This is a genomic window from Aquimarina algicola (assembly GCF_006443095.1).
Lineage (GTDB): Bacteria > Bacteroidota > Bacteroidia > Flavobacteriales > Flavobacteriaceae > Aquimarina > Aquimarina algicola.
In genome coordinates this window covers 115,344-163,738 of record NZ_VFWZ01000010.1, presented here as the reverse complement: position 1 = coordinate 163,738, position 48,395 = coordinate 115,344, and the positions used below count along the sequence as shown (strand labels likewise).

The window sequence follows — 48,395 nt, the reverse complement described above, 5'->3', positions numbered from 1 at the left end:
GCATCACTGATCGTAACGGTATCACTCGTACTGGTTCCTGCAACAACACCACTTGGTAAGGTGCCTAAACTCGCAATAGCCGTCTCATCTCCTTCTATCAAACCATCAGTAGCTGCATCAACTGCTACTGCACCTGTGTCTGAGCCATTGGGAATCGTAATGTTTACAATGCTGGTATAGTCTGTACCATCAGTAGCCGTACCACTCATCACTACAGGGATTACAATAGCACTGCCTGTAGTGTTCACCGCATTTAAAGTCGCTGTAAACTCTCCATCTGTACCACCTTCTACCGCTGTATCAACACTTGCCGTTAGGTTTACTGTATATTCCGTAGCATCACTGATCGTAACGGTATCACTCGTACTGGTTCCTGCAACAACACCACTTGGTAAGGTGCCTAAACTTGCAATAGCCGTCTCATCTCCTTCTATCAAACCATCTGTAGCCGCATCAACTGCTACTGTACCTGTGTCTGAGCCATTGGGAATTGTAATGTTTACAATGCTGGTATAGTCCGTACCATCAGTAGCCGTACCACTCATCACTACAGGGATCACAATAGCACTGCCTGTAGTGTTCACCGCATTTAAAGTCGCTGTAAACTCTCCATCTNGCAATAGCCGTCTCATCTCCTTCTATCAAACCATCAGTAGCCGCATCAACTGCTACTGTACCTGTGTCTGAACCATTGGGAATTGTAATGTTTACAATGCTGGTATAGTCCGTACCATCAGTAGCCGTACCACTCATCACTACAGGGATCACAATAGCACTGCCTGTAGTGTTCACCGCATTTAAGGTCGCTGTAAACTCTCCATCTGTACCACCTTCTACCGCTGTATCAACACTTGCCGTCAGGTTTACTGTATATTCAGTAGCATCACTGATCGTAACGGTATCACTCGTACTGGTTCCTGCAACAACACCACTTGGTAAGGTGCCTAAACTCGCAATAGCCGTCTCATCTCCTTCTATCAAACCATCAGTAGCCGCATCAACTGCTACTGTACCTGTGTCTGAACCATTGGGAATTGTAATGTTTACAATGCTGGTATAGTCCGTACCATCAGTAGCCGTACCACTCATCACTACAGGGATCACAATAGCACTGCCTGTAGTGTTCACCGCATTTAAAGTCGCTGTAAACTCTCCATCTATACCACCTTCTACCGCTGTATCAACACTTGCCGTTAGGTTTACTGTATAATTATTAACGTTAAGAAGTATTGAACTTGATTCAACATTTCCACACATAAATGAAGTACTCGATACTATAACACGGTATAAATTACCATCATCTGAGACGGGAACATTAGTTAAATTTAACGAAGCTGTATCACTCCCTGTATAAATATCTGTTGTATTTGCAGGATCGATGTCTACAAATCCACCTCCGGTATCAACTTGCCATCTGTATGTTAAATCACTTCCGGTTGCAGTAACCGTGAATGAAGTATTACTTCCTGTATTTATAGTTTGATTGGCTGATTGAGCTGTTATAGATGGTAAAGTGCCAAAGGTAATAACACCAGATCTCGTTCCTGAGTACCCTCCTTGTCCTGTAACACGACCAATACCATCTACAGAAACAGGTGAGTTTCCTAAAATTTCATCATCATCAGGATCTGTATATCCTCCTTCAATAGCATCAGCACAACCATCATTATCACTATCTGTATCTAAATGGTCATAAACTCCATTATTATCTGTATCTCTCGGTATACAATATCTAAAAGCACTAGTATGTAATGTTACTTGACCTGAACCTGTAGATTTACCTGTTTTTAGTACAATTCTATCTATAGGATCTCCAATTTCTACACTAAAACTTCCATTATTACTATTATTTCCAGCTCCACTATTCGTTGCCAAAAAAGATGACGTTCCATTATATGATACATCACTAGCAACATATACACTAAAATTATCAGGTCCCAGAATAATTTCATTAGCTCCTAAAAATGCTCGAACTTCAACAAAATCATTATTATCCAGCCCTCCAAAATCAAACGCCAAATTTACTACCGGATCATTAAAAGTATATGTATAATCAACAGGTGACGTATTAAAATTTGAATTTTGCGCTCTTTGCACTATTCCTTGACCATTACCGCCCACTGCATTTTGTATTCTAATAAAGCTTAGTGTTGCTCCACCAGAAAGTGTTGCAGTCAAATCAACATCTCTTGTATTGTATGTTGCAGTATTATTTATAGTTGCTCCTAAATTCTGATTGATATTATAGGTTCCACCAGCAGTCCAATCTCCATTACCACAATCAAGCCCTTCATTAATGTCAAGAATTCCATCATTGTCATCATCTTGATCTAAAGTATTAGAAACACCGTCATTATCAGCATCAGGCATATTGACAACAGTAAGTCCCCCATCACTGTCAAAGAAACCTCCTCCTGGAAACGCATCCATACCTCCATTACTACTATCTGTATTAGTTGGATTTGTTGTAAAATCAACTGAAGTCGCATCTGCAGGTAATATTACATACCCATAAACTGCTTGGTTAGGGATTACACCCAAGTCTTGAAAACTCACAAAAGTACCTCTTATTTGTTGAGGACCTCCGTTTTCAGCGGGTTTTAAATTACTCTCACTATCTTGTTTTTGAAAAATAGTATAATTAACCTGTTTTAAACTTGGACCATAAGCAGCAGTATTTACAGTAAGTAATGGAGTAAATGCATTTGGCTCACCAAAAGCATCTAAACCGGTAATAGCTGCTATTTTAAAAGAATCATTTCCGTCTCTTTCAAAAATAGCAAATCCTGCATTTGCTGTAGTATTAGTTGATAGAGGAGAACTATTAATATAATCAAAACGTTCTATATTATTACTTTGGTTCGAGCCTGTATTTACAAACGTATTATCAGACCCTATATTTAGCCTAAATCCTCTAAAAGATTCTTCTACACTAGCCACATAAGACGGTCTTAAATTTATTGTAGTGCCAGATGTAGATTCTCGCTCAAACCATAAGATTTGTCTATTTGATTGACCATCTATAGTACCATTTCTTCTTACCTCAAATTGATCAATTAGGATCACTGTATTGTAAGTAGTACCACCTGCAACGAAACTTCCGTCTATAGTATAATCGTTTTCTATAGTAGTATTTGTACTAAATAGTAAATTGTAAGTTGTAGCAGAAGAATATCCAGGATTCGTTCCATTTCCAACATTAGAAAAATCATTAGAAGAATCGTTTATATCTTTATAACTGGCAGACAGAGAAGTAATACCTGTTTGTCCAAATGTAGAGAAAAACGAAAACAAAAATAACAATACCGGCATTTTAAAGCCAGATAAGACTCGGGTAATTTTTTTCATTTTGACGATGGTTACTATAATTAATTCGTTAACAATAAAATATGTGGGGTAATTATCATTAACTACATATAAATCAATACAAAATATTTTAATTCCACAAAAAAACTACGTTTAAACCGTAATTTATGCTATAAAAATATGTAATTGAGTCGTTTTATGAACCAAAAACTAACTCCAATTACAAGTTATTATCGATGAAATGCTATTTTTCATCGACAAACGTATTGCTCGCCAAAATGATTATATAAAGAAAAATTACTTTTTTTGTTAGTGCTACAAAAAACTATACCAATATTAATATTCCATCCCTTTTATAAAAGAAAGAAAAGATACTATGATTACATATCTATCTTAGCTTTCAATCATTTAATACCAGTATAAAACTAGAGTAAAAGTATAAGTTTTTATTTTTTTTAATAAAAAAAACTATCAAATTTCGTTTAAAAACAACTATAATCGTTCAATAACCTTAGAAAAAGGAATTGTAAGTAGATATAATGATGTTCAGAACAAACTTCATTTAATCTTGTCCTTTTAAGTATTATATTTGTGGTTTTGAGCAAGAATTTGATATGAAATTTACTGAAGAAATAAAAAGAAGGAGAACTTTTGGTATTATCTCGCATCCAGATGCGGGAAAAACAACATTAACTGAAAAATTATTACTTTTTGGAGGAGCTATTCAAGAAGCAGGTGCTGTAAAATCTAATAAAATCAAAAAAGGGGCTACCAGTGATTTTATGGAGATTGAAAGGCAACGTGGTATTTCTGTTGCCACATCTGTATTAGCTTTTGAGTATAAAGGCATAAAAATTAATATTCTTGATACTCCGGGTCACAAGGATTTTGCAGAAGACACTTTTAGAACGTTAACCGCTGTAGATAGCGTAATTGTTGTTATCGATGTCGCAAAAGGTGTCGAAGAACAAACCGAAAAACTTGTCTCGGTTTGTCGCATGCGTAATATCCCAATGATTGTTTTTATCAATAAGCTTGATCGGGAAGGTAAAGATGCTTTTGAACTTCTTGATGAAATTGAACAAAAACTTGGTCTTAAGGTTACCCCTTTAAGTTTTCCTATTGGGATGGGTTACGATTTTAAAGGGATATATAACCTCTGGGAAAAAAACATCAATCTTTTCAGTGGAGATAGTCGAAAAAATATAGAAGAAACCATTGAAGTATCCGATATTTCTTCTCAACACTTAAATGAAATTGTTGGAGAAGAATCTGCAGATACATTAAGAGAAGAACTTGAACTTGTAGAAGGTATTTATCCTAAATTTGATAATGATGCTTATCAAAATGGTGACTTACAACCTGTATTTTTCGGATCTGCTTTAAATAATTTTGGTGTAAGAGAATTATTGGATTGTTTTATAGATATTGCCCCTAAACCAAGACCAAAAGAAAGTGATATTCGAATTGTTAAACCAGAAGAAGAAGATTTTACAGGTTTTGTGTTTAAAATTCACGCCAATATGGATCCAAAACATAGAGATAGGCTTGCTTTTGTAAAAATTGTATCTGGAACTTTTGAAAGAAATACTCCTTATTTACATACAAGACACAATAAAAAATTTAAATTTTCTAGCCCCAATGCATTTTTTGCTGAAAAGAAAGAAGTTGTTGATATCTCATATCCAGGTGATATTGTGGGATTACATGATACTGGTAACTTCAAAATTGGAGACACTCTAACCAAAGGTGAAGTTTTACATTATAAGGGAATTCCTAGTTTTTCTCCAGAACATTTTAGATATATCAATAATGCAGATCCTTTAAAATCAAAACAATTAGCCAAAGGGATAGACCAATTAATGGATGAGGGAGTAGCTCAGCTTTTTACCTTAGAATTAAATGGAAGAAAAGTAATTGGAACCGTAGGAGCTTTACAATACGAAGTAATTCAATATAGATTAGAACACGAATATGGTGCAAAATGTACTTATGAAAATTTGAATGTTCACAAAGCATGTTGGGTAGACCCTGAAACTTCTGACCCCGAAGAATTTAAAGAATTTAAAAGAGTAAAAAATAAGTTTTTGGCAAAGGATAAACGTGGACAGTTAGTTTTTCTGGCAGATTCTTCATTTAGCTTGCAAATGACTCAACAAAAATATCCTTCGGTACAATTCCATTTTACATCAGAATTTTAAAAGTAACTCATTAAAAAAAGTATATTCAGTTATATAGTATACTACTAATCAATTTAACTGAATATACTTTTCTATATAGTTTATGCCTGACCGGTAGGGCCAAAATTCATAGGTATCGGTGCTTGGTCATAATCTTTGATTTCTCCATGTGCTGATTCAAATCTATTGACATTATCACTAAGTGCTTTTAATAATCTTTTTGCATGTTGTGGAGTCAAGATAATTCTGCTTTTTACTTTACTCTTGGGTCTTCCTGGCATTATATTTACAAAATCTACTACAAATTCTGAAACAGAATGGTTTATAATAGCTAAGTTGCTATAAGTACCATCTGCTATTGCTTCATCTAATTCGATATTAATTTGATTTTGTTTTTGCTCCTGATTATCAGCCATACTGAAATATTTTAAAATTACTATAAAAGAAGAAAGCCTACCTTATCAGGTAGGCTTTCTATTTATATCAAAAATTAATTAAAGTTAACTTCTTGTTGTCGTTGTTCCATTCGTTCTTCGAACTCTTCGTTAGAACCAACAATTATACTTTCATAATTTCTCATTCCAGTACCTGCCGGTATTCTATGACCAACGATTACATTTTCTTTAAGTCCTTCTAAGGTATCTACTTTACCGCTTACAGCAGCTTCATTTAATACTTTAGTAGTTTCTTGGAAAGAAGCAGCAGAGATAAATGACTTGGTCTGTAAAGAAGCTCTTGTAATACCTTGTAGTATTGGTGTTGCTGTTGCTGGAGAAGCATCTCTAGCTACAACAAGATTTTTATCTTCTCTACGCAAAGTAGAATTCTCATCCCTCAAATCACGAGGTGAAACAATCTGACCTGCCTTAAGGTTTTCACTATCACCAGCATCTTCTACTACTTTCATACCAAAGATTTCATCGTTTTCTTCTATAAAATCTGCTTTATGTACTAGCTGGTTTTCTAAGAAAATAGTATCTCCCGGATCTTGAATCCTAACTTTTCTCATCATTTGACGTACTACAACCTCAAAATGTTTATCATTAATTTTTACACCTTGTAGTCTATATACTTCTTGTACTTCATTTACTAAATACTGTTGTACTGCAGAAGGTCCTTTAATTTTAAGTATATCTTCTGGTGTAATAGAACCATCTGACAATGGCATACCTGCACGAACATAATCATTTTCTTGCACTAGAATCTGATTAGAAAGTTTAACGAGGTATTTCTTGATTTCTCCTATTCTAGACTCGACGATAATTTCTCTATTACCTCTCTTAATCTTACCAAATGATACTACACCGTCAATTTCACTTACAACTGCAGGGTTAGAAGGATTTCTCGCTTCAAACAATTCGGTTACTCGTGGCAGACCTCCTGTGATATCACCTGCTTTTGCAGATTTTCTAGGAATCTTAACAAGAACCTTACCTACTTTGATCTTATCATTGTCGTCTACCATAAGGTGAGCACTTACAGGAAGGTTATAAGAACGTAATACTTCGTCTCCTTTTCCTAATATTTGAAGTGTTGGTATTTTCTTCTTATCTCGAGATTCTGAGATCACTTTTTCCTGGAAACCAGTTTGTTCATCTATTTCTACCTGATATGTAATACCTTGTTCTATATTTTCATATCTTACCTTACCGGCAAATTCTGAAATAATAACACCATTATATGGATCCCACTGGCAAATTACTTGATCTTTTTCAAGCATATCTCCATCATTAATAAATAATTGAGAACCGTAAGGAATAAGGTTTGTACTTAAAACAATTTTTGTAGAAGGATCGATAATTTTAACTTCTGATGTTCTTGAGATTACAACATCTATTTCGTTTCCTTCAGTATCTTCTCCTTTTACAGTTTTAAGTTCCTCAATTTCTGCTTTACCAGCAAATTTTGATTTTAATTGATTTTCCTCAGAAATGTTACCTGCAATACCTCCTACGTGGAATGTACGTAATGTAAGCTGAGTACCTGGTTCTCCAATAGATTGAGCAGCTACAACTCCAACCGCTTCACCACGCTGTACAGTCTTACCTGTTGCAAGGTTACGACCATAACATTTCACACAGATACCTTTTTTAGCTTCACAGGTTAAAGCAGAGCGAACCTCTACAGACTCTACAGGAGATTTTTCGATAATTTTTGCTGTTGCATCATCTATTTCTACACCAGCTTCAACTAAAACCTCTTGAGTTAAAGGATTGATAACATCTACTAAAGCTGTTCTACCTACTATTCTTGAGGAAAGTCCCTCAATAATTTCTTCATTTTTCTTTAATGCTGTTACTTCAACTCCTCTTAACGTACCACAATCTTCGATATTAACAATAACATCTTGTGCAACGTCTACTAAACGACGTGTTAAGTATCCTGCATCAGCAGTTTTTAATGCTGTATCTGCAAGACCTTTACGCGCTCCGTGAGTTGAAATAAAATATTCAAGGATAGAAAGCCCTTCTTTAAAGTTAGAAAGAATCGGGTTTTCGATAATCTCACCACCTGCAGAACTCGCTTTCTTAGGTTTTGCCATAAGACCACGCATACCCGTTAACTGACGAATCTGCTCTTTGGATCCCCTTGCACCAGAATCAAGCATCATATATACTGAGTTAAATCCTTGTTGATCTTCTCGTATACGTTTCATTGATAGTTCTGTCAATTCTGCATTGGTAGAAGTCCAAATATCAATTACCTGATTATAACGTTCGTTATTAGTAATCAATCCCATGTTATAATTAGCAACTATATTATCTACTTGTGCATTAGCATCAGCAATCATTGTGTGCTTTTCTGCTGGAATAATAATATCTCCAAGACTAAAAGAGAGTCCTCCCTGGAATGCAAAATTATACCCTAATGTTTTGATTTCATCAAGGAATTCGGCAGTTTCAGGAACACTTGTTACTTTTAAAATACCACCGATAATATCTCTTAATGATTTCTTAGTTAAGACCTCATTGATATATCCAGCTCTTTCCGGTACTTTTTCATTAAATAAAACTCTACCAGTAGTTGTTTCAATTATCTTATTTACTAATTGCCCTTCTTCATTTAAATCTTTTGTACGAACCTTAATATTAGCATTAATATCAAGTCTCTTTTCATTATAAGCAATAATTACTTCTTCTGGAGAATAAAATGTTAACCCTTCTCCTTTAATTTCAAGCTCCGGAGTAGATTTACGAGATTTAGTCATATAATATAGACCCAAAACCATATCTTGAGAAGGTACCGTTACAGGCGAACCATTTGCAGGATTCAGAATATTATGAGAAGCTAACATTAATAATTGTGCTTCTAAGATTGCTTCTGGTCCTAATGGTAAATGAACTGCCATTTGATCCCCATCAAAGTCGGCATTAAATGCTGTACATACTAATGGATGTAATTGTATTGCTTTACCCTCAATAAGTTTTGGCTGGAATGCCTGAATCCCAAGACGGTGAAGCGTAGGAGCACGGTTAAGTAATACAGGATGTCCTTTAAGAACATTTTCTAAAATATCCCATACAACAGGCTCTTTTCTATCTATTATCTTTTTAGCAGATTTTACTGTCTTTACAATACCTCTTTCTATTAGTTTTCTAATTACAAAAGGTTTATACAGCTCTGCTGCCATGTTTTTAGGTAAACCACACTCAAATAATTTTAGCTCTGGTCCTACAACAATTACAGAACGAGCAGAATAATCTACACGCTTACCAAGTAAGTTTTGACGAAAACGACCTTGCTTACCTTTAAGAGAATCTGATAATGATTTTAATGGTCTATTTGAGTCTGTTTTTACTGCGGATGCTTTACGAGTGTTATCAAATAGAGAATCTACAGACTCCTGAAGCATACGTTTTTCATTACGTAAAATTACTTCTGGTGCTTTGATCTCCATTAGACGTTTCAAACGATTGTTACGTATAATTACTCTACGATAAAGATCATTTAAATCAGAAGTTGCAAATCGACCTCCATCAAGTGGTACTAAAGGACGTAATTCTGGCGGAATTACAGGTACTACTTTTAAGATCATCCATTCTGGCTTATTCTCTCTATTTTTATTTGCATCACGAAACGATTCTACAACCTGAAGTCTCTTAAGTGCTTCTGTTTTACGTTGTTTAGATGTTTCGTTATTTGCTTTATGTCTTAATTGATATGATAATTCGTCTAAATCAATTCTTCTCAGAATCTCTATAAGACATTCTGCACCCATTTTTGCAATAAACTTATTTGGATCATTATCATCAAGATATAGATTTTCTTGAGGAAGACTATCTAATATATTAAGATATTCTTCTTCTGTAAGGAAATCCATTTTTTGAACTGGTTCACCATCTTCATTTTTTGCAATACCTGGTTGGATTACTACATAACGTTCGTAGTATATAATCATGTCTAACTTCTTTGAAGGAAGACCTAATAAATATCCTATTTTATTTGGTAAAGAACGAAAATACCAGATATGAGCTACAGGAACTACAAGATTAATGTGCCCTACACGATCTCTTCGTACTTTCTTTTCTGTAACTTCTACACCACAACGGTCACAAACGATTCCTTTATAACGAATTCTTTTATATTTACCACAAGCACATTCGAAGTCTTTTACAGGACCAAAAATACGCTCGCAAAACAAACCATCACGCTCTGGTTTGTGAGTACGATAATTAATAGTTTCAGGTTTCAATACTTCTCCATTTGAAGCTGCTAAAACAGACTCTGGAGAAGCTAAACCTATAGAGATTTTATCAAATCTCTTTACTGCATTCTTATCATTATTTCTTGCCATAATATATGGTTGCTAAAGAATTATTGTAATTTAAAATTGAATAATGAACTTGAGTTACACCTCAAGAATACATCAAGAGGTATAACGTATACTATATTATTCTTCTAATCTGATATCAAGACCAAGTCCTTTTAATTCGTGCATTAATACATTAAAAGATTCTGGTAATCCTGGTTCTGGCATTGGTTCACCTTTTACGATACTTTCATATGTTTTCGCTCTACCAATAACATCATCAGATTTCACAGTCAATATCTCACGTAGTGTACTTGAAGCACCGTAAGCTTCTAATGCCCAAACTTCCATTTCTCCGAAACGCTGACCACCAAACTGTGCTTTACCTCCAAGAGGTTGCTGAGTAATCAACGAGTATGGACCAATAGATCGAGCATGCATTTTATCGTCAACCATATGACCTAATTTAAGCATATAGATAACTCCAACGGTTGCTGGTTGATCAAAACGATCTCCCGTACCTCCATCAAATAGATACGTATGTCCAAATCTTGGTATACCAGCTTCATCAGTCAATTCATTGATTTGCTCTAAAGAAGCTCCATCAAAAATCGGAGTAGCAAACTTTCTTTCTAATTTTTGACCGGCCCAACCTAATACAGTTTCATAGATCTGACCAATATTCATACGAGAAGGTACCCCAAGTGGGTTCAAAACAATATCAACCGGTGTACCATCTTCTAAGAAAGGCATATCTTCTTCTCTAACAATACGTGCTACGATACCTTTATTACCATGACGTCCTGCCATTTTATCACCTACTTTAAGTTTACGTTTTTTAGCAATGTAAACTTTAGCAAGTTTGATAATACCAGAAGGAAGCTCATCTCCTACGGAAATAGTAAACTTCTCTCTACGTAGATTCCCTTGTAGATCGTTTTCTTTGATCTTATAATTATGAATAAGATCTGCTACCATTCTATTTACTTCTTCATCAGTAGTCCAAATCCCCTTAGTAAGATGTGTATAATCATCAACACTATTCAGCATTTTTTGAGTATACTTTTTACCTTTTGGTAATACTTCCTCTCCTAAGTCATTCATCACTCCTTGAGAAGTTTTTCCTCCTACTATAATAAATAGTTTATCTACCAACTCAGATTTTAATCTATCGAATTTAGCATCATAAGCTACCTCTAATGCTTCGATATCTTCTTTGTCTTGAGATCTTTTTCTTTTATCTTTTATTGCTCTTGCGAAGAGTTTTTTGTCTATAACTACACCATGTAATGATGGAGAAGCTTTTAAAGAAGCATCTTTAACATCTCCTGCCTTATCACCAAAGATAGCTCTTAATAGTTTCTCTTCAGGAGTAGGATCACTTTCTCCTTTTGGTGTAATTTTTCCTATAAGAATATCTCCAGGCTTAATTTCTGCCCCAACTCTAATCATACCGTTTTCATCAAGGTCTTTTGTAGCCTCTTCTGAAACATTAGGAATATCATTAGTCAACTCTTCGTTTCCTAATTTTGTGTCCCTAACCTCTAATGAATATTCATCAATATGAATAGAAGTAAAAATATCTTCTCTAACTACTTTTTCAGAAATCACGATAGCATCCTCAAAGTTATACCCCTTCCAAGGCATGAATGCTACTTTCATATTTCTACCAAGAGCTAGTTCTCCTTTTTCTGTGGCATATCCTTGACATAAAACCTGACCTCTTTCTACTCTATCTCCTACTCTTACAATGGGTTTTAGATTAATGCTGGTTCCTTGGTTTGTTTTTCTGAACTTAATAAGCTCATATGTTTTAGAATCTCCATCAAAACTTACCATTCTTTCTTCTTCTGTACGGTCGTACTTGATGGTAATTTTTTGAGCATCTACATATTCAACTACTCCATTTCCTTCGGCATTGATTAATACTCTTGAATCTGAAGCTACCTGACGTTCTAGACCAGTTCCTACAATAGGAGCATCTACTCTCAATAAAGGTACTGCTTGACGCATCATGTTTGAGCCCATCAACGCACGGTTTGCATCATCATGCTCTAAGAAAGGAATCAAAGAAGCTGAAATAGAAGCGATTTGGTTTGGAGCAACATCTGCATAATTTACATTTGTTGGTTCAATTACTGGAAAGTCTCCTTCCATTCTCGCAATTACCTTTTCTGAATCTATTGTCCCATCTTCTGTTAAAGGAATATTGGCTTGTGCAATTAATTTTTCTTCTTCTTCTTCTGCACTTAAGTATGTATATCCACTAAGATCTACTTTACCATCTTCAACTTTACGGTAAGGTGTTTCTAAGAATCCCATCGAATTCACTTTTGCAAATACCGAAAGTGAAGAGATCAATCCGATATTCGGACCTTCAGGAGTTTCGATAGGACATAATCGTCCATAATGTGTGTAATGAACATCACGAACCTCAAATCCTGCTCTTTCTCTTGATAAACCACCAGGTCCAAGTGCAGAAAGTCTACGTTTGTGTGTAATCTCTGCTAATGGATTTGTTTGATCCATAAATTGAGAAAGCTGGTTAGTACCAAAGAACGAATTGATTACAGAAGATAATGTTTTTGCATTGATCAGATCAATCGGTGTAAAAACTTCATTATCTCTAACATTCATACGCTCACGTATTGTTCGCGCCATACGTGCAAGACCAACTCCAAATTGTTGTGACAATTGCTCTCCTACTGTTCTTACACGACGGTTAGAAAGGTGATCAATGTCATCAATTTCTGCTTTAGAGTTAATTAACTCTATTAAATATTTGATAATGGTTATAATATCTTCTTTGGTAAGCACTTGCTTATCCATATCGATATCAAGACCTAATTTTTTATTCATTCTATAACGACCAACTTCACCTAAATTATAACGTTGATCTGAGAAGAATAATTTATCTATTATTCCTCTAGCCGTCTCTTCATCTGGCGGTTCTGCATTACGCAATTGACGGTATATATGTTCTACTGCTTCTTTTTCAGAATTTGTAGGGTCTTTTTGTAATGTATTATGAATTATTGCATAATCACCCTTTTGGTTATCTTCTTTATGCAATAAAATTGTTTTGGCACCTGATTCTATAATTTCTTCCAGGTGATCTTTATCTAAAATCGTATCACGATCTAGAACGATCTCATTACGTTCTATAGAAACTACTTCTCCTGTATCTTCATCTACGAAATCTTCATGCCAAGTATTTAGAACACGGGCTGCTAACTTACGTCCTAAAACTTTCTTTAATCCTGACTTAGAAACTTTTACTTCTTCAGCAAGATCAAATATTTCCAGTATATCTTTATCTCTCTCAAAACCGATCGCTCTAAAAAGAGTGGTTACCGGTAATTTTTTCTTTCTATCAATATATGCGTACATTACGCTATTGATATCTGTTGCGAATTCTATCCAAGAACCTTTAAAAGGTATAACTCTTGCAGAATATAATTTAGTTCCATTTGCGTGAAATGATTGTCCAAAGAATACTCCCGGAGAACGGTGTAATTGAGATACTACAACTCTCTCTGCTCCATTAATACAAAAAGTACCACTAGGAGTCATATAAGGGATAGTTCCTAAATATACATCCTGAACGATCGTCTCAAAATCTTCGTGTTCTGGATCTGTACAAAATAATTTAAGACGGGCTTTTAAGGGTACACTGTACGTAAGGCCTCTTTCTATACACTCTTGAAGATCATACCTAGGTGGGTCTACGAAATAATCTAAAAATTCTAATACAAATTGATTACGAGTGTCTGTAATCGGGAAGTTTTCCATGAAGGTATTGTATAAACCTTCGTTTCCTCTTTCTTCAGATTTTGTTTCTAATTGAAAGAAATCCTGAAAGGATTTGATCTGAATATCTAAGAAATCAGGATAGTCAGGTCTATTCTTTACAGAAGAGAAATTCAATCTTTCAGTTTGCGTTGCTAACATCAATGGACGGAATTAAATTAAAATTTAAAAAGGGTGTATATAACACTTAGTGTTTATATACGCAAAATGGTTTAGACCTTAGAGACAAAATCTCCAGGTCTAAACCTATATATTATCTTATCTTAAGCTTATTTAAGCTCAACCTCTGCTCCTGCCTCTTCTAATTGAGCTTTAAGAGCTTCTGCTTCGTCTTTTGCTACTCCTTCTTTGATTGCTTTTGGAGCACCATCAACTAATTCTTTAGCGTCTTTAAGACCAAGTCCAGTTAATTCTTTTACTAATTTAACTACTGCTAATTTAGAACCTCCTGCAGCTTTAAGTATAACATCAAATTCTGTTTTTTCCTCAGCAGCATCACCACCTCCAGCAGCAGCACCTCCTGCTACAGCAACTGCAGCAGCAGCTGGTTCGATACCATACTCTTCTTTTAATATATCAGCTAACTCATTAACTTCTTTTACTGTTAAGTTAACTAATTGTTCTGCGAAATCTTTTAAATCTGCCATTTTCTATCGTTTTAAATAATTTTTTTTAATTGAAATATAGTTTTTTAAAAAGTGCGTACACTGTTATTGATTATCCTTCTTTTTCGGATAATGTCTTAAGAATACCTGCAATTTTTCCTCCACCTGACTTTAATGCAGATACTACATTCTTAGCTGGTGATTGTAGAAGACCAATAATGTCTCCGATAACTTCTTCTTTAGATTTGATATTAACTAAAGCTTCTAAGTTCTCGTCTCCAACATAAATTGCTTCTTCTATGAAAGCTCCTTTTAATAAGGGTTTTTCAGATTTTTTACGGAATTCTTTAATTACTTTTGCAGGAGCATTACCTGTCTCTGCAAACATAATAGAAGTATTACCTTTTAATGTAGCAGGTAATTCTCCAAAATCTTTATCAGAATTCTCCATTGCTTTAGCAAGAAGAGTATTCTTTACTACTTTTAATGATACATTAGCTTTAAAACAAGCTCTTCTAAGGTTTGAAGTTGTTCCAGCATCAAGACCTGAAATATCAGCTAAATAAATATTAGCATTTTCAGTCAACTGAGCAGTTAAGTCTTCAATTACCAATGATTTTTCTTCTCTTGTCATAATCGTTTATCTTAATTACCCAGCAAAGTTTTTAGAGTCAACCTGTATCCCAGGGCTCATTGTAGAAGACATATAAATAGACTTTATATATACTCCCTTAGCAGCCTGAGGCTTTAACTTTACTAATGTTGTTATTAATTCTTTAGCATTTCCTGCTATTTTCTCTGCATCGAAAGAAGATTTACCAATAGCCGCATGAACGATACCAGTTTTGTCTACTTTAAAATCAATTTTACCTGATTTTACATCTGATACTGCCTTTGCTACATCCATTGTTACTGTACCGGTTTTAGGGTTAGGCATTAAACCTCTTGGACCTAAAATTCTACCTAAAGGACCTAGTTTACCCATAACACTTGGCATAGTTATAATCACATCTACATCTGTCCAACCTCCTTTGATCTTATCAAGATATTCATCTAAACCTACAAAATCTGCACCAGCTTCTTTTGCTTCGGCTTCTTTATCAGGAGTAACTAATGCTAATACCTTTACATCCTTTCCTGTTCCATGTGGTAATGTTACAACGCCTCTAACCATTTGATTAGCTTTACGTGGATCAACATTAAGACGAACAGCAAGGTCTACAGAAGCATCAAAATTAACACTTGTTACTTTTTTTACTAAAGCAGAAGCTTCATCCAAACTATAAGCTTTATTTTTCTCTATTTGAGCGCTCGCTTCTTTTTGCTTTTTGGTTATTTTTGCCATTTTATGAACGTTTTAGGATTAAAAAGGAGCATCTCCTTTTACAGTTACACCCATTGAACGAGCAGTACCAGCAATCATCTTCATCGCAGATTCTACAGTAAATGCATTTAAATCCTGCATTTTGTCTTCTGCAATAGTTTTTACCTGATCCCAAGTAATACTTGCTACTTTTTTACGATTTGGTTCTCCTGAACCCTTCTTTTGTTTTGCTGCTTCCAGTATTTGAACAGCTGCAGGTGGAGTTTTAATGACAAAATCAAAAGACTTGTCTGTATACACATTAATAACTACAGGTAATACTTTACCTGCTTTATCTTGTGTTCTACCATTGAATTGCTTACAGAATTCCATGATATTTACACCAGCAGCACCTAGAGCAGGTCCAACAGGTGGAGATGGGTTAGCCGCACCACCACGTACTTGAAGTTTTACAACCTTGCTTAACTCTTTAGCCATTTTTCTAATTTTAAAATTAGAATCGTTCTAAGTTTGGAAGCAAAAGAACAATTCTTATATAACGTAACAATTATTATACTTTTTCAACTTGCATATAGCTCAATTCTAATGGAGTTTTTCTTCCGAAAATCTTAACCATTACCTCAAGCTTACGCTTTTCTTCATTTACTTTTTCAACAGAACCATTAAATCCATTAAAAGGACCATCAATAACCTTTACTGTCTCACCAACAGTGTAAGGTATAGCAACGTTATCTGTTTTTACAGCAAGTTCATCAACTTTACCGAGCATTCTATTAATTTCTGCTTTTCTTAAAGGAACAGGATCTCCTCCTTTTACTTCTCCAAGAAAACCTATAACTCCATTAATAGATTTTATAATATGAGGTATTTCTCCAGATAAGTTTGCTTCTATCATAACATATCCAGGAAAATATACTCTATCCTTATTTATTTTTTTACCATTACGGATTTGAACTACTTTTTCTGTGGGTACTAATATTTGTGAAACGTAATCTTGCATACCTAAATGAGCAATCTCACGTTCTATGTAATCTTTCACCTTGTTTTCCTGACCACTAACGGCTCTAACAACGTACCACTTTTTAGTATTATCTACTTCAGCCATTTTTTATATTTAAGATTTTACCAATGTAAAATAATACTCTATCAAACCACTAAACACGGTATCAATACCCCAAATAGCTAGAGAAAATATAACAGAAAATACAATTACAACGACAGTTAATCTTTGAGCTTCTGCCCATGGTGTCCATGTTACATGGTTTTTTAACTCATTAAAAGATTCGCTAATATAATTTACTATTCCAGCCATTTTATTTATCCTTTTGAACGAAACAAAATTAATATAGTTTCGTAATATTTTTTAAAGCACGGGTTGAGAGGCTCGAACTCCCGACACCTGGTTTTGGAGACCAGTGCTCTACCAACTGAGCTAAACCCGTATACATAAGTCAAGGTATTCGATGAACGAATACCTTAACTTGTTTATGATAATTTTATTAGTCTAAAATTTCAGTAACCTGACCTGCACCTACAGTTCTACCACCTTCTCTGATAGCAAAACGAAGACCAACATTCATTGCAATTGGTTGAATTAATTCAACAGTAATTGTCAAGTTATCTCCAGGCATTACCATTTCAACTCCATCAGGAAGTGCAATATTTCCTGTCACATCAGTTGTACGTACGTAAAACTGAGGACGGTAGTTATTATGGAATGGAGTGTGACGTCCACCTTCTTCTTTTTTAAGGATATACACCTCAGCTTTGAAGTTTTTATGTGGAGTTACAGATCCTGGCTTAGTAATAACCATACCACGAGAAATCTGAGTTTTTTCAATACCTCTTAAAAGGATACCTACGTTATCTCCAGCTTCACCTCTATCTAATATCTTACGGAACATTTCAACTCCAGTAATAGTAGAAGTTAATTTCTCTGCACCCATACCGATAATCTCAACTGCATCACCTGTATTAGCTACACCAGTTTCAATACGACCAGTTGCAACAGTACCACGACCTGTGATAGAGAATACATCTTCAATTGGCATTAAGAAATCTTTATCTACATCACGCTTAGGTAATTCGATCCAAGAATCTACAGCTTCCATAAGTTCCATAACTGTGTCAACCCACTTTTGCTCACCATTAAGTGCTCCTAGTGCAGAACCAGCAATTACAGGACCATTATCTCCGTCATACTCATAGAAAGAAAGAAGATCTCTTACTTCCATCTCAACAAGCTCTAATAATTCCTCATCATCAACCATATCAACCTTATTAAGGAACACCACGATTCTAGGAATACCTACCTGACGACCTAATAAGATGTGCTCACGTGTTTGAGGCATAGGACCATCTGTAGCAGCAACTACTAAGATCGCACCGTCCATTTGAGCCGCACCAGTTACCATGTTCTTCACATAATCGGCGTGACCTGGACAATCAACGTGTGCATAGTGACGATTTGCAGTTTGATACTCTACATGAGAAGTATTAATAGTAATACCTCTTTCTTTTTCTTCTGGAGCATTATCGATAGTATCGAAATCTCTCGCTTCAGAAAGACCTGCTTCTGCTAATACTTTTGTAATTGCAGCAGTCAAAGTTGTTTTACCGTGATCAACGTGTCCAATAGTACCAATATTTAAGTGCGGTTTGGAACGATCAAAAGTTTCCTTTGCCATAATTAATTTATTTAATCTTAGTTATATATTAGTGTTCAATTAAAATATCTGAACTGAGAGCCAATGACGAGATTTGAACTCGTGACCTCTTCCTTACCAAGGAAACGCTCTACCCCTGAGCTACACCGGCTTTAAAAAGTACTAAGACAAATCCGAGTTCTTTTGCTATTTACAAAAAGAAAACTGACTTACCTGCTTTACTTTGTTTATAAATCCAATGCCCAAAGCATCAAGATTAGATTAAAGAATATAAGTTATTTAAAACTTATACTCTAGACAGTTTTCAGACCGTCATCTTTATCCATTAATCAATAAAGATATTGAGCGGGAGACCGGGTTCGAACCGGCGACATTCAGCTTGGAAGGCTGACGCTCTACCAACTGAGCTACTCCCGCCTTAAAATATTTTGAATTAATAAAAATTCAAAAATTTTTCTCAAAAAAACGTATCAGTATTAAACAAACGAAATAGTGAATGATTAGATAAAATGATATGAGTTTTGAACTTAAGTGGGGAGAGCAGGATTCGAACCTGCGAAGGTAAAAACCAACAGATTTACAGTCTGTCCTCGTTGGCCGCTTGAGTATCTCCCCAAAAGATTAAGAATTCAATATTTTAAAATGAACTTTTTCAATTTTGAGTGTGCAAAAATAGTCATTTATTTTACATTTCAAAATTATAACAAAAAAGTATTATTTTTTTTTCAAAAAAGTTACTTTTTTGAGCCGATAGAGGGACTCGAACCCACGACCTGCTGATTACAAATCAGCTGCTCTAGCCAGCTGAGCTATATCGGCTTTTTCACTATGTTTCTGAACATAAAAAAGTCCGCTATTTCTAACGGACTGCAAATGTATATAATTTATTTTTTACACAAAACTATTTTTTAAAAAAAATAAGTCAAACATGTGCATTTAATTTTCCTTTACGTTTTTTTAATTGCCTTTCTAATGAACTAACACACTCATCTACACCTTCTTCAAAAGTTTTATTGATTTTTTTAGACATAAATTCATCTCCAGGAACACTTAATAAAATTTCTGTGATTTTATTTTCTTTACCACTTGTATTCATAACTTTCAAAAAGACATCTGCATGAATAATCCTATTATAATGATTCTCTAATTTATCTAATTTGGTTTGTGTAAAATTAACCAACTTCTGATCTACATTAAAGTTTACGGATTGCAAGTTCACTTTCATACTTCGTTTATTTTATTAGTTAAACAAAAAAAAATATGCTTAAAAAGACGAATAAATAACATGTTACTCTCTTACTTTTTATTCCTTGGGTGAGATTGTTTGTACACTTTAGCAAGCTGAGCTACACTTTGATGTGTATATACCTGCGTAGCTGCCAAACTAGAATGACCAAGTAATTCTTTTACAGCATTTAGGTTTGCACCTTCATTAAGTAAATGAGTCGCAAATGAATGTCTAAGAATGTGCGGACTCTTTTTAACCTTAGAAGACACCTTACTAAAATAATTATTTATAATGCGATAAACAAGTGTTTCATATATTTTAACTCCTTTTTTAGTAAGCAACAAATAAGGTATTTCATCTTGATCAAAAGACTCAGAACGTACTTTAATATATTCTTGAACAGTAGAACATACAGAAGGAAGAAGAGGCAAATATCTTTCTTTGTTTCGTTTTCCTAAAACTTTTATCTGAGCATTATTTAAATCCACATCAGACAGTTTTAGATCTACTAACTCTATCCTACGAATCCCCGTTGCATAAAAAAGTTCTACAATCAATCTATCCCTAACACTTTCAAAATCTGTATTTTCTTTTAAAACCAAAAGAACATCTTCTATTTCTGAAACAGAAAAAGGAACTTGAAGTTTTTTGGATACTTTTAAAGCCTGATGCTTAGCAAGAGGGTTTTTCTCTATTTCTTCTATTTTAAGCAGAAATCTATAGTAAGCATTCAAAGAAGATATTTTTCTATTTACAGTTCTATTTGACACCCCTGAATTTACAAGCTGCACAATCCAAGAACGAATCTGAGAATAATTAACATTTTGAATATCTGAAACATCATATTCTTTAACACAAAATTCCAAAAACGAAATAAGATCAGCTTTGTACGCTTTTACTGTATGTTTAGAATAATTCTTTTCCAGCAAGAGATAATCAATAAATTCTGATATAAACATAAAAAATCCGTTAAATAACAAAAGTAAAAAACTTTTATCATCTAACGGATTTGATATTATACTGAAAAACGAAGTTATTCTTGTATCAGAATATATCTACAGAAAAAACTACGTTTCTACGCTTTATATTTCCTCTTGATCTCTTAAATGCTGAATGTATTGAGCCTTTTGGATCTGAGCTCTTCTTTTTACAGAAGGTTTAGTAAATTGCTGACGACTACGAAGCTGACGCATCGTTCCTGTTCTATCAAATTTACGTTTAAAGCGTTTTAACGCTCTATCTATATTTTCTCCGTCTTTAACTGGTATAATTAACATAGTAGCACCTCCTTTCTTTAAAAATTAGGCTGCAAATATAACATAAATCTATAACACACAAAGTTTTTTGTATAAAATTATTTTTGACAGCTCTATTACATCAATAATCTTTTATTATTCTTAAAACTAAGTCGCTGGTTTGTACTCTTTTTTGTCAATTACCATTTTAGAAATAATTTCTCTGAGTATTTCTGATGTACCCCCTCCTATTGGTCCTAGTCGACTGTCTCTAAACATTCTTGCAAGTGGATATTCTTCCATATATCCATACCCTCCTAAAAGCTGAAGACATTTATATATTGCTTCGTCAGCAATTTTTGTAGATAATAATTTTGACATAGACGCCTCTTTAACTACATATTGTCCTTGGTCTAATCTTTTTGTAATAGAATAATTAAACTCCTTACACATTTCAATCTCACTAGCTATATCAGCAACTGTATGTCGCAATGCCTGAAATTTATCTATCGTTTTACCAAATGCTTCTCTTTCTGACATGTACTTTATCGCATACTCTAATGCAAATTCTGCTCTAGCATGAGCGTTGACCCCCATAATTAATCTTTCTAATGCAAAATGTTGCATGATATATGAAAAACCTTTGTTTTCTTCACCCATTAAATTATCGGCAGGGACTTTTACATTATCAAAAGCAATTTCTCCAGTATCAGAAGCTCTCCAACCTAACTTTTCTAGTTTTGTAGATGAAATACCTTCTGTTTCTCTATCTATAATAAAGATGCTTATCCCTTTATTACCAAGTTCTGGTGCAGTTTTGGCTGCAATAACCAAATAATCACTGTACACTCCATTTGTAATAAAAGTTTTAGATCCATTAACAATATAATGATCACCTTCTTTGACCGCTGTAGTTCTCATTCCTGCCACATCAGATCCGCCAAAAGGCTCTGTTATCCCTAGACAACCTATTTTATCACCTGAAATACTTGGCCTCAGATATTCTTCTTTGATTCTATGGTCACCCTCTTTATTAACATGAGTCATCGCTAAGTATATATGTGCCCAAATTGCAGCTGCAAAACCTCCCGAATTGATTCTTTGAAGTTCTTCTAAAAGTATAACAGTATAAAAAAGATCCAAATCCATTCCTCCATACTTTTCAGGATATGCTATCCCGAAATACCCCATTTCTCCGAACTTTTTCCAAATAAACCTTTCAATGGTTCCTGTTTTTTCCCACTTATCAATATGTGGTGTAACTTCCTTTTTAAGGAATTCTCTAAGACTCTGCCTAAACAATTCGTGCTCTTCTGTAAAATACATGCTATTCATTTAATTATCTATAATTTGTAGCAAACAGTATTACTATGATTATGACCATCGACATCATACGCATAGGACACAAATCCTTAAAAAAAGGAAATATGTTTACGCAAAGGTAGAAAATGAAGATTTATCAGAATTCACAGCAATTTTTTCCGATTTCTATTTTAATGTCAAATATAACTTTATTCTATCTATTTTTTCTAAAGAAAACCCATCGATTTTTCCTAATTCTTTAAAATCTGAAATTGGTCCATTTGTATCTACGAATGCTTTTATTTCTAAAACAGTCTCGAATTCAAAATAAGGAATCTCTACCAAATCTTCTACTGAAGCCTTATTTATATTGATTTTGGAAATTTTTTGAGGGGTTTTGACTGTAAAATTTGATAAGATTTCTATTCTTTTATAATCATACAGACCATTCACGTCCTGAAGCTGTATATCATCAACAAATCCACCCAGTTGATTTCTATAAGAAATAATACGTTTTGCAATAAATTCAGGTATATTAACAATTTGTCGTAACTCATCTTCAGTAACTACATTCAAATCTTTTTTTGCGGCATATGTTTTTTGTGAATTCTTTTTATCAATGAACTTAGTATGTTTTGACTTATTCTGTATCCATTCTGGAAATTTAAACAATGGTGAAATAGCGTTTAACAACGAATCAGAAACTTTAGATACTTTTTGAAAGTCAGAAATTGTATTGATCCATTTTCCTTCTTTTCTATATTTATAAATCCGGTCTAACTCTTCTGTCGAAATCCCTAGTACATATGCTTTATATTCTGAAATAAAATTTGGATTAAAAGGCTTGACTGCATAAGCTTTATACTCTTGTTCCTGTTTTAATTTAAGACTATCTACCTGTTCTTGAAAGGATTTTAATTCAAAAAAAACAGGTTCTGAAGAAACGGTATTAGCATACAAATAATAAATCCCAGTAACAGAGACTAAAATAGTTGCCAAAAAAAATATCCCATTTCGAAAACGTGAATTCATTTCAAAATGGGATATTATATTTTTACTCATACAATAATCAAATTATTGTTTGGATGCTTTTATAGCTTCAAAATATCGGATAAGTTGTTTTTTAACAACCGGAAATAAAAAGTATAATCCAATCATATTTGGAAATACCATTGCAAATATCATTGCATCAGAGAAATCCCAAATTGACCCCATACTTGCTGCTGCTCCTATAACAACAAAAGTTAAAAACAAAATCTTATAGACAAGATCTGCCGCTTTACCTCTACCGAATAAAAATTTCCAGGATTGTAAACCATAATAAGACCAAGAAATCATAGTAGAAACTGCAAATAACACCACTGCAATAGTCAAGAAGTAATTAGAATAAGGAATATATTGAGCAAAAGCTTTTGAAGTTATTCCTGCTCCTTTTACTATTTCATCGCCTATCATAACTGCACCACTACCATCTGCACTAACATCTGCACCATATTCAAAGAAACCTCCAAAATTGAAGATAATAATAACTAAGGCTGTCATTGTACAAATCACTACTGTGTCGATAAAAGGTTCTAAAAGTGCTACTAATCCTTCTGATGCCGAATATTTTGTTTTTACTGCTGAGTGCGCTATTGAAGCAGATCCTGCTCCAGCTTCATTAGAGAATGCAGCTCTTTTGAAACCAACAAGTAAAACTCCTATAAAACTTCCTACCCCTACTGCAGTTGGATTAAATGCTTCTTCTATTATCAAGGCTATAGCATCATCTACAAAAGAGAAGTTAGAAAAAATAATGTACAAGCAGGCTATAATATACATAACAGCCATAAAAGGCACCACTTTTTCAGTTACAGAGGCTATTCGTTTGATTCCTCCGATAATAATAATACCAACCAAAACTGCCAATACCACTCCTATAATAGTACCTGCTCCTGTACTTTCTAGCCCCATCAATTCTTTGATAACTATAGTCGCCTGATTGGATTGTGCAGCATTACCTCCTCCAAAAGAACCTCCTATACAGAAAATAGCAAACAATACAGCTGTAATTTTACCTAACCACATGAATCCTTTTTCTTTGAGTCCTTTACTTAGATAGTACATCGGTCCTCCATAAACAGTACCGTCCTCTCCAACATCTCTATATTGAACTCCCAAAGTACATTCAACAAATTTGGTTGACATCCCCAATAATCCACAAACTATCATCCAGAATGTTGCTCCCGGTCCTCCAAGAGCAATTGCAAGTGCAACACCAGCTATATTACCATTACCTACTGTACCCGAAACTGCTGTCGCTAAAGCTTGAAAATGAGAAACTTCTCCTTCTTTAGATTCATCTCTTATTGTATCTCGTATATCTCCTTCTACAATGTTCAACTCTGTTTCACCTTCGATTCCATGTCCTTCTACATCATCATATTTCCCTCTTACTACATTGATCGCCCTACCAAAGTATCTTATGTTGGGGAATCCAAAATATAAAGTAAAAAATAAGGCACTAAGTACCAATAATATGATTACAAAAGGTGCTCCCTTAAAAACTTCAAAAAATATAACGTCTGAGAAGAATTTTGAAATAGGTTTAAAAGCTTCGTCTATTTGCTTGTCTAACCCTTTTTCTGTTGCTTCTTGTGAAAATGTAATAAATGGAATAATGAATGTTAAAAGCGGAAGAAGAATTTTCTTCATAATATTTTGTGTTAATTGAATTTTAGATTAAGAAGTGAGCAAGATGCTAAAAAAAACACTTGTTTACAATTTTTTAAGCATTAAATATCTTTAACATTACGAAATATCAAATTCTTGATTTAAAAGATTTATTTGTTCAGGACGGCCTAAAACCACAATTTTAGAACTAGGTTTTAATAATGTGCTTGCTTCAGGATTTACTATATATTCTCCTTCTGGAGATTTATATCCTATAATAGTACAACCTGTTCTAGACCTCATATTGATATCCAAAATTGTTCTTTCTTTTTGATCATCAAACATATCTTCAAAAGAAATTTCTTCAATATTAATAGATCTTTTACCAACAATAGACAGGTTGTCCAAGAACTCTATCAAATCAGGAACTACAACTAGAGAGGCCATATGATCCCCTCCTATTCTATCTGGCATAATTACATTATCTGCACCAGCTAAACGAATTTTTTTATAGGATGTATCTTGAGAAGCTCTGCTTATGATCTTGAGTTTTTTATTGATCTGTCTTGCAGAAAGTACGATAAATAAATTATCTGCATCTTCTGGTAATGTACAAATAAGGTGATCTGCTTTTTTTATGCCAGATTTGATCAAGACTTCATCTTCTGTAGCATTGCCTTTGAGAAAAAATATCTTTTCATTTTGATTTTTATTAATTACTTCATCATCTTTTTCTATTATCACAAAAGGTTTGTTATATGCTAATAACTTAGCTGCAGCCTGTTTGCCATTACGACCGTACCCCACAATAACAGTATGGTTTTCTATTTTTTGTAGCATTTTCTGTGTTTTTCTCAATTGAACTCTTTTTGGATCATTTTTGCCGATAATATATTCTGTAATTACCGATACAGAATATGCGAATATAGAAACGCTTGTAGATATCAATAAAACGGTAAATATTTTAGCATTGTCATCTAATGGCTGAACTTCTGTAAAGCCAACTGTAGACATCGTAATCACAGTCATATACAAGGCATTAACCCAAGTATAGTCAGAAAAGAAACGAAATCCTAAAACCCCTACAGTAACTACACTTATAAGTAATAGTAACGCTAAGTAAACTTTAGGAATTCTAAAATTATAAACTTTAATCATAAATCGAATACAGAAGTTCGTTTAGTATATACCAAATCCTTTAGCTTTAACCAAAACGCTAGGGTAAGATAAATTGCAAAACCTAATCCAGCAGTAGCAAAAGTTGCATAGATAAAAAACAATCTTACATTTTTTGCACGCATTCCTAATCTGTCTGCTAATCTAGACGATACATAAAACCCATTTCTTTCTAAAAAGTGTCTCAAATTATAAAGCATACTGCAAAATAGTTACATTATTGTAAAACTTGTTCTCTATTTAATAAAAAATTACCTATTGCACATTGCAAACAAGCTTTTTGATCGCAGTACTCTTTTTTGAGTTGTATCATTGCTTGAGAATGCATTGCGTTTTTAATATTAATGTTTGATGATAAAAAATATTTTGTAATATGATTGTGTTCAGATGGTAATTGATTAATCAGTTCAAAAATTTCTTCTTCTATATTTTCACCTAATGTTTTGGCATACAAAAAGCGTAATGGTATTATCGTATTAATTAATATTAAATCGATAAACGACTTTGTTATTTTTTTCTTTCTTTTTGTCGAAACCTTATCAAAGGTGTAATGTTCTTGCCAAAACTCACTAGTTTCTACTGTAAAAAGTTTGTATAATTTTTCAAGAGAATTTATTTGAATACTATCAGCAAATAGTTGCGTATTTTTGAAATAAAGCATTGCTAACTGAGCTAATCGTATCGTAGGAAAATTAGGTGGACGTAACCTAAAAAACTGAACCGGTAAACATCCAGAAGTATCTAACTTAAATTTTGTTTTCAAAAACTGATATTCTCGCTTAAGCATAATACTATACTCTGAGCTCGAATCATTTTGTAATAGTCCTGATTGCCCAAAAAACAGAGCTTCTAATTTATATATCGAGTCACTGTTTTTTCGTACGACAGAAAAATTTATACTGTCCGCTATGCTCAAGAAAGCGTCTCCATTTACCTTTAATCCAAAATTTTTGGCCAAAAGTAAAAACAAAGTCGCCTCCCAATCACTTGCTGTTTTTTGAAGTAATTCGGCAATGAGAGTTGATTTTTGTTCTAAACGTTCTAAATATAATCGCTCTTGCCAATTTTCTAGTATAAAACCAGAAACATCGGGCAGTTGTTTCTCACAACTAATTTGACTTTTCTTACTCTCTTGAAAAAGATTTTGATAATTATTAATAAGTCCTGGAGACACATAATCTTTAAGTTGCAAAGTTGGGATAATGGTATTATTTTTTCTAAAAACATCCATATCGTCTTCCCAGACTACATGCAAAATTACATTATCATAATTAGAATCAATCTCATGATTGTGAGCATACCAATCACTAGATTTAATATGTATCTCTACATTACCTACCCATTTTTGTTCACCTATAATTAATCTGGTATCAAAAAAATCAGGACCGGAATTCTCTATATTGTGAATTCCTATTTTTTGAAGGATAATCGATTCATTTTTGGTGGTCTTCAAATTAGAGATATCAAACTTTTTATATTTCCAGAGGTAATGTAGAAAATCTTCTTTCATAAGAATTCAAAGTAATGAAAAATTATCGAGTTTTGAATATTCCCAATTTTTAAAGCTACCATATATTTCTAGAATAATTAAAATTAGAAATATTAAAAACTACTTTATACAATACTAAAATTTTAGCATTTACGCACAAAAGCCCTTGTTCTGTAATGAATATTTTAATATAATCCTATACTTACTTTAACAAGCAAAACGCAAGGTTTTACATAATTTTACAAGTATCAACTTATAATATTTAATTTACACAAACAATTATGACAAATTTTAAAACCTTTGCTATTTCTGCGATGGCATGTGTTTTCCTATTCTCTTGTCAGGATAGTGAAGATGTTGAAAATGAAATCTCACAAGACGTCGAAAATGAAATAATCAATAAATTTATTAAACTTGGAGTTAACCCGGCAGGGATTACTCCTTATACAAAAAACCTTCCTGATGGAACTTCTGAAAAAGGATGGCTCGCTCATGATATTTTTCTGTCTGAAGAAGATATTAATAATATGAGCGATCTTCCTCTCAAAAGTGATGATGCAACTATAAAACTGTTCCGTAGTTTTGAACTTGTAAATGTCCCAAACAGTGGTCAGAGAACGATTACTATACGAGGTGTAAATCTAGACAATAGACTACAAATAGGATTACAAAGAGCTGTGGATAACTACAACCAATTAGGACTTGGGTTTATAATGGCTTTATCATTTGGCAACACCACAGCAAATAGTGAAATTGTAGTGTTTGCAAGCAATAACCCTGGTAATGGAGCTGTTGCAGGGTTTCCCAGAAATGGAAATCCACATAATTCTATAGAAATTTTCAGGGATGTATCTGCAAACAATACTCTTGGTTCTATTGAACATCTTATGACTCATGAACTTGGTCATTGTTTTGGGTTAAGACATTCTGATCTGAGAACACGCAGTTCATGTCCTCCTAACCTTCAAGGAGATGAACAAGCCAGTGCAGATGGTATTGCACTTGGTGCAGTATTTATTCCCGGGACAGATCCGGACGGAAATTCTCAAACTTCTGTTATGAGAGCTTGTTTTGGTAATGAAACAGGTAACTTTTTTAATCAAGATATAGTTGGCCTAAGAGCTATTTATTAATAATCAATATTATAAGTTGATAATTAAAATTAAAACAATCAAAGGGTTAAATATTAATTTATATAACCCTTTGATTGTTTTATAGTATTATGAATGTGTTACCTTAGAATGTTACGTTTATTCATCAAAAAGTTTCCGGATTACCTATAATTCTTAAAATGAAGTTAATTCTTACAAAAATGTACTATTGGTAATAAATTATGGATTAATGGAAAACATTTGAACAATTTCATTTCTTTACTTTGCTCATATAATTTGATGGGAAACAAATTAATTCAATTTAAGAAATATTAAGATTACAAAACCCTAAGCTAAGTTGAGTTTGTGTTAGGTTATTGATGGTTGTCTTTTGACAACCATCTTTATTTTTATAACATACCTAACTTTAATTTTAATACAATAGCTACTATATTCTTATATCAGGATAAATATCGAACTTATTAAAGAAAGCTTTTTTAAATTTTGAGGAATTTGAATAATTAAGAGTATCCATTACTTCTCGAATAGAAAGTCCATCTCTCACGATCATATTATAAGAAGTTTCTAATCTTTTATTGTTGAAGAATTCTAAAGGTGTTTGATTATGAATTTCTTTAAACATATTAAAAAAATTCGTTCTACTCATATGAGCCATAGCTGCAAGCTGATCAACTCCTACAAAAGGTTCTTTGAGGTTTTCTTTAAGATAATCGCTTACCTTATAAATATTACCAACTTGTGAACTATTAATTTTAAATGGATTTCGATCAGTTTCCCATTTTAAAACATCTTTCCAAAATGTTTCTAATAAACGAATCCCTCTGGCTATATAATATAGATAATTTTCTATTTTTTCTGAATCCGGTTCTACTATTTGATCAAAAAGATTTGATTGTTTATAAGATAGATAGAACTTATTGATATGTTGATGAGAATATCTAATATAATTGTCTACTTTTTCTGCCATATCATTATTTTTCATAAAATATGGCTTTATGTATGAACTTTTCAGCACTATCATAGTAGATCTTACTTCTGCTCCTTTTGTAATATATACATGTTCTCCTTGTTGGGCATCCATACACCTCATATTTCCCGGAGTATAATTTGTAGAATATTTACTAACGATCAAGTCTTTTTCTAACTGATGATCTAATGAATATTTTCTAAAATGAAGAATAATATCTTTTTCATTTATCGGCATTCTTATATATTCGATATCTGTATTAGCTTTGTAATTGTTGACTAATAAAAATACCTCTGGTGATATCTTGTAATAAGATAAATATCCTTCTCCTATCTCTGGCGGAAAATAGATTCTATCTGTTTTGCTTTCAGAATCGAGATGAGATCTAAAATAACTTCTTAATGCATCTATGTCTGAAAAATCAAATGTATATCTATACATATTTAATGACTTAATAAAATTCCCTTATTTCTATAAGACACCTAACCTACGTTAGCGTTGCGTTATTATATTAAAAAAATAAAAACCGCTATATATATTAATAACCCCTTTATTAACATGTTAAATTGTTAATAGAGGGGTTAAGATTACTGTATTAAAGATAATAATTTATTTTATATGACTAATAATATCGTGTTTTGTTATAATATGATGCTTTCCATTCTCTAAATGAACTAAAACAGCCTGGTTTCCATTTTTAATTAATCCAGAAATCTCTTCTAGAGAAGTATTGGCATTAACAACAGGAAAAGGAGCTTTCATAACCTCTTTAACAGGAACGCTATTCATATTCTTATCATCCAAAAATGCAGAAAAGAGAGTGCTTTCGTCTATAGACCCCACAAATCCTTCGGTATCAACTACCGGTATTTGAGAAATTTGAAAGTTACGCATGCGTTCTACCGCATGAGAAACAAGTTCTTCTGTTTTAACTGTAACGAGTTCTTTTGTTGTACGATTTTTGAATAAATCTTGTGCTTTTGATATTTCTTCATCCAAAAATCCTCTCTCTCTCATCCAATCATCATTAAACATTTTTCCAACATATCGACTACCATGATCATGAAAAAGCACAACGACAACATCTTCTTTGGTAAAATGTTCTTTTAATTGAAGTAATCCTTTTATTGCTGCACCAGCGCTATTTCCCAAAAACATTCCTTCTTCTTTGGCTAATTTTTGAGTGTATACTGCTGCATCTTTATCTGTTACCTTTGTGAAACCATCAATAATAGAAAAATCTACATTCTTTGGCAAAATATCTTCTCCTATCCCTTCTGTAACATAAGAGTAGATTTCATTTTCATCAAAAATTCCGGTTTCATGATATTTTTTAAAAACAGAACCGTATGTATCTATTCCCCATATTTTTACATTGGGGTTTTGTTCTTTTAGATATTTTCCTACTCCGGATATTGTTCCTCCTGTACCAACTCCAACGATAAAGTGTGTTACTTTCCCTTTTGTTTGTTCCCAAATTTCTGGACCCGTACTTTCGTAATGCGCCTGAGCGTTTGATGGATTATCGTATTGATTTACATACCAAGAATTTGGAGTTTCTTCTGCAAGTCTTTTGGACACTGAGTAATATGATCTGGGGTCATCCGGTTCTACATTAGTGGGACAAACCATAACTTTAGCACCTACTGCTCTTAGAATATCCATTTTTTCTTTAGACTGCTTATCTGCCATTACACAGATCAACTTATATCCTTTTACTATTGCTGCCAAAGCAAGTCCCATTCCTGTATTGCCAGAAGTTCCTTCTATTATTGTTCCTCCCGGTTGCAGGCGGCCATCTTTTTCTGCATCTTCTATCATTTTCAATGCCATACGATCTTTTACAGAGTTTCCGGGATTAAAAGTTTCGTATTTTGCTAATACCAGAGCATCAATATCATTCACCAAAGTGTTTAATTTAACCAATGGTGTATTACCAATCGTTTCCAGTATATTTTTTGCGTATTCCACAATCTTATTTTTTATAAAATTAAATTTATTCTATTTGGCAAAGATACAATCTAGTTTATCTACAACAATGTATAAATAATAACTTTTTAAACTTTACTATTACAGTGAGAAAACTTCAAAATAGGACGGTATAATACTATAACTTCATAAATAGTAAAAGTTCGATTTTAAGTTTTTATTAAAACTAAATTTTGAATTATTTAATATTATTTTTTGTTAAAAAAAATAAACACATTTGTTAAATTTATTTTTTCAAAAATTTAACTTTTTTTTGGGTATCAAAAAATCAAAACTAGCGACGTCATCACAACTAAGGTTTCCCTGTAAAATAACTGTTCTTTACCTGTAAAACAACCGTAATCTTTATCTTAAAAAAAAGATAAATCTATATTTATTAAGTACATTTTTTAGTTTTTCTTAAAAAAAACATAGCTAAATTTAAAGTCAACCTATAACAAAAATCTTGTGTGGCTAACTCTAACAAATATTATTAATATATCTGTTACCAACAGCTTATTATTCTTTTTATTATCAATACATCTTCATGGATATGAAAGAAACTATCAAGAACAAATGCTAGATCTTGATAGTATCGTATCTCTTGCAGATGCTTATTATGAGACAGGAAGATATCAATTAGCCATTAAAGAATATGAAAAAGCCTTATATTATAATGTTCCGGATTCTACGAAAATCTACAAACAACTGGCATATTGCAACATCAAAAATGATAGTGACCACTCTGCAACAGACTATGTAGAAAAATATATTAAGGCCAGTTTGGATGTAAGCTTTGCAGAACATAGTTATTTTGATCAATTACAAGGTTCAAAAATGCATCAAAGAGTATTTAAAAGTTATAAAAAAGACATTAGTTTTGAAGCTTTTTTTTACTTATTCATTGGTTTTTTAGGACTATTGATGGCAGTGTTACTTAACCTCAAAAACGCAAAAGATAAAACTGCGAATTTTTTGATAAGCTTTTTTATACTATTGAATTCTTTTTTCATCATCCAGCTTTTTCTCATCATAACAAATCATCAATATTATCTGCCACATGCTTTACATATCCCTGCAGCATTTTCATTGCTATATGGTCCATTGATATATTTTTACTTTAAAAGAGTTAGAACCGGATATATTTTAAAAAAAATAGATATCATCCATTTATTGCCAACACTTATATTGATCAGTTTTTTAATTCCTATTTATTTATTACCAAAAGAAGAGAAATTAAAAATGATGATTAATAATGATTCTTTGTATGCTGACATCATCTCTCTGGTCAAACTGATTTCTTTATTTTTCTACGGAATCTTGATTACACGTATACATATTAACTTCAAAAAAGACAAAAAGAATCATATTTCTAAGCTAGAACATACCTGGATTAGAAACATTATAATCATCTGCTCGCTTTATACTATACTATATACATTATATACAGTATTAACCATTAAATCTGTAGAAACTACTTTTTTGCTTCATTTACAAAGTATCACAATGGGGATTTTCATTTTATACATAAGCTATATGGCATTTGTACAACCCAGCATTTTTAGAAATAGTATAATTATTGATGAAAAAACTTCTACCGAGGATAAATTAGAAACTGAAAATAAAGATCGATATCAAAATTCCGGGCTTACTCCAAGTTTATCTTTAGAATTAAAGGAAAAATTGACGCATCTTTTAGACAATGAAAAAGTATTTAAACAAAATGATCTTACCCTACAAAAGCTTTCTGAATATTTAGGAACCACAAGACATAATACTTCACAGGTAATAAATGAGCATTTCAGTCTTAATTTTTTTGATCTTATCAATACTTATAGAATTACTGAAGCCAAAAGACTATTAGAAATCAAAAGTAGTGATCACAATAACCTCAACATTATAGATATAGCATATGAGGTTGGTTTTAATAACAAAGTTAGTTTCAATAGGTCTTTCAAAAAATACAATAAGACAACCCCATCAGAATATATAAAGTCTCTTGTTGCTTGATATACAAAGAAGGTAACAAGTAACACTTCTTCGGCAAACAGTAAACCTTTATCGTATTTAACTCGTTGTTTGCAAGAAGTACATTTCTTTACTTCTTAGTTATCCGAAAGTAGAAGAAATAACAAGGTCAGTACTTTCCACTGCACTTTGTTCAAGTAATCAGGAAATAATTTATAATTGAGTTAGCCTTTCAACATAAGCCTTGTTTTTCTTCTCTTTTTGGATACTTACCAAATCATATTTGTTTAAGAAAATAACTATCAAAATTTATGAGATTACAACACTACCAATTGTTGATACTCTTCCTTTTTATTTCGGGAATAGTTTCTGCACAACAAAAAACAGTTACGGGTACGATTACAGATAATCAAGGAATTCCACTACCCGGCGTTAATATATTAGTAAAAGAGTCTAATTCAGGAACACAATCTGATTTTGATGGAAATTACACTATCGAAGCAGAAGAAGGAAATACACTAACCTTTAGCTACATTGGTTTTGAAACCAAAACTGTTACAGTAAGTGGTGAAAACACTATTGATGTACAAATGCAAGAAGACACACAGACACTAGAAGAAGTCGTTGTAACTGGTGTTGGTGTAGCTACCGCAAAAAGAAAGGTAGCCATCGCTGTAGAATCTGTCACAGCTGATGACCTTACACCCGCTCCTGCTGCTGATATATCTCAAGCATTGATCGGTAAAGTCCCAGGAGCAAGAATACAATCTACTTCGGGGCAACCGGGACAGCAACAGAATATCTTACTAAGAGGAATTAATTCATTATCGACTTCGCAGCCTATGATTATGGTAGATGGAGTACAAATTAATACAGATAACCTCGACAATGGTTCTGCTACTAATCAATCAAGTAGACTAGCAGATTTAGATTTGAATGACGTAGAACGGATAGAGGTTATACAAGGAGCTGCTGCAGGAACCATTTATGGAGCACAAGGAGCTAATGGAGTAATTCAAATTTTCACTAAGAAAGGTAAAGCTGGTAAAATAAATGTAAACTTGAGATCTCGTGTTGGTTTTAGCACTGCTTTAGAAGGAAATTTTGGAAAAACAGATCGCCATTTTTATGAGACAACAGATGATGGTTTTTTGGCAAATCGCGGTGGCACAAGATTAACGCCTGACCCTTCAACAGGTATATGGCCAACTCCAATTGGAGGAATTTCTCCAGATACACAAGTCAATAAACCTTTTAGAGAAGAAACTTTTGATCAGCTAGATCAAATATTTAATACTGCTACTACGATGGAAACCGGAATTTCTGTTTCCGGAGGAAGTGAAAAGGTGAGATTTTTCACCTCTGCTTCGCACCTTAATCAAGAGTCTGTTATTTTTGGACGACTAAAAAGAACAAACTTCAAATCAAATATTAGTGTTGATATTACAGACAAACTCTCTATATCTTCTAACACTACACTTATTGGAAGTGATAATACTACCGGAGGAATTACAGGGGCCAACAATGTTAATAGTGCTCTAAGTAATGCTTTAAATGTTCCTCAATTTATAGACAATACAGCAAGAGATGCTATAGGCAACTTTGTTGCAAATCCAACGGGAGGTAATGAAGTAAATCCATTCTATAGTTTTGATAATAGATTATTTAATTCTGACCTTTCAAGAATCATTCAAAATATCAATATCAATTACAAACCATTTAAATTTTTAGAATTGGATTATAAATATGGTATTGATCATTATGAAAATCAATTTAGAGAATTTATTGCTAATCAAAGTCTCTTTTTGAGTAGTACTATTATACCAAACACAGGGTCATTGGTAGAAAGACCCGAAAGTGGTACTACACAAAACTCTTTACTCTCTGCATTTATTAGGTTTAATACAGAAGAAGATTTTGGTTGGAGCCTTCCTATATCTTCATCAACCCAGGTATCATATGATTGGCGTAGAGAAGATTTTGAAAGATTGACCGTTACTGGTACTGATTTACCCACATTTACGAGAGATATCAATATGAACCAAACTGGGCAACAATCTGCTACTGCTTTTGAAAGTTCTTTTAGAACATTTGGGTATTTAATCAATCAAAAGTTTGATTTTGGTAATTACTTTGGGATTTCAGGAGGTGTTCGTGTTGACTGGTCTTCAGCATTTGGAGAAGGTTCTGATGCTTTTGTGTTTCCAAGAGGAGATCTATATGTAAGAGTTGATGAATTCTTTGAAAGTGATATTGTAAATCAACTAAAATTACGTGCTGCATATGGAGAAGCCGGTATACAACCCGGACCCTTTGATAGAATCCCGGTTCTTGACTCAGGACAAATCGTAAATACAAGAGCGATATCAGTTCCCGGAGTACTTCAAAATCCAAACCTTAATGTACAAACTTCTCAAGAATTAGAATTTGGTACTGATTTAGTACTAACTCCAGGTAAAAAAGATTGGTTTAATAGATTAGAATTAAACGCTACCTACTACACGAGAGATTCTGATGATATTATAAGAGAATTAGATATACAGCCATCACAAGGTGCCGCTGCTATTTTAACCAATGCTATATCTATCGAAACAACTGGTTTTCAAGCAGGTCTCAATGTTTCTGTGGTTAATAAGAGAAACTTCAAATGGAATTCTACATTCAACTTCAGTACTTTTGAAAGTGATATTGCAAGTATTGCCAATGGTCTTGATATTCCACTAGGTAATAACCATATTCTTAGAGAAGGAGCTCCTGTAGGTGCTTTCTTTGGATTCTCACCTCTAACAAGTCTAACACAAACTAGAAGTGATGGATCTCGATATATACAGGATGCTGATCTTAATGATTTTGAAATAGGACCTAACGGGTACGTGGTAAACAGAAATTCAAAACAAGTTTCCCTTACTGATGAGCAAGAATTAATTGGTGATCCAACTCCTGATTTTACACTATCATTTATACAAGAGTTTAATATCATGGAGCACTTAGATTTCTCATTTCAATTAGATTGGGTACAGGGCAATGATATTTATAACCAAACTCGACAATGGTTATATAGAGATCTTTTACATGAAGATGTTGCAACACCTATTACGATTAATGGAGAAACCGGTGCCTGGGCTGCATATTATGCAAACCTGTATGCGACAAACAATCCAAATGCTGAGTTTGTAGAAGACGGTTCTTTTTTAAGACTACGTAATGTAAGGCTATCATATGACCTTGGATATCTAATCAAAGAAGTATCAAGTTTACGACTTACAGTTACGGGTGATAATTTAATTACCTGGACAGATTATAAAGGATTAGATCCAGAAGCAGCTTCTAATTTCAATAATCCTGTAGAAAGAGGATTAGATCAATATGCTTTTCCAAATTTTAGATCTTTTTCATTTGGTATTAATGTAGGCTTCTAAAAAAACTAGATAATTTTAAAATTATACCATACTTTTTTAAGGTTAACATTGAATATATCTATACAATTAAAGTTTGGTAATTTATTTAAACCATAAAAAAAATAATAAACAGATGAAACAGTTTATTTTAATCATAATAATCACGTTTTTTATCTCTAGTTGTGATAATGATCAATTAGAGGTACAAAATCTAAACGATCCAAGGTTTGATGTACTCGAAACAGAATCCGGTCTCATTTCATTAGCAACAGGAGTGTATCAAGCAAATATAGACGCCGATGATGATCCATTTATAGATTATGATTTTGCATGGCAAGTACAGGCCTATCATGAGTGTATGGCAGATGCTATATATATACCTTTTGGTAATTGGTCATTTCGCTGGACAAACCAACCTACCTCTATTACATTAGATGATGGTACTCTTGTAACACCACCACAAGAGGGACCTCAACCACAAGCGCTTAGAGTTAGAAATGTAAGAACACAGACCGAAGAAAATGCCTTTGCCCATGAGTGGATGACCATGTACAAAACAAATAACACGGGTAACTACATTCTTAGTCTGGTAGATGACGTAGAAATAAGAGATGATGTAGATTTAAAAAGAAAAGCATTAAGAGCATGGGCTTATTTCTGGAAAGGATATGCATATTCTAGAATTGGCTCTATGTACACTGAAGGTATTATTACATCAGAGCCTGGCGAAACTAATGCAAATTATGTTTCTCGACAAAGAATGATTGAAGAAGCAACCCTCAATTATGATAACGCCATAGAACAACTTAATCAAATTGATGGAGAAATTTCTGGATTTATGGAGAGTATAGTACCTGGCGTATTCGCTCCCTCATCATTCAGAGGAAATTCATCTTCCAGATTACTTACAAAAGATATGTGGATTCGTAATATCAATACTTTAAAAGCAAGAAATATTCTTGTGAATAAAAAAGTGGATGAGATGACAGCAACAGATTGGACAGAAATCCAAACACTTACTGATAATGGTTTACAAGCAGGAGACTTTATATTTGTGATCAAGCAAGATGGAGTTAATTTTAATCTTTCAGGAAACGTACCTATCAGGCTTCTTATCGGGTGGCACTTTCTTAGTGAACGTTTGGTTCAGGATTTTAAACCAGGAGATAAAAGATTTACTGATAATGTAGTAGAATTGAGAAATGCCGAGGTAAATAGAAGCGGAAGAGGGATACAGTATGGAACAAGATGGGGTTTCAACGATCTTGATTATGCCTCCCGTATAGATGAAAGGATAAACATATACTATGGTTCTACCTACGATGAAAATGAATTGATGAAAGCTGAAGCATTTATATATAGTGGACAAATAGAAGATGGATTAAATATTATTGATAATATCAGACAATTTCAGGATGCAGAGTTAGCTCCTGTAGCAGGAACAGGCTTAGATGAAGCAGGCGCTCTGGAAGAATTAAGAAAAGAAAGAAGAATAGGATTGTTATTGCGTGGTGTAGGCTTTTATGATGCAAGAAGATGGGGTGTCATAGAACCTGTAAGTCAAGGTGGAGGAAGAACTGGTGCTGTCGTATTAGATGCAGTAGGAAATCTAAATACAAATGCAACATTTGATTATAACTATCTTGGCTATTGGGATGTTCCCGATCAAGAAGCTGCTTTTGCAACTCCTGGAGGAGGAGGTTCTGCAGCTTATGAGAATGCCAGTCCAAAGTAGCAAAAACCAATTTATTAATCACAACTATATATTATGAACACAAAAGTTATAAACCTTAAAAGCTTCCAAAAACTAAGTAAGCAAGAGCAAGCTTCGATTGGTGGAGGAACAAGACATCCTAGAGTATGTGCCGATGGAACTGTGGTGGTATGTATCCCTAGAATTCCCGGTAATACAGTTGAATGTATTAACGGAAAATGCGTAGAGATGTTTTAAGTCTATTTATACTTACAGCGTTTATAATGAAATTTATAAAGCCATATAAAATGATATTTTATATGGCTTTAATTGTATATAATTATTTATAAAATATGGTTAATCAAAATAGATTAACTACTATTGAAATCGAATTGATTTTGTTGGAGAGATCTTTGCTATGATATAAGAAGGAATCAGTAACATTAATAAACATAATAGCATTGTTCCTATATTTAAAATCAATATGTAACCAATATCCAGATATACAGGAGCTGTAGTTACATAGTATGTCTCAGGATTAAGTTTTACTATCCCGTAATGCTCTTGTATAAATAGTCCTCCGATACCTATCAAATTTCCCCAAAAGAGACCTATTAAAATCAGATAAGCTGCATTATACAAGAAAACTTTTCTTATACTCCAATCATTGGCTCCAAGTGCTTTTAGAATTCCAATCATTTGAGTTCTTTCTAATATCAACACTAGTAAGGCTGTAATCATATTAATTCCTGCCACTAGTATAATGATTCCGATAATTCCGATAATATTAAGATCAAATAATTTTAACCATTCAAAAATCGTCATATATTTTAGACTAATAGGTTGACTGTCTAAAGTAGAAGGAATATTTTCATATATCTCTTGTCCTTTTTGATCAATATCATCAAAATCATCAATAAATACTTCAAAATAACCTATATCATCAGGTTTCCATTTATTCATCTTAATGATATGCCTAATATCTGCAAAAAGGAATTTTTCGTCAAACTCTTGAAAACCCGAATCATAAACACCTACAATAGTAAATGCTCTTATAAAAGGTTTAGAATTGGCTTTCATATTTTTCTTAAGGAAATAGGTAATTACCTTGTCCCCTATTTTAAAACCTAAACGGTTTGCAATAAAAGCCGACATCAAAACTTCTTCATTTAGCTTCTCGTCATATTTGGGCAATCTACCTTCTATAAGGTAGTCCGAAAAAATATCCCAGTTATAATCTTTACCAACACCTTTTACAATGACTCCCTCAAAATCAGATTCTGTTCGTATCAGCCCCATTTTTGTAGCAACACCTTGTATATGGGTGATCCCTTCTATATCTTCAAAATCCGGATAAAAATCCTGGTTCTTAGATATTGGCATTAAAGATTCTACACTACTATTGTTATCAAAACTAGAAATCAGAACATGTCCATTGAAAGCAGCAACTTTTTCTCTTATTTTGCGTTGTAAGCCTATACCTGTTGCAATTGTGATTAGCATCATAATCATACCAATTGCAATGGCAAAAATTGCGATTTTTATAATGGGCGCAGAAATACTACTTTTATGTTCCTTACCTTTGATAAGGCGATTAGCAATAAAATACTCGAAATTCAAGTTCTGTTATGGTTTTTATTAGAAATGCTTTCAAAAATACATTTTTATTCTTTTTCATGGTTTTAATTTCATGCGTAAATGGAATAAAAAGTTCTTCTACACAAAATCCTGAGATTGAAAACTCAATATCAGCAGCATATATTGCACAAGATACCTCAAAAACAGCTAAAAATATAATAGTTGGAGCAAATCTAACAAGTCTTTATATTCCTATTCTCAAGAATAAAAATGTTGCCATAGTAGGTAATCAAACCTCTGTAATATTCAAGGATAGTGTCACCAATCAAAATTATATTCATTTGGTAGACACACTACTTTCCAGAGATATCAAAATCAAAAAAGTTTTTGCTCCTGAGCATGGTTTTAGAGGCAAGGCTGATGCCGGAGAATTGGTATCTGATGGAAAAGATACCAAAACAGGGCTACCTGTTATTTCGTTATATGGAAAAAACAAAAAACCATCAAAAGCATCTCTTTCTAATGTAGATATTGTCGTTTTTGACATACAAGATGTTGGTGTACGCTTTTATACTTATATCTCCACACTACATTTGGTCATGCAATCTTGTGCAGAAAACAAAATTCCTATATTAATATTAGACAGGCCCAATCCTAATGCTCACTATATTGATGGTCCAACATTAGACCCAAAACACTCTAGTTTCTTAGGTATGCATCCAATACCTTTGGTTCATGGTATGACTATAGGAGAATATGCAAGAATGATTAACGGAGAAGGCTGGCTTGAAAAAGGATTAAAATGTGACCTTTCTGTAATCGAAATAAAAGATTACAATCACAAAGCCTCGTACCACTTGCCTATAAGGCCCTCTCCAAATTTACCAAATGATGTAGCTATAAATTTATACCCAAGCCTTGGTTTATTTGAGGGAACTACAATAAACGCTGGTAGAGGTACAGAGAAGCAATTTCAAATCTTTGGTTCTCCTGATCTACCCATAGAAAAATATGATTACACCTATACTCCACAACCAAATTTTGGAGCAAAATACCCTAAACATCAAGGAGAAAACTGTTATGGTAAAGATTTAACTACAACCACTACACCTTTGAATAGAATTCATTTAAAGTGGATTATAAATGCTTACAATAGCACAAATGCCAAAGACACATTTTTTAAGACTAAATCCTTTACCAGTCATGCCGGTACAGAAAAATTACAACAGCAAATACAAAATGGTTTAAGCGAAGATCAAATTAGAGAAACATGGCAAAAAGATTTAGATGCTTTCAAAGCTATTCGAAAAAAACACCTTATTTATCAATAATACCTTATAAAATAAACTTTTGATATACAATCAATTTTTAGTTCTAATTGTAAGAAAATTCCATGTATTACTTTTAAATTCCTTTTTTTAAATAATAAAGTCTCATATTTGCAAAAGTATTATTTGGAATACAATACTAGAAAAACCCCACATATAATTTAAAAAATTAATGTGTGTCGTCAACTATAACTAAAATTCAATTATTTATGAAAACGAAAATCTTAATCCTATTAAGTGCATTTGCAGTACTTTTTGCTGTGGACGCTAATGCTCAAAAATTAAAAAAGTTTGGTAGCTCTGTTGAAAAGAAAATAGGGCCAAAAACTATTAAAGTACCTTATACAGAAGTAGTTTCTTATTTAGGTTATGCAGCTCCGGGTAATGAAGATGAGGTAAAAGACAACAAGAAATTTTATTATATATATGTATGGGTTCCTCTTGTGGCTCCAGAACTAGGTGTAAGAATGATGTCACCAGTAGGAAAAACAAAAATCAAAGGAGCTACTAAGTCTGCTTCTTATGAAGAGAATGCTGGTTCTAGCGATTATTTTGATACTTATATTACATTAGAACGTTCTGATATCGTAAGTAAAGATAAAATTAGCGAAGAAGGTGTAAAAGCTGCTAATTGGACTACTTTAGAACGTAACGATGACAGTAGTGAGATGCCAAAGCAGCCAAGTGGTAGAGGATATAACTCATTATTGAGATATAAAAGTGTTGCTGGTGATCCTTTAAAAGCATTGACTGTTGGATTATACCGTATCGGTTTTACTACTTACAAAAAAGGTGAAGTAAACGGTACATTCCTTGCTCAAGTTGCTGCCCCTGTAAAAATCCCAGGTGTTGTAATGGCAAAAACAATAGAAGAATTAAAAAAAGGACTATAATTCCCCCTTTTTAATTCAAACAATAATTAAAGATACACATTAAGAATATTCCTATGTTAATGATCATTAGCATAGGAATATTTATTTTAAAGCGTATACTACTATAAGGGTAGTTTTGCTTTCATTTTTTCTACGATATTAAATGCTGCAGGACAAATAGCTACATTTTTGATCGTTAGATTAGAAATCTGTTGAAACTTTTTACGATCTGTATGCGGATATTCTCTACAAGCTTTAGGCCTTACTTCATAAATACTACAATAATTATCGGCTCCAAGAAATGTACAAGGTGTTTTTTTTAATATAAGATCACCTTCTTCGTCTGTTCTCAAATACTGTTCTTCAAACTGGCGAGGTTTCATTTTAAAAAACTTTGCTATACGTTCTACATCTTTATCCGTAAATAAAGGCCCTGTTGTTTTACAACAATTTGCACATGACAAACAATCAGTAGCTGCAAATTCTTCATCATGCAGTTCTTGCATCATCTGATCTAACTTTTTAGGAGGTTTCTTTTTCAGTTTTGCAAAATACTTTTTATTCTCTTTATACTTATCTTTGGCGAGTGTAGGTAACTGATTGATTAATTCTTGCATACTGCAAAAATAAAAATATGAACATAGATATCTTTGGCGAAGCTATAAAAGATTTTCATCATCAAAAACACAGTAGTAACATTATAGTACAAGCACATGATTTTGATGATGATCATATTCCTATCTCTTATCTTTTTAGATCTTATGAAGAAATGCCTTTGATAGAACAAACCGCATTAGATATATCTTATGGAAAAGTCTTAGATGTTGGCTGCGGAGCCGGAAGCCATAGTTTATACCTACAAGACACAAAAAAACTTGATGTCACTGCAATTGATATTTCAAAAGGAGCTATCGAAACATGTAAAAAAAGAGGTATCCAAAATGCAATCGCTACAAATGTTCTCAACTTTGATCAGTCTAAATATGATACAATACTTTTTTTGATGAATGGCAGCGGTATCATCGGTACCCTTGATCAAATTGATCATTTCTTTTACCATATCAAAAAACTATTGGCTCCAGGAGGACAAATACTATTAGACTCCTCAGATATTTCTTATTTATATCAAGATGACGATGGTGGTTTTTGGGTAGATGCATCTGGTGCATATTATGGCGAAATGCAATATAAACTAAAATATAAATCACTAGAATCAGAATGGTTTGATTGGTTATATATAGATTACAACACTCTTCAAAATGCTGCTAATGCTAATGGATTTACTACAGAATTGTTAGTAAAAGGTCAAAACAACGACTATTTAGTTAAACTGATTTTGGCTGTTTGATAACATTTTTTCCATATTGATGGTATAATTTTTGGTACACTATTCGAATGAGATATTATCAAAACTTGTCAATTATATCAAAAGTGTAACTAAAAACTAATCTTGTGCAAATTATAAAGCTACTTACCTATTGTTTTATTTTTTCTTTTATCCTTGTAGGATGTTCAGATGACGACGATGATAATAATCCTATCCAAAATAATGAGCCCTCAAGATCAGCAAATAGAATTGCTTTGGGAAATCCACAAACTCCAAAAGATTTATTAAGTGCTGATAATTTTACCAGTCTTACTATAGAAATGGTTTCTGTGCAAGGGTTTGAACCAACTGCAGAAGCTGTACAAGCATTCAAAACCTTTTTAGAAGGGCGATTATTTAAACCCGATGGCATCACTATAAATCAACGTACTGTTGCTTCTTCAGGAGAAGCTCCTTTTACTATCGAAGAAATTGCCGAAATCGAACAAGACAACAGAACACTATTTAATCAGGGAGATGATATCACTGTATACATTTATTTTGCAGATGGTAGCCGAGGGGGAGATTCCAGCGAGCAAGTAACACTTGGATCTGCTTATCTAAACACATCAATTGTAATTTATGAAGGCACATTGCGCAGATTAGCTTCACGACCACGCTCTCCCCTATTAGCAACTATTGAAACGGCTACACTTAATCATGAGTTTGCTCATCTTTTAGGATTAGTAAACATCGGAACTCCTCTACAATCTGATCATGAAGATGAGGAAGGTGGGCATTGCAATGTTCCTAACTGCCTTATGGAAGCAGCTATAGAGTTCGCAAGTGGAATGATGGGTATCGGTAATGTCGTACCACAACTTGATGCACAATGTATAGCCGATTTACAGGCCAATGGGGGAAGGTAATATTTTGTAAATACACCTCCCGCATGAAAAAACTCAATAAAAAATTTTAAAATGATTTCCACAGTGTAGAGAACTCAAAAAAAATTGAAACATCCTCTAATTTTGTACATCTTACTTCTAACTTCGAACATTCTACAATGAGACTCTGAATCAAGTTCAGAATGACCAAAATAGCCTTGCTCATTACTCTATACTGATTATTTCTTACCTCATACTTCAAGCTTAAATATGTTGTAGACCTAATAACCTAAGTTCAATTTATTAACATAAAACATTAAGGTTAGGCAATCCCATCTTTAACTATTCACAAAATCCAAAAAAATAAATACACCACTTTTAATCTCCTAAGAAATTGATGTATTCATTTTTTTGATGCTTTATTAAGTTGTTTAACTTATTCATTGATTAGAAAACATTATTATCAATATTTGCCAGTGCATTACTGATATAGAGTCCAATCGCATGGTAATCAATACGCCATTCTAGTATTTCCTGTTGCCCCATTGGAAAATGGTCAATAAGATCTGGATTCAATGGTATTGATGTATTCTTTATATCATAATGATCACCTTCACTTTTTGCATATAGGTAGAAGCATCCTTCATGGTAATAAAATTGAGTTTTATAAAATAGAGGAAGACTAGGTATAGGATCCCAGCCATTTACAACTCTATAAAGCTTACTTTGCCCTGAAGGAGGACAACTTTGTAGTTTTAAGTTAAAAGATGTAATGAGTCCGCTATCTCCTATTTTAGGCTCTCCAAAGGTAGTAACGCTAACAAAATCAAAAAGGCTTGGACAAGCAAAAGCAGAAATAATGGCTTGCGCGGCTCCAAGGCTGTGACCCGTTATGTATATATTTTGCGCATTATTTTTTCGCTCTGTAATTACTTCTTGAAGTTCATCTAACATTGATAGTACGCTAAGATAAAAACCTTGATGAACAAGATTGTTTTCCATATTTTCAAATGGCGTAAGGATAATATCAAAATCTGTTAACCAGTTAGCTAGGTTAGACGATCCCCTAAAAACAACAATAACAAAATCTTGATTAGAGAGTACCATAAATCTAAAACTGTCTACATCTTTAACATCTACAATCAAGTTTAATGAGGAGCTTTTAGCGTTCCATTGCTCTACTTGTTTATTGATACTTTCTATATCAGCATAAATAAGCCCACACAGCTGTGCAAAGAGGTAATTATTGATGGAATTATAGGTATTTACGTTTTGAAAATTAAAAGAGGAAGAATACTCCCCATTATAACCAAAAACTTGTGCCCCTACCGGATCTTGTATTTTATTATTCATGATTTTATATTTTGGAAAATAAACCCTATCATGCACATATGGATTTGTACCAATAGGGTTTAATGATTAGATTTAAAGTAATGCTGCAGCAAATGGTATGGCTGTATCAATAACCGATCCTATACTAGAAAAAATACCTTCTACTTTTACACCCGACTTGGTGTCACTTTGACTGCTTGAAGAGAGCTCGTTATAAATTTTTAATCCAGTATCAGCTATTACAGGAATAGCTTTCGTTACACCGTCTAATAATCCCCCCCAATCAACTCCAAGATCTTCCTTAAAACCAGCAAGTTTCATTTCGTCGGTAGTAAATGGAGAGGCTAAACTTACAGAAGACTGGCCAACAATAATCGGAACCAAGTTACCAAGTCCTTGCCCATTATGGAGTAATAGACTATCTGAATTAGACAAAGGTGTAGTAATAGGAACTACTTGTAAGCAAATCTGACCAGGTCTACTTTCTTGTAGGGCTTTTGGTGGTAACATAAAGTTAAAAGCTCTATTAGAAGGTGCACTGTTGTTACTAACAATATTAGTGATCATTGTTTGTGTACTACTTTGAGTATTCGGAGTAGCTACAAACGCGATACGACCAGGTTTATCAGTATCACTTACAATAGATCCGGCTATTGTTGAATCTGGTGTTGGTGGTGTACCGTTTACAAAAATACTCATACTGTCATTAACGTAAGAGAAAAGTTGTGGAATTGCAGAAACACCCTTTAATGATGTATCTTTTATTGCACTTGAATTGTCATTGTTCATAATTCTAAATTTTAAAATGATTATTAATTTATTTTCAGGCATTTTTTATGCCTGCGTCAAGTAGTGTGAAACGTTTCTTTATTAAGGGTGACGAACGTCTTAATACATAGCAAAGATGACATGAATCTCTTATAAAAATCAGCGTAGAATTACTGTATTAAGAAAAACAGGTAAAAATACGTACTTCAAAAGATTAATATATAAAGAGACAAAAAATATAAAGAGACATCACAATATCAATGCCTCAGGATTACTCCTGAATAATTAGACCAGTTTAACTTTTAATATCTTTATAATTTCCTAAATAGAAGAAAATAGAGAATAGTGAATTAATATCTATTTAAATTAGTACAATACTAATTTTGAAGGGTCAAACAAATTTTCTCTTACAGCATAAATAACTAAACCTGCTGTATTTTTGACACCCGTTTTTAATAATAGGTTGGTTCGATGTCCTTCTACTGTCCGTTGTGTTATAAAGAGTTTTTCTCCTATTTCTTTTGCAGTATGTTGCATACAAATTAAGTCCAACACTTCAAATTCTCTTTTTGAGATTTGATCATGCCTTACAATTTGAGGCTTCGCAGAAGGGTTTTGTGGCAACTGATCTCTTAATACCTTTATTTGTTCTGAAGTAAAGTAAAAATCCTTTTTATTTATTTCATGAATTGCTTCCAATAGTTGCCCTGGCAATATGCCTTTAGGTAAAAACGCGTTGACTCCTGCCTTAAGCATAAAACCTATGGAGGAGTTACTGTAGTATGAAGAAATAACAGCAATCTTCACTTCAGGAAAATCATTTTTTAATAATTCCAATACCTCCATACCATCCATTTTTTCCATACGAAGATCTAACACCACAATATCCGGAAGAGATTCTATATTTTTTAATGCACTAAAAAACTCTATTCCATTCTTAGCACATATACTCACTATCATATTATGACTTTTAAAAAAGGTAGTCAATAATGACACCAACAGGCTGTCATCATCAACTATTGCTAATGAAAGAGGTTTGTTCATTATTCTTGGGTTGCTGGGGCACAAGCAATAAAAGTTGTACCTTTTCGATTTGACTTAAATTTATATACTCCATTTAATATTTGTAAACGAAGTTCAATGTTTTGCAATCCTAAACCACGAATCTTGAGAGAATCAAATCCAACTCCATTATCGCTAATTTTTAATACCGTTGTAGTATTTGATATTCGTAAATAAAAACATATTTCTGTGGCCTGAGCATGTTTGATAATATTATTAATGATTTCTTGTACCACTCTTAGCAAATGTAATTTTTGCTCCGATAATAGTGTGCTATTAGTATTGTCCCGTAATAGGGTATACCTTACTTGATATGATGATTTTAGTGGTAAAAATAAACTTTTCAGTAATTCATAAAGGGATAACTCTTCAATAAACGGTGGCTTCAGGTTATGCGATAGTTCTCTTGTAAGTGAAATACACTCTGCTATAC

The 48,395-nt window shown here is 33.2% G+C and carries 39 protein-coding genes and 5 tRNA genes (1 of these 44 only partly in view); 10 read left to right on the top strand and 34 right to left on the bottom strand.

Annotated features, from left to right (window positions below; translation table 11 throughout):
- Together FHK87_RS24625 and FHK87_RS26635 are read right to left on the bottom strand one after the other, a co-directional pair.
- The coding region (locus FHK87_RS24625; protein ID WP_262711282.1) for a Calx-beta domain-containing protein at positions 1-584 on the bottom strand (584 nt) is incomplete at its 3' end.
- Positions 526-1,257, bottom strand: coding sequence for a Calx-beta domain-containing protein (locus tag FHK87_RS26635; RefSeq protein WP_449371679.1), 732 nt, complete (start codon positions 1,255-1,257; stop codon positions 526-528). The genes FHK87_RS24625 and FHK87_RS26635, both read right to left, overlap by 59 nt.
- Before the next feature lie 2,663 nt (positions 1,258-3,920).
- On the opposite strand from FHK87_RS26635, the gene FHK87_RS24615 reads away from it, so the two are divergent.
- A complete protein-coding gene (locus FHK87_RS24615; RefSeq protein ID WP_140597541.1) occupies positions 3,921-5,507 on the top strand; it encodes a peptide chain release factor 3 in 1,587 nt (528 codons plus the stop codon).
- Positions 5,508-5,587: 80 nt separating this feature from the next.
- Here the strand turns inward: FHK87_RS24615 and FHK87_RS24610 are convergent, their stop codons facing one another.
- From FHK87_RS24610 to FHK87_RS24495, 24 genes are all read right to left on the bottom strand, one after another.
- A complete protein-coding gene (locus tag FHK87_RS24610) occupies positions 5,588-5,902 on the bottom strand; it encodes a DUF3467 domain-containing protein (protein ID WP_140597540.1) in 315 nt (104 codons plus the stop codon).
- Between the two features lie 74 nt (positions 5,903-5,976).
- A complete protein-coding gene (gene rpoC, locus FHK87_RS24605; RefSeq protein ID WP_140597539.1) occupies positions 5,977-10,281 on the bottom strand; it encodes a DNA-directed RNA polymerase subunit beta' in 4,305 nt (1,434 codons plus the stop codon).
- Positions 10,282-10,377: 96 nt separating this feature from the next.
- On the bottom strand, positions 10,378-14,187 hold the full coding sequence (gene rpoB / locus FHK87_RS24600; RefSeq protein WP_140597538.1) for a DNA-directed RNA polymerase subunit beta: 3,810 nt from the start codon (positions 14,185-14,187) through the stop codon (positions 10,378-10,380).
- Positions 14,188-14,315: 128 nt separating this feature from the next.
- Positions 14,316-14,693, bottom strand: coding sequence for a 50S ribosomal protein L7/L12 (gene rplL, locus FHK87_RS24595; protein WP_140597537.1), 378 nt, complete (start codon positions 14,691-14,693; stop codon positions 14,316-14,318).
- A gap of 70 nt (positions 14,694-14,763) precedes the next feature.
- The gene (gene rplJ, locus FHK87_RS24590) at positions 14,764-15,285 is read right to left on the bottom strand and encodes a 50S ribosomal protein L10 (protein ID WP_140597536.1); all 522 of its coding nucleotides are present in this window, start codon (positions 15,283-15,285) and stop codon (positions 14,764-14,766) included.
- A 15-nt stretch (positions 15,286-15,300) separates the two neighbouring features.
- A complete protein-coding gene (gene rplA, locus FHK87_RS24585) occupies positions 15,301-15,996 on the bottom strand; it encodes a 50S ribosomal protein L1 (protein ID WP_140597535.1) in 696 nt (231 codons plus the stop codon).
- Positions 15,997-16,014: 18 nt separating this feature from the next.
- A complete protein-coding gene (gene rplK, locus FHK87_RS24580; protein ID WP_140597534.1) occupies positions 16,015-16,452 on the bottom strand; it encodes a 50S ribosomal protein L11 in 438 nt (145 codons plus the stop codon).
- Between the two features lie 73 nt (positions 16,453-16,525).
- The gene (nusG, locus tag FHK87_RS24575; RefSeq protein WP_140597533.1) at positions 16,526-17,080 is read right to left on the bottom strand and encodes a transcription termination/antitermination protein NusG; all 555 of its coding nucleotides are present in this window, start codon (positions 17,078-17,080) and stop codon (positions 16,526-16,528) included.
- A 9-nt stretch (positions 17,081-17,089) separates the two neighbouring features.
- Complete coding sequence (gene secE / locus FHK87_RS24570; protein WP_140597532.1) at positions 17,090-17,287, bottom strand: preprotein translocase subunit SecE; 198 nt, start codon at positions 17,285-17,287, stop codon at positions 17,090-17,092.
- 57 nt (positions 17,288-17,344) lie between these two features.
- Positions 17,345-17,417 (bottom strand) — tRNA-Trp (locus tag FHK87_RS24565).
- Between the two features lie 57 nt (positions 17,418-17,474).
- Entirely contained in the window at positions 17,475-18,662 is a 1,188-nt protein-coding gene (gene tuf / locus FHK87_RS24560; RefSeq protein ID WP_140597531.1) for an elongation factor Tu, read from the bottom strand.
- A gap of 58 nt (positions 18,663-18,720) precedes the next feature.
- Positions 18,721-18,792, bottom strand: a tRNA-Thr gene (locus FHK87_RS24555).
- Between the two features lie 193 nt (positions 18,793-18,985).
- A tRNA-Gly gene (locus tag FHK87_RS24550) sits at positions 18,986-19,058 on the bottom strand.
- A 115-nt stretch (positions 19,059-19,173) separates the two neighbouring features.
- Positions 19,174-19,256: transfer RNA gene (locus tag FHK87_RS24545), tRNA-Tyr, on the bottom strand.
- Between the two features lie 130 nt (positions 19,257-19,386).
- Positions 19,387-19,460: transfer RNA gene (locus FHK87_RS24540), tRNA-Thr, on the bottom strand.
- 103 nt (positions 19,461-19,563) lie between these two features.
- Positions 19,564-19,866: a ribosome hibernation-promoting factor, HPF/YfiA family gene (hpf, locus tag FHK87_RS24535; protein ID WP_140597530.1), complete on the bottom strand. Its 303-nt coding sequence runs from the start codon at positions 19,864-19,866 to the stop codon at positions 19,564-19,566.
- A 71-nt stretch (positions 19,867-19,937) separates the two neighbouring features.
- The gene (locus FHK87_RS24530) at positions 19,938-20,828 is read right to left on the bottom strand and encodes a tyrosine-type recombinase/integrase (protein ID WP_140597529.1); all 891 of its coding nucleotides are present in this window, start codon (positions 20,826-20,828) and stop codon (positions 19,938-19,940) included.
- A 123-nt stretch (positions 20,829-20,951) separates the two neighbouring features.
- The gene (gene rpsU / locus FHK87_RS24525; RefSeq protein WP_140597528.1) at positions 20,952-21,146 is read right to left on the bottom strand and encodes a 30S ribosomal protein S21; all 195 of its coding nucleotides are present in this window, start codon (positions 21,144-21,146) and stop codon (positions 20,952-20,954) included.
- Between the two features lie 126 nt (positions 21,147-21,272).
- Positions 21,273-22,439, bottom strand: a complete 1,167-nt coding sequence (locus tag FHK87_RS24520) for an acyl-CoA dehydrogenase family protein (protein WP_140597527.1) — start codon at positions 22,437-22,439, stop codon at positions 21,273-21,275.
- A gap of 153 nt (positions 22,440-22,592) precedes the next feature.
- Entirely contained in the window at positions 22,593-23,438 is an 846-nt protein-coding gene (locus FHK87_RS24515; protein WP_226294412.1) for a ComEA family DNA-binding protein, read from the bottom strand.
- Positions 23,439-23,480: 42 nt separating this feature from the next.
- Positions 23,481-25,100, bottom strand: a complete 1,620-nt coding sequence (locus FHK87_RS24510; RefSeq protein WP_140597525.1) for an alanine/glycine:cation symporter family protein — start codon at positions 25,098-25,100, stop codon at positions 23,481-23,483.
- 96 nt (positions 25,101-25,196) lie between these two features.
- Positions 25,197-26,216, bottom strand: a complete 1,020-nt coding sequence (locus FHK87_RS24505) for a potassium channel family protein (RefSeq protein WP_140597524.1) — start codon at positions 26,214-26,216, stop codon at positions 25,197-25,199.
- Positions 26,213-26,434: a PspC domain-containing protein gene (locus tag FHK87_RS24500; RefSeq protein ID WP_140597523.1), complete on the bottom strand. Its 222-nt coding sequence runs from the start codon at positions 26,432-26,434 to the stop codon at positions 26,213-26,215. The genes FHK87_RS24505 and FHK87_RS24500 overlap by 4 nt, the downstream gene beginning before the upstream one ends.
- A 17-nt stretch (positions 26,435-26,451) precedes the next feature.
- Complete coding sequence (locus FHK87_RS24495; RefSeq protein WP_140597522.1) at positions 26,452-27,744, bottom strand: DUF2851 family protein; 1,293 nt, start codon at positions 27,742-27,744, stop codon at positions 26,452-26,454.
- A gap of 260 nt (positions 27,745-28,004) precedes the next feature.
- Here FHK87_RS24495 and FHK87_RS24490 point away from each other — a divergent pair, with 260 nt between their 5' ends.
- On the top strand, positions 28,005-28,856 hold the full coding sequence (locus FHK87_RS24490; RefSeq protein ID WP_140597521.1) for a M57 family metalloprotease: 852 nt from the start codon (positions 28,005-28,007) through the stop codon (positions 28,854-28,856).
- A gap of 406 nt (positions 28,857-29,262) precedes the next feature.
- Here FHK87_RS24490 and FHK87_RS24485 read toward each other — a convergent pair whose 3' ends face one another.
- Positions 29,263-30,243: a helix-turn-helix domain-containing protein gene (locus FHK87_RS24485; RefSeq protein ID WP_140597520.1), complete on the bottom strand. Its 981-nt coding sequence runs from the start codon at positions 30,241-30,243 to the stop codon at positions 29,263-29,265.
- Positions 30,244-30,411: 168 nt separating this feature from the next.
- Complete coding sequence (locus FHK87_RS24480; RefSeq protein WP_140597519.1) at positions 30,412-31,773, bottom strand: pyridoxal-phosphate dependent enzyme; 1,362 nt, start codon at positions 31,771-31,773, stop codon at positions 30,412-30,414.
- 465 nt (positions 31,774-32,238) lie between these two features.
- On the opposite strand from FHK87_RS24480, the gene FHK87_RS24475 reads away from it, so the two are divergent.
- The 4 genes from FHK87_RS24475 (at position 32,239) to FHK87_RS24460 (ending at position 39,087) form a co-directional block, all read left to right on the top strand.
- A complete protein-coding gene (locus tag FHK87_RS24475; RefSeq protein ID WP_140597518.1) occupies positions 32,239-33,780 on the top strand; it encodes a helix-turn-helix domain-containing protein in 1,542 nt (513 codons plus the stop codon).
- Positions 33,781-34,049: 269 nt separating this feature from the next.
- Positions 34,050-37,157, top strand: coding sequence for a SusC/RagA family TonB-linked outer membrane protein (locus tag FHK87_RS24470; RefSeq protein WP_140597517.1), 3,108 nt, complete (start codon positions 34,050-34,052; stop codon positions 37,155-37,157).
- A 112-nt stretch (positions 37,158-37,269) separates the two neighbouring features.
- Complete coding sequence (locus tag FHK87_RS24465; RefSeq protein WP_140597516.1) at positions 37,270-38,871, top strand: RagB/SusD family nutrient uptake outer membrane protein; 1,602 nt, start codon at positions 37,270-37,272, stop codon at positions 38,869-38,871.
- Positions 38,872-38,904: 33 nt separating this feature from the next.
- On the top strand, positions 38,905-39,087 hold the full coding sequence (locus FHK87_RS24460; RefSeq protein WP_140597515.1) for a hypothetical protein: 183 nt from the start codon (positions 38,905-38,907) through the stop codon (positions 39,085-39,087).
- 120 nt (positions 39,088-39,207) lie between these two features.
- Here the strand turns inward: FHK87_RS24460 and FHK87_RS24455 are convergent, their stop codons facing one another.
- The gene (locus FHK87_RS24455; RefSeq protein WP_140597514.1) at positions 39,208-40,449 is read right to left on the bottom strand and encodes an ABC transporter permease; all 1,242 of its coding nucleotides are present in this window, start codon (positions 40,447-40,449) and stop codon (positions 39,208-39,210) included.
- Positions 40,450-40,457: 8 nt separating this feature from the next.
- Here FHK87_RS24455 and FHK87_RS24450 point away from each other — a divergent pair, with 8 nt between their 5' ends.
- Together FHK87_RS24450 and FHK87_RS24445 are read left to right on the top strand one after the other, a co-directional pair.
- Positions 40,458-41,738: an exo-beta-N-acetylmuramidase NamZ family protein gene (locus tag FHK87_RS24450; protein WP_140597513.1), complete on the top strand. Its 1,281-nt coding sequence runs from the start codon at positions 40,458-40,460 to the stop codon at positions 41,736-41,738.
- Between the two features lie 206 nt (positions 41,739-41,944).
- A complete protein-coding gene (locus tag FHK87_RS24445) occupies positions 41,945-42,628 on the top strand; it encodes a Lipl32 family lipoprotein (RefSeq protein ID WP_140597512.1) in 684 nt (227 codons plus the stop codon).
- Between the two features lie 101 nt (positions 42,629-42,729).
- Here FHK87_RS24445 and FHK87_RS24440 read toward each other — a convergent pair whose 3' ends face one another.
- Complete coding sequence (locus tag FHK87_RS24440) at positions 42,730-43,224, bottom strand: YkgJ family cysteine cluster protein (protein ID WP_140597511.1); 495 nt, start codon at positions 43,222-43,224, stop codon at positions 42,730-42,732.
- Between the two features lie 17 nt (positions 43,225-43,241).
- On the opposite strand from FHK87_RS24440, the gene FHK87_RS24435 reads away from it, so the two are divergent.
- Both FHK87_RS24435 and FHK87_RS24430 read left to right on the top strand, forming a co-directional pair.
- Positions 43,242-43,955, top strand: a complete 714-nt coding sequence (locus FHK87_RS24435; RefSeq protein WP_140597510.1) for a class I SAM-dependent methyltransferase — start codon at positions 43,242-43,244, stop codon at positions 43,953-43,955.
- 104 nt (positions 43,956-44,059) lie between these two features.
- Positions 44,060-44,842, top strand: a complete 783-nt coding sequence (locus FHK87_RS24430) for a hypothetical protein (RefSeq protein ID WP_140597509.1) — start codon at positions 44,060-44,062, stop codon at positions 44,840-44,842.
- Positions 44,843-45,247: 405 nt separating this feature from the next.
- On the opposite strand, the gene FHK87_RS24425 is transcribed toward FHK87_RS24430, so the two are convergent.
- The 4 genes from FHK87_RS24425 to FHK87_RS24410 all read right to left on the bottom strand — a co-directional run.
- Positions 45,248-46,153, bottom strand: coding sequence for a lipase family protein (locus FHK87_RS24425; RefSeq protein ID WP_140597508.1), 906 nt, complete (start codon positions 46,151-46,153; stop codon positions 45,248-45,250).
- A 72-nt stretch (positions 46,154-46,225) separates the two neighbouring features.
- Positions 46,226-46,921: a hypothetical protein gene (locus FHK87_RS24420; RefSeq protein WP_140597507.1), complete on the bottom strand. Its 696-nt coding sequence runs from the start codon at positions 46,919-46,921 to the stop codon at positions 46,226-46,228.
- 345 nt (positions 46,922-47,266) lie between these two features.
- Positions 47,267-47,944: a response regulator transcription factor gene (locus FHK87_RS24415; RefSeq protein ID WP_140597506.1), complete on the bottom strand. Its 678-nt coding sequence runs from the start codon at positions 47,942-47,944 to the stop codon at positions 47,267-47,269.
- A protein-coding gene (locus FHK87_RS24410) for a sensor histidine kinase (protein WP_140597505.1) crosses the window boundary here: on the bottom strand, positions 47,944-48,395 show its 3' portion. The gene runs 307 nt beyond the window's last position; the window shows 452 of its 759 coding nt (coding positions 308-759); its start codon lies beyond the right edge, outside the window — the gene reads right to left on this strand; it ends in the stop codon at positions 47,944-47,946. Before FHK87_RS24410 ends, FHK87_RS24415 begins: the two co-directional genes overlap by 1 nt.

Excerpts from the sequence above, each read along its gene's own strand:
- FHK87_RS24615 (WP_140597541.1), top strand. The coding sequence starts at position 3,921 with ATGAAATTTACTGAAGAAATAAAAAGAAGGAGAACTTTTGGTATTATC.
- FHK87_RS24610 (WP_140597540.1), bottom strand. The coding sequence starts at position 5,902 with ATGGCTGATAATCAGGAGCAAAAACAAAATCAAATTAATATCGAATTA.
- rpoC (WP_140597539.1), bottom strand. The coding sequence starts at position 10,281 with ATGGCAAGAAATAATGATAAGAATGCAGTAAAGAGATTTGATAAAATC.
- rpoB (WP_140597538.1), bottom strand. The coding sequence starts at position 14,187 with ATGTTAGCAACGCAAACTGAAAGATTGAATTTCTCTTCTGTAAAGAAT.
- rplL (WP_140597537.1), bottom strand. The coding sequence starts at position 14,693 with ATGGCAGATTTAAAAGATTTCGCAGAACAATTAGTTAACTTAACAGTA.
- rplJ (WP_140597536.1), bottom strand. The coding sequence starts at position 15,285 with ATGACAAGAGAAGAAAAATCATTGGTAATTGAAGACTTAACTGCTCAG.
- rplA (WP_140597535.1), bottom strand. The coding sequence starts at position 15,996 with ATGGCAAAAATAACCAAAAAGCAAAAAGAAGCGAGCGCTCAAATAGAG.
- rplK (WP_140597534.1), bottom strand. The coding sequence starts at position 16,452 with ATGGCTAAAGAGTTAAGCAAGGTTGTAAAACTTCAAGTACGTGGTGGT.
- nusG (WP_140597533.1), bottom strand. The coding sequence starts at position 17,080 with ATGGCTGAAGTAGATAATACTAAAAAGTGGTACGTTGTTAGAGCCGTT.
- secE (WP_140597532.1), bottom strand. The coding sequence starts at position 17,287 with ATGGCTGGAATAGTAAATTATATTAGCGAATCTTTTAATGAGTTAAAA.
- tuf (WP_140597531.1), bottom strand. The coding sequence starts at position 18,662 with ATGGCAAAGGAAACTTTTGATCGTTCCAAACCGCACTTAAATATTGGT.
- hpf (WP_140597530.1), bottom strand. The coding sequence starts at position 19,866 with ATGAAAGTGAACTTGCAATCCGTAAACTTTAATGTAGATCAGAAGTTG.
- FHK87_RS24530 (WP_140597529.1), bottom strand. The coding sequence starts at position 20,828 with ATGTTTATATCAGAATTTATTGATTATCTCTTGCTGGAAAAGAATTAT.
- rpsU (WP_140597528.1), bottom strand. The coding sequence starts at position 21,146 with ATGTTAATTATACCAGTTAAAGACGGAGAAAATATAGATAGAGCGTTA.
- FHK87_RS24520 (WP_140597527.1), bottom strand. The coding sequence starts at position 22,439 with ATGAATAGCATGTATTTTACAGAAGAGCACGAATTGTTTAGGCAGAGT.
- FHK87_RS24515 (WP_226294412.1), bottom strand. The coding sequence starts at position 23,438 with ATGAATTCACGTTTTCGAAATGGGATATTTTTTTTGGCAACTATTTTA.
- FHK87_RS24510 (WP_140597525.1), bottom strand. The coding sequence starts at position 25,100 with ATGAAGAAAATTCTTCTTCCGCTTTTAACATTCATTATTCCATTTATT.
- FHK87_RS24505 (WP_140597524.1), bottom strand. The coding sequence starts at position 26,216 with ATGATTAAAGTTTATAATTTTAGAATTCCTAAAGTTTACTTAGCGTTA.
- FHK87_RS24500 (WP_140597523.1), bottom strand. The coding sequence starts at position 26,434 with ATGCTTTATAATTTGAGACACTTTTTAGAAAGAAATGGGTTTTATGTA.
- FHK87_RS24495 (WP_140597522.1), bottom strand. The coding sequence starts at position 27,744 with ATGAAAGAAGATTTTCTACATTACCTCTGGAAATATAAAAAGTTTGAT.
- FHK87_RS24490 (WP_140597521.1), top strand. The coding sequence starts at position 28,005 with ATGACAAATTTTAAAACCTTTGCTATTTCTGCGATGGCATGTGTTTTC.
- FHK87_RS24485 (WP_140597520.1), bottom strand. The coding sequence starts at position 30,243 with ATGTATAGATATACATTTGATTTTTCAGACATAGATGCATTAAGAAGT.
- FHK87_RS24470 (WP_140597517.1), top strand. The coding sequence starts at position 34,050 with ATGAGATTACAACACTACCAATTGTTGATACTCTTCCTTTTTATTTCG.
- FHK87_RS24465 (WP_140597516.1), top strand. The coding sequence starts at position 37,270 with ATGAAACAGTTTATTTTAATCATAATAATCACGTTTTTTATCTCTAGT.
- FHK87_RS24460 (WP_140597515.1), top strand. The coding sequence starts at position 38,905 with ATGAACACAAAAGTTATAAACCTTAAAAGCTTCCAAAAACTAAGTAAG.
- FHK87_RS24450 (WP_140597513.1), top strand. The coding sequence starts at position 40,458 with ATGGTTTTTATTAGAAATGCTTTCAAAAATACATTTTTATTCTTTTTC.
- FHK87_RS24445 (WP_140597512.1), top strand. The coding sequence starts at position 41,945 with ATGAAAACGAAAATCTTAATCCTATTAAGTGCATTTGCAGTACTTTTT.
- FHK87_RS24440 (WP_140597511.1), bottom strand. The coding sequence starts at position 43,224 with ATGCAAGAATTAATCAATCAGTTACCTACACTCGCCAAAGATAAGTAT.
- FHK87_RS24435 (WP_140597510.1), top strand. The coding sequence starts at position 43,242 with ATGAACATAGATATCTTTGGCGAAGCTATAAAAGATTTTCATCATCAA.
- FHK87_RS24425 (WP_140597508.1), bottom strand. The coding sequence starts at position 46,153 with ATGAATAATAAAATACAAGATCCGGTAGGGGCACAAGTTTTTGGTTAT.
- FHK87_RS24420 (WP_140597507.1), bottom strand. The coding sequence starts at position 46,921 with ATGAACAATGACAATTCAAGTGCAATAAAAGATACATCATTAAAGGGT.
- FHK87_RS24415 (WP_140597506.1), bottom strand. The coding sequence starts at position 47,944 with ATGAACAAACCTCTTTCATTAGCAATAGTTGATGATGACAGCCTGTTG.